This is a genomic window from Bifidobacterium vansinderenii, assembly GCF_002234915.1.
In the GTDB taxonomy this organism is placed as follows: Bacteria; Actinomycetota; Actinomycetes; order Actinomycetales; family Bifidobacteriaceae; genus Galliscardovia; species Galliscardovia vansinderenii.
The window spans coordinates 1-57,671 of record NZ_NEWD01000014.1 but is presented as its reverse complement, the minus strand read 5'-3'; the positions used below and the strand labels follow the sequence as shown (position 1 = coordinate 57,671).

Genomic DNA, 57,671 nt, shown 5'->3' with positions numbered 1-57,671 from the left:
CGGGCTCGACGACCCGTCCGATGCAGGCCGCTTCACCGTGGTGGATTGGAAGACCGGCCGCAAACCGGTCAACACGCAGGACATCGAAGTGAAACTTGCCCAACTTGACCTGTATCGGTTACTGTGGTCCCGCATCAAGGAAGTACCGCTGGAACGCATCGACGCCACGTTGTACTACCTCAGCGTCGACGACGAATCGGAACGCGAACTGTATGCCCTTCCCAAGAGCGAGGACGAGATTCTCGCCCGTGTGCGCAAGGGCTTGCCCACGCAATCCGACAACGACTGACGCACGCATGCCGCGGAAGCCAAGCCGCCCGGCATTCGTCTTCTCATAGGTCTTTCGAGATCCATGCGAGCGGCCGGAACCCTTGCTCATCGGATTGCCCGTATGAGTCGATCGGTCCGATGACGACCAGCCGAAACCAAGAGTTCCATGAGGTTGTAACCATGACGAATACACAGTCCGACATGTCTCGTGACCGGGGTGTGCGTGCCAGACGCGTCTCGCCCTACGCCCTGATCTTCCGCGTGTCGGGGGCCAAGGCGTTCTGCGCGGCCGCCGCCGTGGCGCGCATGCCGATCTCCATGATGGGCCTGGGCATCGTGCTCGCGCTGAACCACCTGTACGATAACTGGACCGTGGCCGGCACCATGAATGCGGTGTACGTGCTGTCCGCCGCCGTGGTCACCCCGTTCTACGCCCGCATGTTCGACCGGTTCGGCCAGCTCAAGGTGGGGCGTATCGCGCTGGCGCTGCAGGTGGTGGCCATGCTGTCCTTCGCCATGGGTGCCCTATTCCGTATTCCGCTGGCCGTGCTGTTCGTACTGGCCGTGCTCACTGGCATCACGCAGTTCGCGTTCGGCGCGCTGGTGCGCACCCGTTGGGCGTGGGCGCTGCGCGGTCAGAAGGATGACACGCTGCTCAACGCCGCCTACGCCTTCGAATCCGCGATCGATGAGACCGTGTTCGTGCTCGGCCCGATTCTGGCCGCGTTCCTTGCCACAAGTGTGCACCCCGTCTCGCAGCTGGTGTTTCCGGCATTGTGCGCGCTGGTCGGCGGCAGCGTGTTCTTCTCGCTCAAATCCACGCAGCCGCCCGTCATCACGCTCACCCCGGTGGAGGCCAGCGCTGGTGGCAGCGTGATCGGCGAGGGCGGCAACGTTCGTGAGGGGGAGTCGTCACGGAAGATCAACGCCATGAGCGCCCGACGTCATGTCAAAAGCGCGTTGGTGTATCCGGGCGTGGCGCTGCTGGTGGTCGTGTTCGTGGCGTTCAACACCAGCTTCTCCGCGTTCGACGTGTCGGTGACGGCCATGACCAAGGCGATGGGCATGGAGAAGGTCGTGGGGCTGCAGCTGGCCATGTTCGCCGTGGGATCGCTGGTCGGCGCCTTGGTCTTCGGTTCGATCAAGCTCAAGGGCTCGCACTGGAGTCACATGGTGGTGCTGCTGGCCATCCTGTCGGCATGGTATGTGGGATTCCGTCTGTGCACGGGCAATCTGATCGCGCTCGGCGTGGTCGAGGTGCTCGCCGGACTGTTTGTGGCCCCCACCTTCGCTACGGGCAATCTGCTGATCAAGGAGATCGTGCCGGCCGAATCACTGACCGAGGGCCTGTCGTGGCTGGCCACCGGCAATTCGCTGGGCGTTTCGCTCGGCAGCTCCATCGCGGGCGTGGTGCTCGATTCCCTGGGCATCCCCGCCGGCATGACGCTGCCGTTCATCGCCACCGCCTGCGCTGTGCCGCTCGCCGCGCTCGCCTGGGCCCTTGCCCGTCGCCGCCGAAGCGCGTGATTGAGCTGGAATCAGGCCTTTTTGGTAGTCCGAACGCGACATTTTGGTAGTCGAAAGCGGACATTTTGGGAGTCGAAACGAACTTGGTAGTCGGAACGCGACAGTGTGAGCGCGCACAAGGCGCCTGATATGTCGCGTTTCGACTCCCAAATCGGGAAAGTGTCTCGTTTCGACTACCAAGTTGGGCTGCATGACCGCATCCGAACCCTGCCGGTGTCGTGTTTCGACTCCCAAGTTGATGTGGTGTCGTGTTTCGACTACCAAATTGTGTGCTCGTCGCAGCGTGTGGCACCTCAAGGCGGGGGATACGTTCGACCACATTCATCTAAGGCAGTGGTGAAGACGATCGCCCCGTATCTATCGTGCCGTCATGGGAACCACGACGGAAAGCATGATTCAAACCGCGCATCAGGAACTACGATGCGCATACGCCAGCAACGGTACGGAGAGAACCCGTCTGCAACGTCATCTGAAATCAGGCATCATCTGCACGCCGTTCCCGCGATTCTACGCCGATCCGCAATATTGGAATGCCTTGTCGGTTCGGGAGCGGTTGCTGCACATACTGCGAACGGATGCGCATCGTCATCGACGTCAGAAGGGCTGGACGTACTGCGGTCCGTCGGCGGCCGTGGTCTGGGGGCTCACGGATTCGACGACATTGTGCAGTGACATTCATGTGGTGAGGCACACGCATTGCAAGAATCGTGATAGTTCCAGAATCCGTTTTCATCAGCGTAAGAATTATTCATCGGTCGAACATGAGGGAATTCCCGTCACGTCGCTTACGGAAACGGTGTTCGATTGCGCCCGATTGCTGCAATATCCGGAGGCTTTGGCCATCGTCGATAAATCCTTGCAACTGTATGCCACGGACATCGATCAGACGCACGATCATCTGCGGCGGTATTGTTCGCAACGAACCGGTAAATATGGCGGTGGACGTGCGATGGTCGTACTGCATCACGCCGATCCGTCAAGCGCCAACGGAGGCGAATCCATAGCGCGCGGATACATGATCCAGTGGGGTTTCCTTCCTCCCGATCTGCAGCGGCGTTTCGTCGATCCGGTGAAGGGCGGCGCCATGTATGCGGATTACTGCTGGACCGCCGACGATGGGAATCTGATCGTGGCGGAGCTTGACGGGCGACAGAAGTATGTTGACGTGCAGATGCTGAATGGTCGGGATTCGGTCGACAAGGTGCTGGAGGAGAAGAACCGTGACGGCAATCTGTATTTGGCCGGCGTACATACCGTCGTACATTTCACGATGAACGATGTGTATGACGGAACTTTGCGAAGGAAACTGGAGCTTGCCGGAGTTCCGAGGAATCCTGATTATCCGAGGATCGCGTCATTGATCGGCGGTCGGTGACGACGATGATCGAAGCTGGCGTCTCATCGTTTCGTTCTCCGGGAAACTCGAATGTATTCCTTCGGCTCGTGCAAATGATGCCATGGCTGATTGTGTTTGGTAGTCCGGACGCGACATTTTGGGAGTCGAATGCGGGTACTTTGGTAGTCGGTAGCGGACATTTTGGGAGTCAAAACGAAGTTGGTAGTCGGAACGCGACAGTGTGAGCGCGCACAAGGCGTCTGATCTGTCTCGTTTCGACTCCCAAATCGGGAAAGTGTCTCGTTTCGACTACCAAGTTGGGCTGCATGACCGCATCCGAACCATGCCGGTATCGCGTTCGGACTACCAAATTGGTGCGGTGTTGCGTTTCGGTCTACAGGTCGAGGAACTTGTCGAGGCCGATGGTGAGTCCAGGATGCGCGGACACGTTGCGCACGGCGAGCAGCACGCCGGGCATGAAGGAGCCGCGGTCGAAGCTGTCGGCGCGAATGGTGAGCTGCTCGCCGGCATTGCCCAGCAGCACCTCCTCGTGCGCGTTCAGACCGCGCAGACGCACCGCATGCACGTGCACGCCGTCGACCACCTGACCGCGAGAGCCGCCATCGGTCTCCGTGGCGTCGGGCATGGGGCCAAGGCCGGTGGCGCGACGGGCGTCGGCGATGGTGTGCGCGGTGTGGATGGCGGTACCGCTCGGGGCGTCCACCTTGTTCGGATGATGCAGCTCCACCACCTCGGCGGATTCGAAGTACTTGGCGGCCAGACCTGCGAAGTAGTCGGCCAGCACTGCGGAGATGGCGAAGTTCGGCGCGATGAACACGGCCTGATCCGCGCGCGGTGCCTCGGCGAGCGCCTTGCGCACCTGGTCGAGCTTCTCGTCGGTCCAGCCGGTGGTGCCCACCACCACGTCCACGCCCTGACCGATCAGCGCGAGCACGTTGTCGAGCGCCACGGACGGTACGGTGAACTCCACGGCCACGTCAGTGTTGTCGGGGTTCACCTGCGTCAGATCGTCGCCGGCGTCGAGCGCGAGTGCCAGTTCGGTGTCGTCGGCCTGGTTGACGGCGTTGACCACGTTGCCGCCCATGCGGCCCTTGGCGCCGATCACGGAAACCTTGATCATCGGTATCTCCTTTGTTTGTTCATCGAATGATGTTCGACGACGCCGAACATCGTCATCCGCAACGGTATTGCTGATATGTACGTGTCTATCATCACCGGTCGAATCCCACGCCGACGTCACCGGTCGAACCGCGTGCGCAGTATCCGTATGGTGCGCGGCAGCATGATCGTGAACGCGGTCAGGCCGAGAATCCACAGCGGGTATTGGATGAGCACGGCCACGCGCATCACGTGATCGGTGTACAGGTTCGGATTGGTGGCGCCCTGCGCGTCGAGCAGCATGCCCACGCCGAGGAACACGATCGCCGACGACAGGAATCCGCCGGTGTTGGCGAATCCGGTGGCCGCGCCGAGATTGGTGGGATTGTTCGTGTCGCGCGCGAAGTCGAACGCGATGTTGGACGCCGGGCCGCCGCTCGACATGGCCAGCAGCAGAAGCACCATGAACCACGTGGGATGCGGACCCGGCGTCAGCAGCAGGATGGTCCAGCAGATCATCTGCGCGCCCACGGTGATGTATACGATCGCCGCACGGCCGTGGATGGGATGGATTCCGGCCACGCGGCCCATGATGAGCGCCCACGCCACGTTGATCACCATGCCGATGGCGAGGTAGGCGCTGGCCTGCTCGCGCGAATAGTGCTCCACGGCGAGCAGGAACGGGAATCCCCACAGCTGGTTCATCATGTTGATGGAGAACCAGGTGGTGGCGTGCACCCAGAATCCGCAGAACGTGCCGGGCGTCTTCAACGCCGCCTTGAGCCCGCCCATCGCCGCGCGCAGTCCGCCCTGCGGTCGCTCGTGATGCCGGCCGGTCTGTCGTGGATCGTCGCGTACGCCCATCAGCACGGCGGCGGCGATGCATACGCCCACGCCGGTCAATGACAGGAACGCGATCTGCCAGTTCGTCAGATTCAGCAGCCAGACGAACGGGTAGATGGAGATGATCTGCCCCATGCCGCCGAGCATGGAGGTGAGCTGGTTCATCAGCGGCACACGGCGGAATGGGAACCATGCGGACACCAGACGGATCACGGAGATGAACGTCATCGCGTCGCCCATGCCGACGATACCTCGGCCAACGATGGCGAGCGCGGTCACGGGGGCGATGGCCATGAGCGCCTGCCCGACCGCCATGAACAGGCCGCCCGTGGCGATGAGCTTGCGTGCGCCGAACCGGTCGAGTAGCACGCCGGCCGGGATCTGCATGATCGCGTAGACGAACAGCTGCAGGTAGAGGAACATCGATAGCGCGGTGCTGGTGGTGCCGAAATGATGGGCCGCCTCGATGCCCGTCGCGGACAGCGACGAGCGGCAGGTGACGGCGAACACGTAGCCGGCCATGGCCACGCCCCACATCGCGTACGCCTTGCCGCCGCCCAGTCGTGGGGATTGCTCGGACGAATGTGCCCTGTTTTCACTCTCACTCACCCGCACATCATATCGCCGTGATTGCGTATGGCAGCGGTTTTGTTCGGCGACTGCAAAATTCTGCCACCCTTTGTGTGGGCGGCTACCATAAGGAATGACAATGATCGTCGAGATGAAGGGGGTATGAAATGTTGAATGATGTAATGTCTGCACGACTCAGGGGTGCGGTGTATGGACAGGCGGTCGGCGACGCGCTTGGTGTGCCGTTCGAGTTCAAGTCGCGTGATTCCTTCCAGTGCACCGACATGATCGGCAATGGCACCCATTACAAGCCGGCCGGCACCTGGTCCGACGACACCGCGATGATGCTCGGCACGCTCGATTCTCTGGCCGACACCAACGGTGTGGTGAATGCCGACGACATGCGGGGGAAGTTCCTTGCATGGGCGCGAAACGGCGAATACACGCCCGACGGCGACGTGTTCGACATCGGCAACACGACCAGCATCGCTCTGGGCAGCGGCAAGGGGCAGACCGGCGAGCGTGACAACGGCAACGGCAGCCTGATGCGCATCATCCCGCTGGCGTTCGTCGACTGCTCCGACGACGACATCCGCGCGGCGAGCGCCGTCACCCATGCGCATGAGATCAGCGCGAGCGCATGTGTGCGGTTCATCCATGCCGCACGGTTGCTGATCGCGGAATCGGATGGATGGTTGTCCGGCACGCCTGCCGGAGACGGCAAAATAGTGCGTGCGCGCCGGATCGCGGCGATCGACAAGGCCTGCGGGATCGCCGGACTGGAGAACATCCGCACTGCGCCCCGCAACCAGATCAGGTCCGGGGGATTCGTGCTCGATACGCTCAGGGCCGCGTTCTGGTGTCTGGTGACGACCGACTGCTATGCCGACTGCGTGCGTGCGGCGGTGAATCTGGGCAGCGATTCCGATACCACGGCGGCGGTGGCCGGGGCGCTCGCCGGCATCGTCTACGGATTCGACGCCAATCCATGGGCCGGTGAGATACGCGGTGCGAATTTGCTGGACCAATGGATCGGCAAGGCGGTCTCGTCGCTGCCCGACTGGCAGCCCGAATCCGCGGAGTAGAAGTCGGGCGAACGGGCGATCAAGGACGGCTTCGTGACCGGATCCGAAACCGAGTATCGCCGGCTGGGGCACGGCAATGGAATCGCGGTTATCCGCACTCGCGGATTATGGACATTGCCGTGTCCGAGTCCACAATCCGAAGTACGGTAAGCGATATGAGTGACGGTACTATGCATCTTCTTGACCCTGCCCCGTTCGGGCGCATCCTTCCCGCCATGGTCACGCCGATGACCGCTGACGGCCACGTGGATTACGAGGCCGCTCAGGCTCTGGCCCGGCATCTGGTCGCCGATGGCGCCGATGGCCTGGTGGTCAATGGCACCACCGGTGAATCCCCGGTCACGCACATGGATGAGAAGGTGGCGCTGGTCAAGGCCGTCAAGGAAGCCGTGGACGTGCCGGTGATTTCCGGCGCCGGCTCCAACGACACCGCGCACACCGTGCGCATGGTGGAGCAGACCCAGGAGGCGGGCGCGGATGCCGTGCTCGTCGTCATGCCGTACTATTCGCGTCCGAGCCAGGAGGGCGTCGTCGGCCACTACAAGGCCGTCGATGAGGTTGCGGAGAAGCCGATCATCGTGTACGACGTGCCGGGCCGCACCGGACTGAAGGTGTCCGTCGAGACCTACGATCGTCTCGCCGAGCTCGAGCATGTTAAGGCCGTCAAGGACGCCACCGGCGATCTCGCCGCGGCGGTCGAGAAGCAGCAGCGCACCGGACTGGCATGGTACTCCGGCGACGACGGCCTGTTCCTGCCGTTCCTGTCCATCGGCGCGGTCGGCATCATCTCGGTGATCGCCCACGTGGCCAGCAACCCGATGCGTCAGCTCGTCGAGGCCTTCAACGAGGGTGATATCGCCACCGCGCGCCGTCTTGCCAACCAGCTGGCGCCGCTGGTGCACTCCCTGAACGGCGACGGCTATCAGGCCGTGATGGCCAAGGCCGCCTGCAAGGTCAAGGGCTACATTCCCGACACCACCATGCGTCTGCCCAACATCGGCCCCAATGCGGCGCAGATCGCCAAGGCCGAAGCCGGCATGCGCGCTGCCGGTCTGCTCTGATCGCAGACCAACCAAGCGTCGCTCCCGTATAGGCGGGGGCAAGTAACAACAGAAAACAAGAGAATGGCCAAAGAAACAAACCAGAACACCAATTCCAACAACAAGAAGCGCGGCGGATCCCGCAGGAGCGGTGGCTCCCGTCGCGGCGGCCGCAAGCCCGCCCAGCAGTCCAAGCCCCAGCAGCAGGAGCTGATCGCTCCTCCGAAGTACCGCAAGGGCTCCATGCGCATCGTGCCGCTGGGCGGTCTGGGCGAGATCGGCCGCAACATGAACGTGATCGAATACAACGGTCACCTGCTGCTCATCGACTGCGGCGTGCTCTTCCCCGAGGAGGAACAGCCGGGCGTCGATCTCATCCTGCCTGATTTCAGCTACATCAAGGACCGTCTCGACAAGGTCGAGGCCCTGGTGCTCACGCACGGCCACGAGGACCACATCGGCGGCGTGCCCTACCTGCTCAAGCTGCGTCCCGACATCCCGCTGATCGGCTCCAAGCTCACGCTCGGCTTCGTGGACGCCAAGTGCAAGGAGCATCACCTCAACCCCACCAAGGTGGAGGTCGAGGGCCGCGACCGTCTCAAGGTCGGTCCGTTCAACCTCGAGTTCGTCACCGTGACCCACTCCATCCCCGATGCGCTCGCCGTGTTCGTCAAGACCCCGGCCGGCAGCCTCATCGACACGGGCGACATCAAGCTCGACCAGCTGCCGCTCGACCACCGCATCACCGATCTGGTGGAGTTCGGCCGTCTGGGCGAGCAGGGCGTCGATCTGCTCATGATGGATTCCACCAACGCCGAGGTGCCCGGCTTCGTCAAGCCGGAAACCTCCATCGGCCCGGCGCTCGACCGCGTGTTCGCCGAGGCGAAGCGCAAGATCATCGTCGCCAGCTTCTCCAGCCACGTGCACCGCGTGCAGCAGGTGGTCGACGCCGCGCACAAGTACGGCCGCAAGGTGGTGTTCGTGGGCCGCTCCATGGTTCGCAACATGGGCATCGCCTCCGATCTGGGCTATCTGCACATCCCCGAGAACACCGTCATCGACATGAAGCAGGCCGACGACGTGCAGGACGACAAGCTCGTCTTCATGTGCACCGGCTCCCAGGGCGAGCCGATGGCCGCGCTCGGCCGCATCGCCGACGGCAACCACCCGTACATCAAGGTCAACGAGTTCGACACCGTGATCCTCGCCAGCTCCCTGATCCCGGGCAACGAGCACGGCGTGTACAAGGTGATCAACAAGCTCGTGCAGCTGGGCGCCCGCGTGGTGAACCGCGACAACGCGGCTGTGCACGTGTCCGGCCACTGCAACGAGGGCGAGCTGCTGTACATGTACAACATCGTCAAGCCCAAGTGCGCTATGCCGATCCACGGCGAGAACCGCCATCTGGTCGCCAACGGCCTGATCGCCGTGAAGACCGGCGTGGATCCGCAGAACGTGGTGCTCGCCGAGGACGGCGACGTGGTGGATCTCTACCACGGTCAGGCCGCGATCGTCGGCTCCGTGCCGTGCAACTACGTGTACGTGGACGGCGACTCGGTCGGCGAACTCACCGACGACGAGCTCGAGAAGCGTCGCATCCTCGGCACCGAGGGCTTTGTCTCCAGCTTCGTGGTGGTGGACACCGAGACCAGCGAAGTGGTCAACGGCCCGAAGATCTACCTCAACGCCGTGGCCGAGGACGAGAGCGAGTTCAAGCAGGTGCAGTCGCAGATCGTGCAGAACCTCGAGGACGCCATGATGCAGGGCACCAAGAGCACCCACCAGCTGCAGCAGATCATGCGCCGTACGCTGGGCAGCTGGGTCGCCCGCAAGCTGCACCGTCGTCCGATGATCGTGCCCGTCGTGGCCGACATCGCCCAGGACGTGGACCAGCAGTAGCCGGCACCACGGCCATATCACGCATCGGCTCCCCTCCGCCCTACGGAGGGGAGCGTTGTATATATACGCGGCATATGCATGCGGCAATATGTATGGCGACATGCAAACGAACAAGGAAGGGGAATCCATGCCGGGAGCAAATCTCACCAGAACCGAAGCCGAGGAGCGCGCGGGCATCGTCTCGAACGCCGCCTACACGGTCGACCTTGATCTGACGAAGGGCGCGAAGACCTTCATGTCGAACACCACCGTCACCTTCGACGCCAAGCCGGGGGAGACGACCTATCTCGACCTGATCGCCGACTCCGTCGAATCCGTCACGCTCAACGGCACCGTACTCGACGCCGCGGTCTATGACGACTCGCGCGTCGCGCTCGCCGATCTCGCCGAACACAACACGGTCGTCGTCAGGGCGCTGTGCCGCTATTCGACCACCGGCGAGGGTCTGCACCGCAGCGTGGACCCCTCCGACGGCAATGTATACCTGTACACGCAGTTCGAGGTGCCGGACGCCCGCCGCATGTACGCCGTGTTCGACCAGCCCGACATCAAGGCCACGTTCGACTTCACGGTGACCGCGCCCAAGTCGTGGGACGTCATCTCCATCGGCACCGTGGCATCCGTCGAGGACGTGGACCAGACGACCGAGCCCGGCACGCTCGGCGACAAGTCCGCCGAGACCTCCCGTCGCTGGACGTTCGCCACCACGCCCGTGATGAGCTCCTACTTGACCGCACTGGTGGCCGGCCCGTACGCCAGCTGGCACACCGAATACGCCAACGAGGACGGTCGCACCGTGCCCATGGGCATCTACTGCCGTCAGGCACTCAAGGACGCCATGGCCAAGGACGTGGACTACCTGTTCGACGTGACCAAGAAGGGCTTCGCGTTCTACAACGAACAGTGGGGCGTGCCCTACCCGTACGCCAAGTACGACCAGCTGTTCGTGCCCGAATACAACGCCGGCGCCATGGAGAACATCGGCACCGTGACGATCCGCGACTCCTACGTGTTCGAATCCAAGGTGACCGACGCGCTGGCCAACCGCCGCGTGGAGACCATCCTGCACGAGCTCGCCCACATGTGGTTCGGCGACCTGGTGACCATGAAGTGGTGGAACGACCTGTGGCTCAACGAGTCGTTCGCCGAATTCATGTCCACGCTCGCCACCGCGGAGGCCACCGACTGGTCGAACGACTGGGCCACGTTCTGCGCCGGCGAGAAGAGCTGGGCGCTGCGCCAGGACCAGCTGCCCACCACGCATCCGATCGTCGCCCCCATCAACGACCTCAACGACACGTACGTGAACTTCGACGGCATCACCTACGCCAAGGGCGCCTCCGTGCTCAAGCAGCTCGTGTTCTACGTGGGCCGCGAACGCTTCTTCCAGGGCATCCACAACTATCTGACCGCCCACTCGTACGGCAACGCCACACTGGCCGATCTGCTCGGCGAACTCGAGAAGACCAGCGGTCGCGATCTGACGGCATGGAGCCGCCAGTGGCTTGAATCCGCCGGCATCAACACCATCGCCACCGAACTGGAGACCGCCGCCGACGGCACGATTACCAAACTGGCGCTGCGCCAGAGCGCGCCCGCCGAGCATGACGTGCTGCGCGTGCATCGCCTCGCCGTCGGCTTCTACGACGTCGATGAATCCGGCAAGGTCGTACGCACCAAGCGCATCGAACTCGACGTGGACGGCGAGCTCACCGAGGTCGCCGAAGCGGAAGGCGCCAAGCGTCCGGCGTTCATCATGGTGAACGACGACGACCTGACCTACACCAAGCTGCGTCTCGACGCCGCCTCGCTCGACTTCGCCCTGAAGAACCTCCACCGCTTCGCCGACGCACTCACCCGCGCCGTGGTCTGGCTGAGTCTGTGGGACATGACCCGCGACGGCGAACTGCCCGCCGAGGACTTCATCGCTGTGAGCCTCAAGGTCCTTGCCAGCGAGACCGAATCCACCACCTTCCGCTACGCGATCGCCCAGGTGAGCACCACCGCGCACCACTACGTGGCGTCCGCTCGCCGCGCCGACGTGCTCAAGGACGTGTCCGAACAGCTGTGGGCCCTCACGCTCGCCGCCGAAGCCGGCTCCGACAACCAGTTCCAGCTGCTCAAGGCCTACCTCGGCTACGGTCACGACGACGCGTTCGAATCCCACGTGCGCGGACTGCTCGACGGCACGCTCACGCTGCCCGGACTCGACATCGACAACAACCTGCGCTGGTCGCTCGTCCACGCGCTCGCCGATCAGGGACTCATCGACGCCGCCGGCATCGACGAGGAGCTGGCCCGCCGCGACACCACCGAGAACCGTGAGTTCGCCGTGGGCGCCAAGGCCGCGATCAACACCGTGGAGGCCAAGCGCTGGGCATGGGACCAGTCCCTGCACAACGACGATCTGACCAACTCGCAGATGGAGGCCGTGGCATACGCGTTCTCCGGCACCGACAGCCGCGAACTCGCCGACCCGTACGTGAGCGAATACTTCGACGTGATCGACTGGGTGTGGAAGAACAAGACCTACCACATGGCGGAAACGCTGCTAAACGGTCTGTACCCGGGCTACGCCGACCCGGCCGCGCTGGTGGCCGCCGGCGACAAGTGGCTCGCCGCCCACGAGGACGCCGACCGTGCGCTGAAGCGCCTCGTCGTCGAGAACCTCGCCGGTTCCAAGCGAACCCTCGCCGTGCAGCGCTACAACGAGTCCTTGCAGTAGTAGCGGATCCGTGGATCCATGGAGAAACCGGCCGGAATCGCGAACGACATGAACGTCGCCTCATCGAAGCGTGACCAGACGCCCGACGGCATCACGCTTCGTCGACTGCTCGACGAACCGGGGCTGGGTCTGCGACTGACCTGCCCCGGAGAGCCCGGCGCGCTCGATCGACCCATATCCTGGGTGCACCCCGCCGAGATCGCCGACATCGCCATGTGGAGCGAGCCCGGCGAGGTGCTGCTCACCACCGGCACGAATTTCCCCACGGAATCCATGGACGCCGACGACGATCACGCGCTGCTGGTGTCCGCGCGCAAGGCCGTCGGACTGCCCGCCCGCTTCACGGACGAACGCGAGGCATACCGGCAGTGGTGCGACTGCTACATCTCCCAGCTGGTACAGGCCGGCGTGCTCGCCGTCGGATTCGGCGTGGGCGTCAAGCATCCGGCCGCGCCGGCCGCCCTCATCGACGCGGCGTCACGCGCGGGACTGCCGATGTTCGACGTGCCATTGGAAATCCCGTTCCTCGCCGTCGTCAAAACCGTCTCGCAGGCCATCGCCGACCGCCACGACGAGACCATGCGCCGGTCCCTGCTCATGCAACGGCAGATGCTCAAGGCCGCGGCCGACGATAACCCGCTTCACGGCGTGATCACGGCCGCAGCCCGGCTACTCGGAGGATGGGCGGCCTATGTGGACGCCGACGGCACGGTGATCGACATCTCCAACCGCACCTTCGGCAAACAGGCCCAGGACTGGGCCATGCGCCTCGCCTCCAAAGCCGCGCAGGCACACGCCAACCCGGGACTGACCACCGTGTTCGGCACGCAGAACGGCCACAGCCACTGCGCATGCGCGGTCCGTGCCCCATCCGACGGCGCGCCCGGCGGCGTGCTCACCGGCATCATCGTGATCGCCGCACCACAGGACGCACGCACTGACGTGCAATTACGTTCGCTGACCATGATCGCTGCCGACGTGCTGTCGGTCATCGTGCCGCGACTGCAATCATCGGCACGACGCATCGGCCGGCTGCGCACTGCGGTGCTCTCCGCGCTCGCCGACGGCCACAGCGGCGCCATGCTGACGATGATAGGCGAGCTCTGGCCGTCCATGCCACGACCGCCGCTGCGGCTGATCTGTGTGGATGGTGATGACGCCGTACAACGACTGTATGAGCGTCTAGATGCCGGCGCAGACCCCATGCCCGGCTCCGGCGCGGCGGTCTTCGGCATATATGATCGACGGTTGTGGCTGATCGTCGGCGAGGACGACTCGTCGACCGTATTGGGAGCCCTGTGCACGCGCGACGACTGCTACTGCGGTTCCGCGACATGTCCTTCATGGCGTTCCGTGGGGGAATGCTTCGCTCCGGCCGTGCAGGACATGCATCGCAACCGTCTGGGCGGCGAGCGAACGCTCATCGACCTTTCCGCGCATGAACTGATTCGCTCGGAACTGGCGACCGCCTACGCCGTCGAACTGCTTCGGCCACTGCGCCGACTGCCGCGGCAGGAATCCGACGCGCTGATGGTGACCATCCGCGAGCTGCTTGCCGTCTCGTTCAACGTGGGTGCCACGGCCAAGGCGCTCGGCGTGCATCGTCATACCGTGGAGAATCGTCTGGCCAAGATCGAACGTCTGCTCGGATTGGATCTTGGCCAGGAGGCGTCGCGCGTGAGGCTGTGGATCGCCTGTTCGTTCCTACGCGGCTGACATGTAAATTCCACGTTAGATTCTTTCTGCGGTCATGTGTTCCGCATGTTACGCACAATGGTGTGCCGACATCGGCGGAATCACACGAATCGTCTGTAATTCCAACGGTTATCGGCCATCATCATCCATATGATAGGCATTGTTTCACACCAATGCATTGATGGATATAGTGTCCATTATCGTGAATCAACTGTATTGATCGTCCATTGTCCAAGGCTTCCCGGCGAGGAACAATCCCGTACAGAACCCTATACGAGAGGAAGCAAGGACCATGAGTGGATTGAAATGGCTATACATAGGAAAACGACTGCTGCTGCTCATCCCCACCGTATGGGGTTGCGCCACACTCACCTTCTTCCTGCTCAAGCTCACCCCCGGAGACCCGGCCGTGCAGGCGCTCGGCCCCAAGGCCAGCAGACAGGCGCTAGCCGCGCTGCGTGAATCCTGGGGGCTCAACGATCCGCTCTGGCGACAGTATCTGCGATTCCTCGGCGATCTGTGCACCGGGAACCTCGGCACCTCATATTCCGCCAAGGCGCCGGTGTCGGAACTCATTGCCACTCGTCTGCCGGTCACGTTGATCATCATGGTGCTGGCAGCGGTATTCGCCGTGCTCATCGCCCTGCCACTGAGCGTCTGGGTGGCCACCAGCGGTTCGCGCGTGGTGACCGAATTCGTTCGCGTGCTCAACGCCGTGGCACAGGGATGGCCCACGTTCTTCCTCGGCGCGATCCTGTTGCAGATCTTCGCCATCCAGCTTGGATGGTTCCCCATCGGCTCGGTCTCCGGAGGAGTAGATATCGCCGCGCTCGTCCTGCCCTCGTTCGCGGTGGCCGTCTCCATCGCGCCGATCATCATCCGTAGCCTCACGCAGTCGTTGCAGGACTCCGTGAACAGCGAATACGTGAACTTCGGCAGGGCCAAGGGGCTGAGCTCCCACGCCGTGCTGTTCGACTACGCGTTGCGTAACGGGTCCATCTCCGCGGTCTCCGTGCTCGGCATCCAGGTCGGATTCCTGGTGGGAGGCACGCTCGTGGTGGAGAACGTGTTCGCGGTCCCCGGCCTTGGCCAGCTGCTCATGGATTCCGTGATGAAGCGCGACCTTCCCGTGGTGCAGACCCTCACCGTGGTGTTCGGCATCATCGTGGTGCTGGTCTACCTGATCACCGATCTCGTATACGGCGCACTCGATCCGCGTGCCGCCAAACGTGGATGAGAGAGGAGAACGACATGTCGGAAACCAGGATTCCCGTGGCTCAGGCCAGCAAGGACTATGCCCGGATCAAGCTCACCGGAACCAAGCTACGCACACGGCGCCACGTCAACGTCGAGATCGTCATCGGCTGCGTACTGCTCGGGCTGATCGCACTGCTCGTCATCGCCGCGCCACTGCTCACCCCCTACGATCCCACGCATCAGAGCCTGCGTGAGGCCATGCTGGGATCGTCGTCCGCGCATCCGCTCGGCACCGACCAGTATGGGCGCGACATCTGGGCGAGACTGCTGTACGGCGGACGCATTGATCTGTTCGTCGCCGTCATGGCCGTATTCACACCGCTGGTGATCGGCACTATCCTGGGCGCGGTGGCCGGCTACTTCGATGGTCCGTTGCCCACCGTGATCATGCGACTCGCCGATCTGGTCTCGTCCTTCCCGTTCTACGTGCTGGTCATCGTACTGGTGTTCGTGCTCGGCAACGGCGGCATGTCCATCTTCATCGCCATCTCCGCCGTCTCTTGGGTGCCATACACGCGCATCAGCCGCGGCGAGACGCTGATCCTGCGTGATCGCGAGTTCATCGCCAGCTGCAAGGCGTCAGGCTTCTCCGACGGGTGGGTCCTGTTCCGGCACGTGATCCCCAACATCGCCTCGCAGGGCATCGTCTACGCCATGAGCGACATCGTGGTGAACCTCGGCATCATCGTCACGCTCAGCTACTTCGGACTCGGCATCGTGCCACCCACCCCCGATTGGGGACAGATGATGAACGACGGACAGCAGTTCCTCGCCGCCGGCGTCTACAGCCTCACCGTCATCCCCACCATCGTCATCGTCCTGATCTCCCTGGCACTGTCGTTCATCGGCGACGGACTTGCCAATGTGCTGAAAGTGAGGCGCTAACATGACCGCCCATGATTACGAATACGCACTCGAAATCGTCGATCTCACCATCGACGTGGACAAGCACGGCGAACGCGTGCCCGCAGTGAAGGGCCTCACCATCCGCGTGCGTCCCGGCGAATCCCACGGTCTGGTGGGCGAATCCGGTTCCGGCAAAAGCCTGACGTTGCGCGCCGTGATGGGACTGTTCTCCAAAGGCGCCCACTACCGCTCTGGCCTCATTCGAATCTGCGGACACGAAGTGCTTGGACCGGATGCGCCGAACTACGATTCCTCCATGCGCGGCAAGGGTGTGTCCATGGTGTTTCAGGAGCCCGCCGTGGCGTTGAACCCCATCATGAAGGTCGGCTGGCAGATTGTGGACGCGCTGCGCGAGCAGGAGCATCTCAGCCGTGCCGCCGCCAGATCCCGGGCCATCGAACTCATGACGAGCGTGGGCATCACCAATCCCGAGGACCGGTTCGACTCTTACCCATTCGAATTGTCCGGCGGCATGCGGCAGCGTGTGATGATCGCCGCGGCCATCGCCTGCAAGCCCAAGGTACTGCTATGCGACGAGCCCACCACCGCGCTCGACGTGACCATCCAGCGTCAGATCCTCGACATCTTCCGATCCGTCGCCGACTCCGGCACCGCACTGCTGTACGTGACGCATGATCTGGCCGTCGTCTCCCAACTGTGCGAAACACTCAGCGTGATCTATCACGGTTCGATCGTGGAGGACGGTACGCTGCGCGACGTATTCGACACCCCACAGGACGACTACACACGCCAGCTGCTCAGCTCCACGCCATATCTCAAAGGCGCCATGCGGGCCGCGACGAACACCGGCGCAATCGACGACAAGACCAGCGAGAAGGGAGACTGATCATGGCCACATGGAACGACATGATCGCCACGGCAGAAGCCAAGGCGGAACGGTCCGGCATCGAAGGGCGCATCATCAACCCCTTCGGCGACGCCTCCAAACCAAGCCCACGCCAGACCCGACTGCTCGACGTACGCGGCCTGAACATCGAATTCGTCACCCGCCAGCACGGCCGCAAGACCCGATTCACCGCCGTCAAACACGCCAACCTGCATGTGGATCTCGGCGAGATCGTCGGACTCGTAGGCGAATCCGGCTCAGGCAAATCCACCATCTCCCGCGCCGTCGTCGGACTCAACGACAACTACACGGGCGTCATCGAATTCGACGGTCACGAGCTCGGACACCAACGCACACGCGAACAATGGCGCGAAATCCAAATGGTCTTTCAGGACCCATACGCCTCGCTCGACCCGCGCCTGACCGTACGCAAGATGCTGCGCGAAGTGATCCTCTACCACAAGGTGGTCATGGTCACGCAGGCCGACGACTACTGCGAATACCTGATGAACCTGGTCGAACTGCCGGCGGAAATGCTCGACGCGCTGCCCGCGGAGATGTCCGGCGGCCAACGCCAACGCGTGGCCATCGCCCGTGCGCTCGCCGTACGCCCATGGCTGCTCATCGCCGACGAACCCACTGCCGCGCTCGACGTCTCCGTGCAGGCGGGCATCATCAACCTGCTCATGGACCTCAACCGACGACTCGACCTGTCGATCCTGTTCATCTCGCACGACCTGAACATCGTGCGCTCCATCTGCGAACGCACCTATGTGATCTACCACGGCGATCTGGTGGAGGAAGGCCCCACCGAGCAGGTGTTCAGCAATCCGACGAACGCGTATACGCGACGGCTGATCGACGCCATTCCCAAACTGTCTAGCGCCTATGTGGAACGACTGTCGGCGGAACGGAACAAGGAGCAGGCATGATGCGAACGATATCGATGATGCGCAGGGCGGCGGCCGTGGCGCTTGCCGTGGTGATGACCGTATCCATGGCGGCATGCGGCTCCCAATCGACCGCGGCCGACACCCAGGACTTGGTAGTGGCGCGCTCGCTGGAGACCACCGACATGCTGCCCGCCACCGGATACAGCAACGGTGACATCTGGGCCATCCAGCAGGTCTACCAGACCCTTACCCGCAACAAGACCGACGGTTCGGGCGTGGAACCGGGACTGGCGGAATCCTGGCAGGAGTCCGACGACGGATTGTCATGGACGTTCCGTCTGCGTCACGGCGTGACCTTCCACAACGGTGCCGAAATGACCGCCAAGGACGTGAAGTTCTCCATCGACTTCGCCCGCACCGCCCGCGACGACAAGCCGTGGCAGTTCCTGTTCGAGGCGATCAGCGGCGTGGACGTGATCGACGACTACACGGTACGGCTCGATCTGTCCGAACCATGGGCGCCGCTGCTCAGCGACCTATCGATGTCCGCCATATCGATCATGCCCGCCGACTTCGCCGGCATGAGCGAGACCGAATTCCGCTCCCATCCCATTGGCACCGGACCATACAAGGTGGGCGAATGGAAGAAGGGCGACTACATCAGATTCGTACGAAACGACGACTACTGGGAGAAGAATAGGCCGCGGCTGAACTCGGTGACCTTCAAATACGTGGCCGACGCCAACACGCGCAGTCAGATGGTCCAGTCCGGCCAGGCGCAGATCGACGAATTCCCCACCGCGGTATCCGTATCGGCGCTCAACAAGACCAAGAACGTGCACGTCGCATCGTTCCCGTCCACATCATTGATCTGGGTGAACCTCAACAACCGCAAAAAGCCGCTCGACGACGTGCACGTACGCCGCGCGCTCGCCTACGCCATCGACAAGCAGGCCATCGTGCGCGCCGTGTACTACGGTCAGGCCGAATCGGCGAACTCCATGCTGTCGAAGAACCTCATGGGCTACTCCAAGGACGTGAAGGACCTCCAATACAGCATGAAGAAGGCCAAGGGCGAACTCGCCAAGTCGAACGCTCCCAAACATTTCTCGCTGACGATCCAGGTGCAGTCCGGCGATCCGGAAAAGTCGATGCTGGCGCAGATCCTGCAGGAGTCGTGGAAGGAACTCGGCGTGGACGTGACATTGCAGACGCTGGACTCCACCACCGTGTATTCCAATCGCACGTCCGGCGACTTCGATGTGGCCATGTTCGAGATGACCAACGACATCTCCGACCCCGACGAATGGATGCAGTACATGTTCTCGTCCAGCGCGAACGTGAACTCCGGATACGACAATCCCCAAGTGGACGATCTGATCAACAAGGCCGCCGCCGACTCCGACCGTGCGACCAGACTCAAGTACTACGCCGAAGTACAGCAGATCATCGCCGACGAGGCCCCCGAGATTCCACTGGTGTATAAGCCCGGCCTGTTCGCCGTACGCGACCAGGTGAAGGATTTCACCGTCACCACATTGGGGGAGTACAAGCTCGCCGACACCACCATCGCACGGGAGTAGTGCAGGAACGGCGTGAACCGACGCTCGCAGAACGTGATTACCTACCACGAACTTACACGACACGCCAGAGCGATAGTGGAAATCATTGCATGCGGTGATAGCGTAGAAGACGTCCACACGGGTGCCCAAATGCGAGGGCTGAGATCGGAAAGCGTCCGAGACCGTAGAACCTGGCCGGGTAATGCCGCCGTAGGAAGTTAGGAACATCTCATGCAGGATCCTGCACAATCAGCAAACGCCTATCCGTACGTGTCGATGCGCGACGACTTCGATCTCTCCGCCTCGTTCGTCGTCGGACCCCACACCGTGGGGGACAGGCCCATCACCGACGTGGTCGACGACGCGCTGCGCGGCGGCGCCACATTCATCCGACTCTCCGCACGCCACGTCACCGCGCGCGAACTCACCGCACTGGCCGGCGACATTGCGCAGATCATCGAAGACAACGGCAAGTCCGACACCGTGGCCTTCGTGATCGACGGACGCGCCGACGTGGTCTGGCAGTGTCGTCGAAAGGGCATCAAGATCGACGGCGTACACCTCGGACCGAACGACATGGAGGTACGCGAGGCCCGCGAACTGCTCGGCAACGAGGCGATCATCGGCCTCGACGCACAGATCGAAGGACTCGTCCCCATCCTCAACGAGATCCCCGAAGGATGCCTCGACTACATCTCCGGATTCCCCGTGCACATGCCCACCGCCGAACAGGAACAGGCCGCGCTCGCCGATGAGCATGGTACGCTGCTCACGCTCGAGAGGGTGAACACCATGGCCACCGCCTGCGTCTACCCGGTGGTGGTCGGCGAGGGCGTCACCGCGGACGACGTGCCGGGACTGGCCGGTAGCAAAGCCGCGGGATTCTACGTTTCCGAACAGGTGTCGAAGGCCGCCGATCCCGAAGCCGCCATGCGCGGACTCGTCGATGCGTGGAATGCGAACCGAGACGGACGCCGCCACGGCTATGCGCCGCGCAAGGCCAGCGCGCCGCAGGAAGCCGCTCCCGCCGCAGCGGAGACCGGCTCCCCGAAGAAGTTCACCAACGCCAAGGAGGCCAAGGCTGCGGCCAAGCTCGCCAAGCAGCAGCGCGTGGACATCGCCGCCCGCGACTCCAAGCAGCGCGACAAGGCGCACATCCGCAAGACCAAGACCGTGCACTTCGAGAACCAGCACGGCTCCTATGATCTCGAGGTGCCGTACACCGAGATCAAGCTGTCCGACACCCCCGGCGTGGGCCCCAACCCGCCGTTCATCGACTACAGCACCGAAGGCCCCAAGTGCGATCCCAAGGAGGGTCTGAAGCCGCTGCGCCTCGAATGGATCAAGGACCGCGGCGACGTCGAGGAGTATGAGGGCCGACGCCGCAATCTCGCCGACGACGGCAAGCGCGCCATGAAGCGCGGCAAGGCCACCAAGGAATGGCGCGGCCGCCGCCACAACCCGATGAAGGCCAAGGACCACCCGGTGACCCAGATGTGGTACGCCCGTCACGGCATCATCACCCCCGAGATGCGGTTCGTCGCCGAGCGTGAGAACTGCGATGTGGAGCTCGTGCGTTCCGAGCTCGCCTCCGGTCACGCCGTCATGCCGTGCAACATCAACCACCCCGAGGCCGAGCCGATGATCATCGGCGAGAAGTTCCTCACCAAGCTCAACGCCAACATGGGCAACTCCGCGGTCACCAGCTCCATCGACGAGGAGGTGGAGAAGCTCACCTGGGCCACCAAGTGGGGCGCCGACACCGTGATGGACCTGTCCACCGGCAACGACATCCACACCACCCGAGAGTGGATCCTGCGCAACTCTCCGGTTCCGATCGGCACCGTGCCGATGTACCAGGCCCTCGAGAAGGTGGAGGACGACGCGTCCAAGCTCAGCTGGGAGCTGTTCCGCGACACCGTGATCGAACAGTGCGAGCAGGGCGTGGACTACATGACCATCCACGCCGGCGTACTGCTGCGCTTCGTGCCGCTCACCGCCAACCGCGTGACGGGCATCGTCTCGCGCGGTGGCTCGATCATGGCCGAATGGTGCCTGCAGCATCATCAGGAGAGCTTCCTGTACACGCACTTCGACGAGCTGTGCGACATCTTCGCCAAGTACGACGTGGCGTTCTCTCTGGGCGACGGTCTGCGCCCCGGTTCGCTTGCCGACGCGAACGACGCCGCGCAGCTGGCCGAGCTCATGACGCTTGGCGAGCTTACCCAGCGCGCGTGGGCCAAGGACGTGCAGGTGATGATCGAAGGCCCCGGCCACATTCCGTTCGACACCGTGCGCATGAACATCGAGCTGGAGAAGGCCGTGTGCTCCGGCGCGCCGTTCTACACGCTCGGACCGCTCACCACCGATACCGCCCCCGGCTACGACCACATCACGTCCGCCATCGGCGGCGTGGAGATCGCCAGCTACGGCACGGCCATGCTGTGCTACGTGACGCCGAAGGAACACCTCGGCCTGCCGAACAAGGACGACGTGAAGCAGGGCGTGATCGCCTACAAGATCGCCTGTCACGCGGCCGATATCGCCAAGCATCATCCGCATGCGCAGGACCGCGACGACGCCATTTCCAAGGCCCGTTTCGAGTTCCGCTGGCTCGACCAGTTCAACCTGAGCTACGATCCGGACACGGCCATCGCCTTCCACGACGAGACCCTGCCCGCCGAGCCTGCCAAGATGGCGCACTTCTGCTCCATGTGCGGACCGAAGTTCTGCTCCATGGCCATTTCGCAGAACATCCGTAAGAAGTTCGGCAACGCCGCGCAGCAGGAGCAGCTGGTGCAGGACACCCTCGCCGGCAAGGTTCCGGCGGCCGCCGAGGTCGCCGCGCAGGCGGTCGCCGACAGCGGGGTGAAGTCCGGTACGGCTATGAGCGCCGAGGACATCGCCGCGGGCATGGACCAGATGAGCGAGAAGTTCCGCGCCCAGGGCGGAAAGCTCTACACCAAGGCCAGCGAGTGACCTGTTCGATCATCGGCTGAGCATCGTCGACTTTCACGGGTGCCGTTCCGTACCGGTTTTGCCGGGCAGGGACGGCACCCTTTGTCGTCTTGTTGTCGTCTTGTTGCCGGTCGTTCACCCGACGTGTCGATGCAACTCCGGACGGCGCTCGACCCGTTCGAACGCGGTCATGAGATCATCCGATCGGATTGCGCTGCGCCGGTCCCTGGCCGCAACCAGCGCCGCCTCGGTCCAGATAGCGCACACCTCCGCCCCGCTCCAGCCCTCCGTACGGGCGGCGATCTCGGCCAGCGGCAGCTCGCCTTCGGTGCGCAGCGCGCGCTCCTGCACGCGCAGGATCCCCAGTCGGTCATGTTCGCTGGGCATGGGGAACGGGATCTGCCAGTCGAACCGCCCCGGGCGCAGCAGCGCCGGATCGACGTCCTCGATGCGGTTGGTCGCCGCGACCACCACCACATTGCCCTTGGACGCGAACCCGTCCATTAGCGTCAGCAGCTGTGCCACCAGACGCTTGCCCACGCCGTTCGTGTCGGATTCACGGGAACCGGCGATGGAATCGATCTCATCGAAGAAGATGATCGCCCTCCGGTCGCTCTGCGCTGCGGCGAAGATCATGCGCAGCGTCTCCTCGCTGTCGCCCACGTATTTGCTGACGATCGTCGGCCCGGAGACGAGATAGAACTGCGCGTCCGCCACGTTGGCGATGATCCTTGCCAGATGGGTCTTACCGGTTCCCGGCGCGCCGGTGAAGATCACGCCCTTGATCGGCTTCGCGCCGATCGCTCGCATCTGCTCGCTGTTGCCGAGCTGGGTCTCGATCAACTCCTTGGCGCGGACGATCACCTGCTCATAGCCGCCGAACGAGGCGAAGGTGAGCGACGGATCGTCGCCCGGCGTGATCCGATACTGCTTGATGTCGTCGTCGTGGTCGCTTTCCCCCGGACGGATGGCCGTGGGCCACAGCACGCGTTCGATGCCGAACAGGTCGGTGAACTCCACCGTGTTGCCCGGCGTGATGCTCTGCGGATAATCCCCCTCCAGGATCTCCAGTCCGTCGGAGGTTTCCAGGATCACGCAGTCGTCGAGTGCACGCCGGACCACGCCCACGCGGGGCTTCACGGGCCACGCAGATTCCGGCGCCTTCACATAGAAATCCGTGCCCACCAGCATCACGTCGCCGATGTCGAGCACCTCCTGGTTGGGAAAGGTCAGCTGGGTGGCATGACCGTTCGGCATCACGCCGTAGTAGTGCGCGCGCCCCTCGTCGTATCCCGTGATTCGGACCAGTACGCCGTCCTGACGCATCGCGCCTTCGCCCATCATGTCTCCTCGATCGACTAATCGGAACCTATCACATCATACGATTCGCCGGCCGAGGATCGACGTCGGCGGCCCATACGGCAAATGCGGGGAAAACGGGCAGTATTTTTGTCAACGACGGCGGTTGATGGGGAGTCTTGAGTACCATGGTGCACGTATCAATGCTTCTAAGATAGCGAGGATGACAGAACATGCCACGTATGTTCGGAACCGATGGTGTTCGTGGATTGGCGAACCGTGATCTGACCGCACAGCTTGCGCTCGATCTGGGCGATGCCGCCGTCCGTGTGTTGGGGGATGAGCAGAGCGAGGGACGTCGACGTGCCTTGGTCGGCCGAGACACCCGCGTTTCCGGTGATTTTCTTGCGGCCGCACTGTCCGCAGGCATGAGCGCCGGCGGATTCGACGTGATCGACGCCGGTATCATCCCCACGCCCGGCGTGGCCTTCCTGACCAGCGTACTCAACGTCGAGATGGGCGCCGTGATCTCCGCGTCCCACAACCCCATGCCCGACAACGGCATCAAGTTCTTCGCGCGCGGCGGCTTCAAGCTGCCCGACAGCAAGGAGGACGAGATCGAGGACGTGCTCGGCAAGGACTGGGACCGTCCGACCGGTGCCGGCGTCGGCCGTATCTCGCATGACACGGAGACCGCCACCAAGCTGTACATCGACCATCTGGTCTCCGCTATCGCGCCGCTCAACGACGACAAGACGCAGACCAAGCCGCTCAAGGGCCTGAAGATCGTGGCCGACTGTGCTAACGGTGCCACCTCCGTGGTGGCCCCCACCGCGCTGCGCCGCGCCGGCGCCGACGTGATCGTGATCAACGCGTCCCCCGACGGCTACAACATCAACAAGCACGCCGGCAGCACGCACCCCGAGCAGCTGCAGGCCATGGTCAAGGCGTCTGACGCCGTGATGGGCGTGGCGTTCGACGGCGACGCCGATCGCTGCCTCGCCGTGGACGAGGACGGCAACATGGTCAACGGCGATCAGATCATGGGCATCCTCGCCCGCGCCAAGAAGCGCGAGGGCAAGCTCAACCACGACACGCTCGTCGTGACCGTGATGAGCAACCTCGGCCTCAAGCTGGCCCTCAAGGACATGGGCATCAAGACCGTGCAGACCAGCGTGGGCGACCGCTACGTGCTCGAGGAGATGCTCAAGGGCGACTACTCGCTGGGCGGCGAGCAGTCCGGCCATGTGATCAACCGCGAGTTCGCCACCACCGGCGACGGCACGCTCACCGCGCTCACGCTGTGCAACGAGGTCGTCAAGTCCGGCAAGAGCCTCAAGGAGCTGGCCGCCGACTTCCCGCAGCTGCCGCAGCAGCTCGTCAACGTGCCGAACGTCGACAAGATGGCCGCCAGCACGAATGCCAAGGTGCAGGCTGCTGTGGAACGCGAAGAGAAGCTGCTCGGCGACACCGGCCGCGTGCTGCTGCGCCCGTCCGGCACCGAGCCGCTGGTGCGCGTGATGGCCGAGGCCGCCACGCAGGAGCAGGCCGACGAGGTGTGCGCCCGTCTGGCCCAGGTCGTGGCCGACGAGCTCGCCCTGTAATCGTCGGTATTCGCCCATAGGCGATCCCGTATCCCGTATGTTCGCGCCTCTCGTTGCCGCGCCGGCAGCGCGAGGCGCGACCTATTCAAAGGAGAATCGATATGTTTGGAAAGAACAGCAAGGTCGACATGGCGCTCAATCGCGATGTGGAGCTCATGCTCAAGGACGCCAAGGCCAACGACGGACTGCTACCCATCGTGCAGGCCGGCGAGCCGGTGCTGCGTCAACAGACCGTGCGCTACGCGGGGCAGCTGTCGAAGAATACGCTGAAGAAGCTTATCGAGACCATGCGCCACACCATGCTTGAGGCCCCCGGCGTCGGACTCGCGGCCACTCAGATCGGTCTGGGTCTCGCCATGGCCGTGGTGGAGGATCACATCCGTGATGACGAGGACGATCCGCGCGAGGTGGCCGAGTTCCCGTTCCACGTGATCATCAACCCCGTGTACACGCCGGTGGGAGACAAGACCGCCAGCTTCTACGAGGGTTGCCTGAGCTTCGATGGCTACCAGGCGGTGCGTCGCCGCTGGCTCGACATCACGGCCGAGTGGGACGACGAGAACGGCCAGCACCACAAGGAACAGTTGCACGGATGGCCGGCGCGCATCTTCCAGCATGAGACCGACCACCTGAGCGGCGAGCTGTACATCGACAAGGCCGAGATCCGCAGCCTGACCACCTACGACAACCTTGAGGACTACTGGTGCGAGGACCCGGTGCCCACCGACGCCGCCCGCGAGCTCGGTTTCGACCTCTGATCGGCGCGATCGGGCCGATTGGTAGCTCAATCCATTTTGGTAGTCCGAACGAGACAATGTGGTAGTCCGTTCTGATTTGGTAGTCCGAACGCGACATGATCGATGCCTTGTGAAGGCTCACACTGTCGCGTTTGGACTACCAAGTTCGTTGTGACTACCAAATCCTCGCACAATGCTGGGTTCTGGCCGACGGCGTGTCGCAATGTCTTGCCTCGTGATATAGTAAATATTCGTGTGTGCCATTAACGCGGCATATGTTAGGGCTGCGTTCGAGTGGGACATCCCGGATTCCAAGGAAACGAACCGGTAACGGCGAGTTGAGGATGAAGGGCCATCGGGCCGGTGGACTGTGGCTGATACGACTTTCCGATTTGTGGAACGTGTCTTGGTGCCGCAGTGTGGCGGTTCCACAGAAGAACAGTAATCCATGTGAATCGGAGAACTTAAGTTGCCTACGATTGAACAGCTCGTCCGTAAGGGACGTCAGCCGAAGCCCAAGAAGTCGAAGACCTTGGCGCTGAAGGGCAGCCCGCTGCGTCGCGGCGTGTGCACCCGTGTCTACACCACCACCCCGAAGAAGCCGAACTCGGCTCTGCGTAAGGTCGCCCGTGTGCGCCTTTCCTCCGGCATCGAAGTCACCGCCTACATTCCGGGCGAGGGCCACAACCTGCAGGAGCACTCCATCGTGCTCGTGCGCGGCGGCCGTGTGAAGGATCTGCCGGGTGTGCGTTACCACATCGTGCGTGGTGCGCTCGATACCCAGGGTGTCAAGGACCGCAAGCAGGGTCGTTCCCTGTACGGAGCAAAGAAGGCGAAGTAAGAGAAATGTCACGTAAAGGACCCGCTAAGAAGCACCAGCTCCTGCCCGATCCGATCTACGGTTCGACGGTGGTTGCCCAGCTCATCAACAAGATTCTGCTCGACGGCAAGAAGTCGATCGCCGAGAACATCGTGTACTCCGCGCTCGATATCGTCAAGGAGAAGACCGACCAGGAGCCCGTTTCCGTGCTGAAGCGCGCTCTGGACAACATCCGTCCGTCCCTCGAGGTGCGTTCCCGCCGTGTCGGTGGCGCCACCTACCAGGTGCCGGTCGAGGTCAAGCCGAACCGCGCCAACACCCTGTCCCTGCGCTGGCTGACCGACTTCTCTCGCGCCCGTCGTGAGAAGACCATGGCCGAGCGTCTGGCCAACGAAATCCTCGATGCCTCCAACGGTCTCGGTGCTTCTGTCAAGCGTCGCGAGGATACTCATAAGATGGCAGAGGCCAACAAGGCCTTCGCTCATTACCGCTGGTAATTTCGTTCGGATAAGAGTTAAGGAATACCAATGGCACAAGACGTGCTTTCGGATCTGAACAAGGTCCGCAACATCGGCATCATGGCCCACATCGATGCCGGTAAGACCACCACGACGGAACGTATCCTGTACTACACCGGCGTGAACTACAAGATCGGCGAGGTGCACGACGGCGCCGCGACGATGGACTTCATGGCTCAGGAGCAGGAGCGCGGCATCACCATCCAGTCCGCCGCCACCACCTGCTTCTGGAACCGTCAGACCCACGACACCAAGGACAAGTTCCAGATCAACATCATCGACACCCCCGGCCACGTGGACTTCACGGCCGAGGTGGAGCGCTCCCTGCGCGTGCTCGATGGCGCCGTTGCCGTGTTCGACGGCAAGGAAGGTGTGGAGCCGCAGTCCGAGACCGTGTGGCGTCAGGCCGACAAGTACTCCGTCCCGCGTATCTGCTTCATCAACAAGATGGACAAGCTGGGCGCTAACTTCTACTACTCGGTCGACACCATCAAGGACAAGCTGGGTGCCACCCCGCTCGTCATGCAGCTGCCGATCGGCGCCGAGAACGACTTCGCCGGCGTCATCGACCTGGTCGAGATGAAGGCCTACGTCTGGAACGGCACCGAGGGCCTCGGCGCCAAGTACGAGACCACCGATATTCCTGAGGACCTCAAGGACAAGGCCGAGGAGTACCACACCGCGCTGATCGAGGCCGTGGCCGAGACCGACGACGCTCTGATGGAGAAGTACTTCGGTGGCGAGGAGCTCTCCACCGAGGAGATCCGTGCTGCCGTGCGCAAGCTCACCATCAACCGTGAGGCCTTCCCGGTGTTCTGCGGCTCCGCCTTCAAGGACAAGGGTGTGCAGCCGATGCTGGACGCCGTCGTCGACTACCTGCCGTCCCCGGAGGACGTGCCGGCCATCAAGGGCTTCAAGCCCGGCGACGAGTCCGTCGAGATCGACCGCAAGCCCACCAAGGAGGATCCGTTCTCCGCGCTGGTCTTCAAGATCTCCACTCACCCGTTCTACGGCAAGCTGGTGTTCGTGCGCGTCTACTCCGGCGAGGTCAAGCAGGGCGATTCCGTGCTCGACTCCACCCGCGAGAAGAAGGAGCGCATCGGCAAGATCTTCCAGATGCACGCCGACAAGGAGAACCCGATGGACTCCGCGTCCGCCGGTAACATCTACACCTTCGTGGGTCTGAAGAACGTCACCACCGGTGACACCCTGTGCGATCTGGCCAACCCGATCACCCTCGATTCCATGACCTTCCCCGATCCCGTGATCGAGGTGGCTGTGGAGCCGAAGACCAAGGCCGATCAGGAGAAGATGGGCATCGCTCTGGCGAAGCTCTCCGAAGAGGATCCGACCTTCCAGGTGAAGACCGACGAAGAGTCCGGCCAGACCCTGATCTCCGGCATGGGCGAGCTCCAGCTCGACATCATCGTCGACCGTATGCGTCGCGAGTTCAAGGTGGAGTGCAACCAGGGCAAGCCGCAGGTGGCCTACCGCGAGACCATCCGCAAGGCCGTCATGAACCAGGAATACACCCACAAGAAGCAGACCGGTGGTTCCGGCCAGTTCGCAAAGGTCCTGATGAACTTCGAGCCGCTCGACACCGAGGCCGGCGAGACCTTCGAGTTCGAGAACACCGTCACCGGCGGTCACATCTCGGGCGAGTTCATCAAGCCGATCGAGGACGGCGTCAAGGAAGCCATGGAGTCCGGCGTGCTCGCCGGCTTCCCGGTCGTGGGCGTCAAGGCCACCGTCACCGACGGTGCCATGCACCCGGTCGATTCCTCCGAAATGGCCTTCAAGATCGCCGGTTCCATGGCGTTCAAGGAGGCTGCTCCGAAGGCCAAGCCCGTCATCCTCGAGCCCATCATGGCCGTCGAGGTCCGTACTCCGGAGGAGTACATGGGCGACGTCATCGGCGATCTGAACCAGCGTCGTGGCAACATCCAGTCCATGACCGACGCCACCGGCGTCAAGGTCATCGACGCCAAGGTGCCGCTGAGCGAGATGTTCGGCTACATCGGCGACCTGCGTTCCAAGACCCAGGGCCGCGCCATGTTCACCATGCAGATGGACTCCTACGCCGAGGTGCCGAAGAGCGTCTCGGACGAGATCATCAAGGCCCAGCGCGGCGAGTGAGCCACGCTTTGATCGCCGGCCGGCGACGGTCGGCGATCGGCGCCACGCCATGCGCCTTTTCGTCTTTGGCGGACAGTAGAATTTCTACTGTTCGCTGGGGCGACAGGCGCATATAGTGGCGTAAATCCAAAAAACCCAGTAATATGTCGAGAGTGTCTTGTGCATGGTTTGCACAGGCAAACTACGAGACGTCCAGGAGGACAAAAACACATGGCAAAGGAAAAGTACGAGCGTACTAAGCCGCACGTTAACATTGGTACCATCGGCCACGTCGATCACGGTAAGACCACTCTGACCGCCGCCATCTCCAAGGTGCTGCACGAGGAGTTCCCGGATGTCAACCCGGAGTACGACTTCAACCAGATCGATTCCGCTCCGGAAGAGGCCGCTCGCGGTATCACCATCAACATCGCCCACATCGAGTACCAGACCGAGAAGCGTCACTACGCTCACGTCGACTGCCCGGGCCACGCCGACTTCGTGAAGAACATGATCACCGGTGCTGCCCAGATGGATGGCGCCATCCTCGTTGTGGCCGCCACCGACGGCCCGATGGCCCAGACCCGCGAGCACGTGCTGCTCGCCCGTCAGGTTGGCGTGCCGAAGATCCTGGTCGCCCTGAACAAGTGCGATATGGTCGACGACGAAGAGCTCATCGAGCTGGTTGAGGAAGAAGTCCGCGACCTCCTCGAGGAGAACGGCTTCGATCGCGACTGCCCGGTCATCCACGTGTCCGCCTACGGCGCTCTGCACGATGACGCTCCGGACCACGAGAAGTGGGTTGAGCAGATCAAGAAGCTCATGGACGCCGTCGACGAGTACATCCCGACCCCGGTCCACGACCTCGACAAGCCGTTCCTGATGCCGATCGAGGACGTCTTCACCATCTCCGGTCGTGGTACGGTTGTCACCGGCCGTGTTGAGCGTGGCCAGCTGGCCGTCAACACCCCGGTCGAGATCGTCGGTATCCGCCCGACCCAGAACACCACCGTCACCTCCATCGAGACCTTCCACAAGACGATGGACTCCTGCGAGGCTGGCGACAACACCGGTCTGCTCCTCCGTGGCCTCGGCCGCACCGACGTGGAGCGTGGCCAGGTTGTGGCTGCTCCGGGCTCCGTCACCCCGCACACCAAGTTCGAGGGTGAGGTCTACGTGCTGACCAAGGATGAGGGTGGCCGTCACTCGCCGTTCTTCTCCAACTACCGTCCGCAGTTCTACTTCCGCACCACCGACGTCACCGGCGTCATCACCCTGCCGGAAGGCGTCGAGATGGTTCAGCCCGGCGATCACGCCACCTTCACGGTCGAGCTCATCCAGCCGATCGCTATGGAGGAAGGCCTGACCTTCGCTGTGCGCGAGGGTGGCCACACCGTCGGCTCGGGCCGTGTCACCAAGATCCTCGCCTGATTTCATTCAGAGCGATCGACACGCTTGAACTAGCGTCATAGAAAATGCCTCGGATCCTACGGGTCCGGGGCATTTTCGTATATATGAACGGAGCATGAACATACCTGTATAGACGGTATGGCATAATAGCCAAGGCTATTTTTAAGCTTCACTGTAATCAATTACGAAATAGGTGAGTGAACGTGGCACAGACTACCAATGACATCAAGAACGGTTCCGTCCTGAACCTCGACGGCCAGCTGTGGACCGTCATCAAGTTCCAGCACGTCAAGCCGGGCAAGGGCCCCGCCTTCGTGCGTACCACCATCAAGAACGTGCTGTCGGGCAAGATCGTCGACAAGACCTTCAACGCCGGCATGAAGATGCAGTTCGAGACCGTCGACAACCGCACGCTGCAGTACTCCTACGAGGACGGCGACAACTTCGTCTTCATGGACATGACCACCTACGATCAGATCATGATCCCGCGCGATCTGGTCGACTCCAAGTTCCTGCTGGAAGGCACCGACTGCATCGTGTCCTTCCACGACGGCACCCCGCTGAGCGTGGAACTTCCCGCCTCCGTCGTGCTGACCATCACGCACACCGAGCCCGGCCTGCAGGGCAACCGCTCCAACGCCGGCACCAAGCCCGCCACCGTGGAGACCGGCGCCGAGATCCAGGTCCCGCTGTTCATCAACGAGGGCGAGAAGGTCAAGGTCGACACCCGCGACGGCTCCTACCTCGGTCGCGAGAACTGATCGTAAGGGGATCACACCTTCATGGCACGTTCCACCGCCCGCAAAAGGGCTCTGAACACGTTGTATGAAGCCGACGAGAAGGGACAGGACATCCTGTCCCTTCTTGCTGAGCGCATTGAACACCCCGGCGCACAGACGCCGCTGCCCGAGTACGCCATCGAAATTGTGCGTGGCGTGGCCGAACACCGCAAGGACATCGACTCTCTGCTGGGGGAGTGCTCCACCAGCTGGAAGGTCTCCCGCATGCCGGTGGTCGACCGCAACATCATGCGCATCGCCGCATGGGAGATCGTCTACAACGACGAGGTTCCCGCCGGCGTGGCCATCGATGAGGCGCTGTCGCTCGCGAAGACGCTGTGCGACGCCGAATCGCCCAACTTCATTCACGGCCTGCTGACCGCAGTGGCCGCGAAATCCGAAGAAAAACCAGAAGAAAACACCAATGACTGAACCACGCCTATATCCACGCCCGTGGGTATGGTGAATTCAGAAATAATCCGCTGTTAAGGGGGATTTAGTGAGCCTCAACGAGTCCGAGCCCACTGCCGTGGGTAGCTATGATGCAACGAATGCCGTTCTCGTCCTCGAGGACGGGCAGGTCTACGTCGGCCAGCCGTATGGAGCCGCTGGCGAGACCTATGGCGAGATCGTCTTCGCCACGGGCATGACCGGCTACCAGGAAACGCTGACCGACCCGAGTTACGACCGTCAGATCGTCGTCCAGACATTCCCCCACATCGGTGATACCGGCGTGAACCGCGAGGATCCCGAATCCTCGCGCATCTGGGTGTCCGGCTATGTGGTGCGTGACCCCAGCCCGGTGGTGAGCAACTGGCGTGCCACCGGCAGCCTCGACGATGACCTGCAGGAGCAGAGCATCGTCGGCATCTGCGACATCGACACCCGCAAGCTGGTCCGCCACCTGCGCTCCGCCGGTGTGATGCGCGCCGGCATCTTCTCCGGCGCCGCCCTGACCGACGAGTCGGGCAAGGTCCTTCCCATCGCCGATCTGCTCGCCAAAGTGGCTGCGCAGCCCACCATGAGCGGTTCCAACCTGGGCCCGGAGGTCTCCACCAAGGAGACGTACACCGTTGAGCCCACCGGCGAGTTTGAAGGCAAGGATCCGCTGGCCACCGTCGTCGCCGTGGATCTCGGTATCAAGGCCATGACCCCGCACCGTCTCGCCGAGCGCGGCTGCCGTGTGCATGTCGTGCCCATGACCACCACGTTCGAGCAGATTCAGGCTCTGAACCCCACCGGCGTCTTCTTCTCCAACGGCCCCGGTGACCCGTCCACCGCCGATGACACCGTGGCGCTGCTGCGTCAGGTGCTCGACGCTGGCTACCCGTTCTTCGGCATCTGCTTCGGCAACCAGATCCTGGGTCGTGCCCTCGGATTCGGTACCTACAAGCTCAAGTTCGGTCATCGCGGCATTAATCAGCCGGTCAAGGACCTGACCACCGGCAAGGTGGAGGTCACCGCCCACAACCATGGCTTCGCCGTCGATGCGCCGATCGGCGATCCCGTCGTCACCCCATACGACAACGGCCACTACGGCAAGGCCCGCGTCAGCCACGTCGATCTCAACGACGACGTGGTCGAGGGCCTCGAATGCATCGATATCCCGGCGTTCTCCGTGCAGTACCACCCCGAGGCCGCCGCCGGTCCACACGACGCATCGTATCTGTTCGATCGCTTCGTCGATCTCATGCTCAATCACAAGGATTCCAAGGAAGGTAGTGTCAATGCCTAAGCGCACCGATATTCACTCCGTAATGGTCATCGGTTCCGGCCCGATCGTCATCGGCCAGGCCGCGGAGTTCGATTATTCCGGAACGCAGGCATGCCGCGTGCTTCGCGAAGAGGGCATCCGCGTGATTCTGGTGAACTCCAACCCGGCCACCATCATGACCGATCCGGAGATGGCCGATGCCACCTACATCGAGCCGATCAGCGTTCCGATTCTCGAGAAGATCATCGCCAAGGAACGCCCCGACGCACTGCTGCCCACTCTGGGCGGCCAGACGGCCCTGAACGCCGCCATGGCCCTCGGCGAGGCCGGCGTGCTCAAGAAGTACAACGTCGAACTGATCGGCGCCTCCCTGGAGGCCATCGATCGCGGTGAGGATCGTGAGCTCTTCAAGAAGGTCGTGGACGAGGCCGGCGCCGAATCCGCCCGATCCTTCATCGCCCATTCGCTCGAGGAATGCGACCGCATCGCCGACACGCTCGGCTACCCGCTGGTCGTGCGCCCGAGCTTCACCATGGGTGGTCTGGGCTCCGGTATCGCCCACAACGAGGAGGAGCTGCACCGCATCGCCGGCGCCGGCATCCACTACTCGCCCACCGACGAGGTTCTCATCGAGGAAGGCATCGAGGGCTGGAAGGAATTCGAGCTCGAGCTCATGCGCGACCGCAAGGACAACGTGGTCGTCGTCTGCCCGATCGAGAACGTGGACCCCGTGGGCGTGCACACCGGCGACTCGATCACCGTGGCCCCCTGCTTCACCCTTACCGACCGTGAATACCAGAAGCTGCGCGACATTGGCATCGCCATCATCCGCGGCGTGGGCGTGGACACCGGCGGCTGCAACATCCAGTTCGCCGTGCACCCCGAGACCGGTCGCATCATCGTCATCGAGATGAACCCGCGCGTGAGCCGTTCCTCCGCTCTGGCCTCCAAGGCCACCGGCTTCCCGATCGCCAAGATCGCCACCAAGCTGGCCCTCGGCTACACCCTCGACGAGATCCGCAACGACATCACGCAGTCCACGCCGGCCAGCTTCGAGCCGACCATCGACTACGTGGTCACCAAGGTGCCGCGCTTCGCGTTCGAGAAGTTCCCGGGCGCCGAGCAGCGTCTGACCACCTCCATGAAGTCCGTGGGCGAGGCCATGGCCCTCGGCGGCAACTTCCAGGAGTCCTTGGGCAAGGCCATGCGCTCCATCGACAAGCGTCACATGGGCTTCAGCTGGGACGGCGAGAAGCCGGACGCAGCCGAGGTCGCCGACCTGCTCGAGAAGATCAAGGTGCCGACCGAGCACCGCTACCAGCAGCTGCAGCGCGCCATCTGGGGCGGCGCCAGCGCCGAGCAGATCTTCGAGGCCACTAAGATCGATCCGTGGTTCATCGCCCAGCTCGTGCTGATCGACCAGACCGCGCTTGAGATCAAGGGCGCCAAGACCCTCACCCCGGCCCTGCTCAAGAAGGGCAAGAAGGCCGGCCTGTCCGACGTGCAGATCGCGCACCTGCGTGGTCTGGGCGACGAAGGCGAGAACACCATCCGCGAGCTGCGCTGGACCTACGGTCTGCGCCCCGTGTACAAGACGGTCGATACCTGCGCCGCCGAGTTCGACGCCGTCACGCCGTACTACTACAGCTGCTACGCCGACGAGTCCGAACTGCGTCCGCGCGAGCGCGAGGCCGTGATCATCCTCGGCTCTGGCCCGAACCGCATCGGTCAGGGCATCGAGTTCGACTACACCTGCGTGCACGCGGTGCAGGAGCTCGGCAAGGATTACGACACCATCATGGTGAACTGCAATCCGGAGACCGTGTCCACCGATTACGACATGTCCGATCGCCTCTATTTCGAGCCCCTCACCTTCGAGGATGTGCTCGAGATCTACGAGGCCGAGAAGGAGATGGGCCCGGTTAAGGGCGTGATCGTGCAGCTCGGCGGCCAGACGCCGCTGTCGCTCGCCGCCCGACTCAAGGCCGCCGGCGTGCCGATCCTCGGCACCACCCCCGAATCCATCGATCTGGCCGAGAACCGTGAGCTCTTCGGCGAGGTGCTGCGCAAGGAAGGTCTCAACGCCCCGCGCTACGGCACCGCACTGAGCCTCGAAGAGGCCCAGGAGGCCGCCACCAACATCGGCTACCCGGTGCTGGTGCGTCCGAGCTATGTGCTCGGCGGTCGTGGCATGGAGATCGTGTACGACGACGCTCAGCTCAAGAAGTACGTGGGCCGAGCCCTCGAAGAGGCCAAGGCCGACATGGTCGTTTCCGGTCGTCTGCCCTCCCCGCTGCTCATCGACAAGTTCCTGTCCGACGCCATCGAGATCGACGTCGACGCCCTGTTCGACGGCGAGGAACTGTACATCGGCGGCATCATGGAACACGTGGAGGAAGCTGGCGTCCACTCCGGCGACGCCGCCTGTACCCTGCCTCCGAGCACTCTGTCCGACGATCAGATCCGTCGCCTGCGCGAGGCCACGCTGGCCATCTCCCGCGGCTGCAACGTGCGCGGTCTGATCAACGTGCAGTACGCGTTCATGTCGAACACCCTGTACGTGATCGAGGCCAACCCGCGTGCGTCCCGCACCGTGCCGTTCGCGTCCAAGGCCACCGGCACTCCGCTGGCCAAGGCCGCAGCCCGCATCATGGCCGGCGAGACCATCGCCGATCAGCGTGCCAACGGTCTGCTGCTGCCCCACGGCGACGGCGGTGACGTGCGTCGCGGCCAGCCGGTCGCCGTCAAGGAGTCTGTGCTGCCGTTCAAGCGCTTCCGCACCCCCGTCGGCAAGACCGTGGACATCCTGCTCGGACCCGAGATGCGTTCCACCGGCGAGGTCATGGGCTTCGATCGCGACTTCCCGCACGCGTTCGCCAAGAGCCAGCTCGCTGCCTACGAAGGCGGTCTGCCGACCAGCGGCAACGTCTTCATCTCCGTGAACGACACCGACAAGCGTCAGCTGCCGCTGATGGCCGTGCGTCTGGTCGAGCTTGGATTCCACATCTGGGCCACCGAAGGCACTGCCTCCGTGCTGCGCCGCTACGGTATCGAGTCGAATATCGTCGACAAGATCACCGGCCGTCTCGACTCTGACGAGACCAAGGTGCGTCATGCCGAAGGCAGCACCGGAAAGAACGTCGTCGAGCTCATCGAAGAGGGCAAGATCGACATGGTGCTCAACACCCCCAACTCGCGTGGCTCCCGTTCGGACGGATACTCCATCCGCGCGGCCGCCATCGCCGCCGATCTGCCGCAGTTCACCACCATCACCGAGTTCTCGGCGGTGCTGCTGGCGATCGAGGCAGTCAAGAAGCAGGATTACCAGATTCTGAGCATCCAGGAGCATGCTCAGCAGCTGTTTGAACTGGAAAGGCGCGAACTGAAATGACAGCAGCAGAGGCCCAGACTATCGTCCAACGTTCGGAATTCGGTAAACGACTCAAGGCGTCCATGGACATGTATGGGCCTCTGTGTGTCGGCATCGATCCGCATCGTAAACTTCTGGCCAAATGGGGCTACAACGTAGATGCGCAAGGTGCCGAACTGTTCGCCATGCGCATGCTGCAGGCCGCGCAGGGCCGTGCCGCGGCGGTGAAGTTCCAGATGCCCATGTTCGAGCGCTACGGATCCAAAGGATTCGCTGCGCTCGAGCGGGCACTCTTCGCCGCCCGCCAGATGGGCGTCATCACCATCGTCGACTGCCTGCGTGGCGGTCTGCCCACCACCGTGTCGGCACTGGCCGACGCCTATCTCAAGCCCGGCGCTCCCATGCTTGCCGACGCCATCACCCTGCTGCCGTACTACGGCTTCCGATCCCTGACCAACTTGGTCGGTGAAGCCCTCGAAAACGGCAGGGGAGTGTTCGTCGCCTCCGTGACCTCCAACACCGAAGGCATCTCCCTGCAGTCCGCCATCCGACAGCGCGGCGACTTCCCCGGCCAGACCGTGGCCTACGGCGTCGCCCACGCCGCCCAGAACTTCAATGAAGGCGTGGAAGGCATGGGATCCGTCGGTCTGATCATCGGCGCCACCATCGGCCAGTGGATGAAGACCAGCGGTGTCGACCCCTCCGTCTTCACCGGCCCGATCCTGTCCCCGGGCTACGGATGGCAAGGCGCCGAAGCCAAGGACCTCAAAACCGTCTTCAAAGGCACCAAAGGCAACGTGCTTGTCACCGTCTCCCGTTCCATCTCCTCCAAAGGCCCCGAAATCGCCGACCTGTCCGCCGCCACCGAGGCCATCGCCCTCGACGTACGACAGGCGCTCTACGAGGCCATGGAAGAAGGCGACAAGGAACAGGCAGTCGAACCCGAAGCCCCCCATCCTGGCATCGACCCGGCACTGACCGCCGCTCATCTGGCCGACGGCAATCCGCCTCAGGTCCACATCAAGCCACTGCCTAAGGTCACCATTCCCGCAGCATCCCACCAGATGCCGCAGAACCCGCAGGCCTCCTACTCCCAGCAGGCCACCCAGCAGCAAAGTCAGAGTCGCCAGTCATCCGCCACCACGGTGAAGTCCACCCGATACGTGCCCTCCACGGCACGCGTCGCCACCACGCCGCGCGCCAACGACACCCTCGGCAACAACAACGACCGCTTCAAGATCAACGGCCGCTCCGCCAAGCTCTGACCCAACTCGAAAACGCACCCGGCACCCCGCCCACCCTGCGGGACGCCGGGTGCATTTGTTCCCACCAACCAGAAAAGAGAAGACCATGACCACCAGTCCCCGCCGCCTCATCGTCCTCACCGGTCCCACCGCCGTCGGCAAAGGCACCGTCGAAGCCAAACTCCGCGAAAACCACCCCGAAATCTGGGTCTCCGTCTCCGCCACTACCCGCGCCCCCCGCCCCGGCGAAATCAACGGCGTCAACTACTGGTTCCTCACCGAACAGGAATTCCAAGCCAAAGAAGCCTCCGGCGAATTCCTCGAAACCGCCGTCGTCCACGGCATGGCCCACTACGGCACCCTCCTCCAGCCCGTCCTCGACCACCTCGCCTCCAACACCCCCACCATCCTCGAAATCGACCTCCAAGGCGCCCGCCGCGTCAAGCAGCGCGCCTCCGAACTCGGCCTCGACGTCCTCTACGTCTTCCTCGCACCCCCCAGCTTCGAAGAACTCAAGCGCCGCCTCATCGGCCGCGGCACCGAAACCCCCGAACAGCAAGCCCGCCGCCTTGAAACCGCCAAAATCGAACTCGCCGCCGAATCCGAATTCGACGTCACCATCACCAACACCACCGTCGACCAGGCGGCGCAGGAGCTGTGGACCCTCATCGCCCGCGAATACCAAATCAACGCATGATGGAGCGTCATCGGCCGGGCAGAAGACTTGACGTATTGATATACGCCTGCGCCTTCTGTCCGGCCGATGCCGCACGCATCATGCGTTGATTTGGGGTGGATGGGTATGGACTGTGAAATTGTGAGGTCCTTCGGTCGGGGATTTGATTGGGGCCCCTCCCTCTGTCACGACGTTGTCGTGACATCTCCCTCCCGGGGAGGGAGAACACTGGGGTTGGGACTTGCAGAGATCGTGCTCCCTCCGGGGGAGGGAGCTGGCCGGCATAGCCGGACTGAGGGAGGGCTTCAACCGAGACGTACGAACTCCATGCCTTCATGCCTCAAACGGCACAAACAGTAAAAGATTCATACTCCACAACAGTACGAAAACATAAACGGCGGGGCCGGGACATCCACCAAAAAGGTGGTATCCCGGCCCCGCCGTTTTATGCGTTGCGCGACCTTACGAAATCAGCGGGCCGCAATCAACCGGATCACGCCAGACCGGAGAGCTTGTTGATGAGCTCCGGGTCGCGGGTTGCGCCCTTGTCGGCGGAACGAGCGAACGCGGCGTAGACCTTCAGCGCCTGCGACACCTTACGATCGCGGTGAGCCACATAACCGTCACCGGCCTCCAGCTCGGCGCGACGCTGAGCCAGCTCCTCATCGGACAGCTCCACATTCACCTGACGATTCTCGATATCGATGTTGATGATATCGCCGTTCTTGATCAGCGCGATCGGACCCTTGTTCGCGGCCTCCGGGGCGATATGACCGATCGCCAGACCCGAGGAACCACCGGAGTAACGACCATCGGTCAGCATGGCCACCTGCTTGCCGATGCCCTTGCCCTTCACGAACGACGTCGGGTACAGCATCTCCTGCATGCCCGGGCCGCCCTTCGGACCCTCGTAGCGAATCACCAGAGCCATGCCCGGCTTCAGCGTATCGTTCAGAATCACCTCGATGGCCTGCTCCTGGGACTCGACCACCAGAGCCGGTCCGCGGAACTTCCAGATCTCCTCCGGCACGCCGGCGGTCTTCACCACGCAGCCGTCGGGAGCAAGGTTGCCACGCAGCACGGCCAGACCGCCCTCGTGAATCTCCGGATGATCAATATCGTGAATGGCACCGTTCTCACGATCGGTGTCGAGCGTGTCGAACGTCGTCTCGTGCGTCCACGGATCCGGGGAGATGATATGACCCGGAGCGGCGTGGAACAGACGCTTGGCTTCGTCGATGCAGGTGGGGCGCATGATGTCCCACGCGTCAAGCTTGGCCTCAAGCGACGGGTAATCCACCGAATGCGTGTCACGGTGCAGCTTGCCGGCGCGATCGAGCTCGCCGAGAATGCCGGTGATGCCGCCGGCGCGATGCACGTCGGAGATCTCCCACTTGCCGGACGGGCTGGCCTTGCAGATGCACGGCACGGTGTGGCTGATGCGTTCGATGTCGTCAAGTGTGAAGTCCACGTCGGCCGACTGCGCCATGGCGAGGATGTGCAGCACGGTGTTGGTGGAACCGCCCATGGCCACGTCCATGGTCATGGCGTTCTCAAACGCGTGCTTGGTGGCGATGGAACGCGGAAGCACCGAGTCATCGTCCTCGTGGTAGTAGCGGTTCGCGATATGCACGATCTCACGGCCGGCCTTCTCGAACAGCTCCTTGCGGTACTTGTGCGAGGCGAGCACGGTGCCGTTGCCCGGCAGAGCCAGGCCGATGGCCTCCGTCAGGCAGTTCATCGAATTGGCGGTGAACATGCCGGCGCAGGAACCACAGGTGGGGCACACGGTCTTCTCGTAGTTGAGCAGATCCTCCTCGGTGACGTTGTCGTCGGCGGACGCGTACATCACGGAGATCAGATCGGTGTTCTTCTTCACGGTGCCGTCGGCGAGCACCGTGGTGCCGGCCTCCATCGGACCTCCGGAAACGAAGATGGTCGGGATGTTCAGACGCAGGGCGGCCATGAGCATACCCGGGACCACCTTGTCGCAGTTCGGGATGCAGATCAGGGCATCGGCGCAGTGCGCGTTCACCTGGTATTCGACAGTATCGGCGATGATGTCACGGCTCGGCAGCGAGTACAGCATGCCGGTGTGGCCCATGGCGATGCCGTCGTCGACGGCCATGGTGTTGAATTCGCGGGGGATACCGCCCGCCTGCTTGATGGCCTCGGAAACCAGACGACCCACCTTGTTCAGGTGGACATGGCCGGGCAGGAACTCATCGAAGGAGTTTGCGATAGCCACGATCGGCTTGCCAAAGTCCTTGCCGTCGACACCGGCGGCACGGTAGAGGGCACGGGCGCCAGCGAATACGCGCCCATTCATGAGTTTTGCGGATCGCATTTCTGTCATGGCTCCCATTCAACCATTCGGGCCGAACCTATGAGCATGCTAATGTCGATATATGGAAGGATTTTCACAATAGGTCTTCACAAAACGGCCTGTTTGGGGTAAAATCCACTCGCCTAGGAAAGTACTTTCACATATATTCAAGTTTGGAGAACCAATGGCACTTGGTACCAGCCCGGAACCTCAGGGACTTGCAGACCCGCCCATCGACGATCTGATGCAGCACGCCGACTCCAAGTACGCGCTCGCCATCTTCGCAGCGAAGCGCGCACGTCAGATCAACTCCTATTTCACCCAGCTCAATGAAGGCCTGCTGCAGAACGTCGGCCCGCTGGTGGAATACCAGAACCAGGAGAAGCCGCTGTCCATCGCCTTCCGCGAGATCAACAACGGTCTTCTCGAGGAAACGCTCGGCGAGGACGATCTGAACGAGGGCAACTGATCCCTCCGATTTCGCCGTCTTGTATCGGGCATCCCGGTTCTCGGACGATGTCCGACACCATTGTTTCGTGGCGATCCCATCGTTGCGTATGCGTTGACGACGTCATGGCCGAATGATGCGGCGAGCTGAATATCGCCGACATACTTGCCGATGACCTTGCCGACGTGTAGAACTAAACGACAGGAGCGAACGAACTGAGGGCTCGCGCCGTCCGATCGATCATGATCGGGCAGGCACGGGCCCTTTTTTACAGCCTTCCCTCCACACAACAGAAAATCAAACCGTATCATTGTGCTTCGCCATAGAGCGGGGCGATAAGTCCGGAAAGGAATGATATGTCCAATCAGGAGCGCAAGCTCATCTCCGCCGAATCCGTAACCGAAGGCCACCCCGACAAGGTCTGCGATCAGATCTCCGACGAGATCCTCGACGATCTGCTTCGTCAGGACCCCCAGTCCCACGTCGCCGTAGAGACCTCGGCCGCCACGGGCGTGTTCCTTGTATTCGGCGAGGTGACTTCCGAAGGCTACGTAGACGTGCAGGCCAAGGTGCGCGAGACGCTGCGCCGCATTGGCTACACCTCCTCCGAGGTCGGCCTTGACGCCGACTCGTGTGGCGTGATCGTCGCCATCACCGGCCAGAGCGCCGAAATCAACCAGGGCGTCGCCCGTCTCAACACCGAACAGGAATCCGCCGCCAGCCGCGAGGAACGATACGAGGCCCAGGGCGCCGGCGATCAGGGCGTGATGTTCGGATACGCCACCGACGAGACCGACGTGCTCATGCCGCTGCCCGTGTACCTGGCCCATCGACTCGCCTTCCGCTTGGCCGAGGTGCGCAAGTCCGGCGAAGTGCCGCACCTGCGCCCGGACGGCAAGACCCAGGTGACCATCGAATACGACGAGAACGACCATCCGCTGCGCGTGGACACCGTGCTCATCTCCACCCAGCATGATCCCGAGGTCACGCAGGACTGGCTTCGCGGCCAGCTCAAGGAGCATGTGATCGACCCCGTGCTGGCCGATGTGCTCGACGACACCGTGAAGCACAACGACTACCGTCAGCTCGTCAACCCCACCGGCTCGTTCGTGCTCGGCGGTCCGGCCGCCGACGCAGGCCTGACCGGTCGTAAGATCATCGTCGACACCTACGGTGGCGCCGCTCATCACGGCGGCGGCGCGTTCAGCGGCAAGGACCCGTCCAAGGTGGACCGTTCCGCCGCGTACGCCACCCGTTGGGTCGCCAAGAACATCGTGGCCGCCGGCCTCGCCCACCGCGTCGAGGTACAGGTGGCGTACGCGATCGGCGTGGCCGACCCCGTCTCGATCAACGTGGAGACCTTCGGCACCGAGATCGGCGGCGTGACCCGCGAGCAGATCCAGCAGGCCGTGCGCAAGGTGTTCGACCTGCGCCCCGCCGCCATCATCGACGAGCTCGATCTCAAGCGTCCGATCTACGCGAAGACCGCGGCCTACGGCCACTTCGGCCGCAAGGACGTGCAGTTCCCGTGGGAGGAGACCAACCGCGTCGAGGAGCTCAAGTCCGCCATCGCCGCCATCTGATCGCCGAATGACATGCCGGACAATACGAAGGCATAAGTGAGGCAAACGATCATCGGCACGCATCCGTTCCGGGTGCGTGCCGATTTTTCGTTTGTCGCCTTCCGCGTTCGCACAGTCCCGCGTGATACGTTGGAGGAATGACGGGGACGCATGCCGAACAGCCGGCGCTCGACGGTCTGGCACCGCGGCGCAGGCGCAAGCGTGCCCCGGCGGAGAAGACCCCGGCCGACCACGATCCCATAGCCCGTGTGGTCATCGATGTGCAGGCCACGCATCTTGGACGCACCTTCGACTATCTGGTCGATGACAGGCAGGACAAGGATGCCATGCCCGGCGTTCGCGTTCGCGTTCGGTTCGGCCACAAGTTGCTCGACGGCTTCATCTGGCAGCGGGCGTCCGACAGCGACACTCCCACCTCCTCATTGCGATTTCTGGAACGCGTGGTGTCCCCGCGTGTGGTGCTGTCGCAACAGATGCGACAGGACATCGCCCGCGTGGCCGACGCCTTCGGCGGTACCCGCGCCAACATCATCCGTGTGGCGGTGCCTCCCCGCAGCGCCAAGGTCGATCGTGAATGGTCGCCGGGAGACAAGGCCGTCGCATCCCGAGCCATCGAACTGGAGACCCTGCTCGCCGAACCGGTATTTAAGGGACTCTCCCGCATAGAATCCACGTACTCGTCCGTCCGCGCACTCACGCAGGCGCTGGACTCCCACTCATACGCCCAGGTGGTCTGGGATAATCTGCCCGGCCCGAGGCTATGGGCCAGGGACCTGGCTTGGACTGTCGCTCACACGTTGATGCATGGCCGTTCCGCGGTCGTGGTACTGCCCGATATGCGGCACGTGGTCGATCTGGCACGATGCCTCGCCTCCTATGGATTGCGACCCTATGCGCCGTCGTCGAGCGGCAACGGCATCTGGTCGGGCGACGTGGCCACACTCGGCGCATCCATGGCGCCCGAGCTGCGCTACCGGTCCTACATGGCCGTGGCCACGGGAGCGGTGCGGTGCGTGATCGGCGTGCGCGCGGCCATGTACGCGCCGGTGGAGGGCAATGCGCTGTTCGCCATCGTCGACGACGCCGCCTATCAGAATGCCGACGGTCTCATGCCGTATGCCAACGCCCGTGACGTGCTGCGTCTGCGCGCCCAGGCGCATGGCGGCACGTTCCTGGTGGCCGGCCACGCCCGAAGCCCGCAAAGCCAGTGGGACGTCGATCACGACTCCCGGGTGGTCGAGGTGACGGCCAATCGTGCCGCGGCCAAGGACCTCACGCCATGGACCCGATGGCTCAACCGCGAGGAGCTGATGAGGCTCGCCGAGCCGGCCCTCGGGGCTCGTGTTCCCCACGTGGCCGTCGGCGTCATCAACCGTGCGTTGAAGCAGGGCGGCCCGGTGCTGCTGTCCGTGCCGCATCGGGGCGCGGGCACCGTGCTTGCCTGTTCCCGATGCCGTCGTCAGGCCCGCTGCCGCAGATGCTCCGGGCCTTTGCGTGGCATGCCCGGCGCGGCCCCGCAATGCCTGTGGTGCGGAGCCGCGGCCGTGGACTGGAAATGCCGGGAATGCGGCGATGAACGCCTGTACGGCGTGCGCGTGGACGCGGAAGGTACCATGCAGGAGCTGCAGGGCCTGTTCCGCGGTGTGCCGGTCATGATCTCCACGCCGAACCAGCCGCGTGGCATCATCGAGGACGTGGCCTACAAGCCGCAGATCGTCATCGCCACGCCCGGTGCCGAACCGCGCGTGGTGCCCATCCGCGGCATGGCGTCGGAGACCAACGGCTATCAGGCCGTGGCGATTCTGGACGCGTGGACCAGCCTGTATGCACCGGGCATCGACGCGCGCGTGGACGCTCTGACGGCATGGATGCGCGCCGCCGCGTTGTGCGTGCCGCGAACGCTCGGCGGTCAGGTGATGCTGATCGGCGAGTCCGATCCGGCGCTCGCCCAGTCCCTGGTGGTCTGGGATTCACGGATCCTCGCCACCAGGGAGGTCGCCGAACGCGCCGAAACGGTGCTGCCCCCCAGCGTGGCCGCGGCCGTGGTATGGGGTGACCGAGCCGCCGTGATGACGCTGCTGGACCGCATCGGTGCACTGTCCGGCGACTTTTCGGTGATCAGCATGCCCACTGCCGATGGGGGAGCGGGAGGCGAGGATGGCGCGATGGAGGAGTGGCCGGGCGTGCTCGGTCCGGTGGAGATTCCCGCGGAGCCGGGGCTGAACCGTCAGCTCGACGGCGTGACCGATCGCGTGCGCGCGTTGGTCCGCGTTCCACGAGGGCGGTGCGGCGAGCTCGCGGAACGGCTGCGCGTCGCCGTCGCCAAGCATGTGGCCTCGCGCACGGCCGGCGAGCTCCGTTTCAAGATCAATCCCAAGGACGTACTCTGAGGCCTGTTCGCCGCCGCCGGCCATGCTCGAGGAGCATGCGGCACGGGCCGTGTCGTCGTCCGTGCGGCGTGTTTCGATGGATGAGGCAATGACATCCGGCATGAACTACGTGAACTACGACATGGGACAAGGAGCCGTCATGAAGGGTTGGCCTGGAGAACCGCAGATGGAATACGACGTGCTGGTGGGGGAGGGCAATGCCGCCGGCGCGATGGGCAAGCCGATCGAGAACGTGATCTTCGACTTCGGCAACGTGCTGATCTACTGGCATCCCGAAGCGGTGCTGCTGCCGCGCTACAGCCAGCAGACCATCGACGCGTTCCTCGACAACGACGTGTCCGGCTTCTACGACGCCAACGACATGATGGACGGCGGCGCCGACCCGGATGAGGCGATCGCATGGATGCGCGCCACGCATGGTGACAAGTGGGCTGACATCCTGCGCTACTACATCGACAACTTCCGTGATTCGCTCACCGGCATCGTGCCGGGCGCACGCGTGCTGGTCAACGATCTTAAGGCCGCTGGACTGGGCGTATGGGGACTGTCCAACTGGGAGGCCGGTCTGTTCCACGTGGCCGAGGAGCAGTGCGACATCATTCGAGAGCTCGGCGGCAAGCTCGTCTCCGGATTCGTGAAGATGCGCAAACCGCATCGTGACATCTACGAGAAGGCTCTTGAGGAGTTCGGCATCAGCGCCGAGAGCAGCGTGTTCATTGACGACAAGGCCATGAACATCGTGGGCGCCAACGAGGCCGGCATTCGCGGTGTGCGATTCTCCGACCCGTGCAAGCTGCGTGCGCTGCTCATCGAGCATGGCGTGAACATTCCCGCCGTGCAGTGACCGCGATACTGATTGTTTGATGATTACGAAAGGATTAGTGTATTGAGGATTCTGTTCTGTGGCACTCCCGATGTTGCCGTGCCGTCGCTGAAGGCGCTGGCCGAGGCCGATGGCATTGAGGTGGCCTGCGTGCTCACCCGTCCCGACGCCCCGCGAGGCCGTGGACGCCGCCTGACGCCCAGTTCCGTCAAGATGGCGGCGCAGGAGCTTGGCATTCCGGTGATCGACGGCAATCCGCGCGACGAGGGATTCGTCGACGAACTCACTTCGCTGAACGTCGAGGCTGCCGCCGTGGTGGCTTATGGCCGCATCCTGCCGCAGAACGTGCTCGACGCATTGCCCAAGGGCTGGTACAACCTGCACTTTTCGCTGCTGCCGCAGTGGCGTGGCGCCGCGCCGGCACAGCGTGCCGTCTGGTCCGGCCAGCCAAGCACCGGCGCCACGGTGTTCCGCATCACGCTGGGCATGGATGAGGGGCCGATCCTATTGCAGAACCACACTGACATCAGTGATCGTGAAACATCCGGAGAACTGCTGGACCGTATGGCGATCAGCGGAGCCCCGCTGCTGGTGGACGCCATGCGATCCGTGGCCGACGGCACCGCACAGCCGGTCGATCAGCCGGAGGAAGGCGTGACCATCGCCGACAAGATCCGCACCGATGACGCCCACGTGATCTTCGATGCCCCGGTGGAGAACGTCGATCGTCAGATTCGCGCATGCACGCCCGAACCGGGTGCCTGGTGCGCGTTCACGGCGGACGCCGACGCCGTCGATGCGCAGCCGTTGACCCTGCACATCCTCGCCGCGGCTCCGGCCTCGGACGCTCCCAACGTGCCCGCTGACCTTGCCCCCGGCGAGCTGCGTGCTGGCAAGCGCAACGTATGGGTGGGCACCGCCACCACGCCGTTGGAACTGCTCGAGGTCAAGGCCCAGGGCAAGAAGGCCATGCGCGCGGCCGACTGGGCCCGTGGCGCACGACTCGGTTCGGAGGCCCGCTGTGCCTGAGTTCGATTCCCGTTCCGGCAGGCGCGACTCCCGTAGGCCCGGTCGTGCGAAGAACGCGCGGGGGCGGCGCCCGGCGAACAAGCCGGCGGCGGATCCTCGCGCCATCGCCTACGACGTCACTTCGCGCGTCAGCACCTCCGATAGCTTTGCGAACCTGCTGCTGCCGAGAGCGCTGGCCGCGGCGGGCATGGACGCACGCGGCAACGCTTTCGCCACCGAACTGGTCTACGGCACGCAACGCTGGCTCGGGCTGCTCGATGCGGTGATCGTCTTGGCTGCCAAACGTCCGGCATCCGACATCGACGGCACCATCCTCGACGTACTGCGCATCGGCGCGTTCCAGGCACTGTTCATGAACGTGCCCGACCATGCCGTCGTCTCCAAGAGCGTGGATCTGGCTCGCGCCAAGGCCGGCGCCCGCAGCGCGGGATTCGTCAACGCCGTGATGCATCGGATCGTCGCCCGCAGCCGTCAGGAGTGGGAATCCATCGTCGTCTCTCGCATCGGCAAGGACAAGCCCGCCGAGCGACTGGGTGTTCGATACTCGCATCCCGCATGGATCGTGGAGGAACTGGAGAAAGCGTGGAACGCCGCCGGCTATGTGGCGGACGCCGGTGCGCAGAACGCCGCCGATGATCCGATCAGCGCCATGCTGACCGCCGACAACGAAGCCCCCGACGTCACACTGGTGGCACGCCCGGGTCTGGTGACCCGTGACGAGCTCATCGCCCAGCTGCCCGAACGTGCCGAGCATGAGCCCGGACGCTGGAGTCCCTATGCCGTGCGCGTGCACGGCGTGAACCCGGAACGTCTGGCCTACGTGCGTGCCGGACTGGCCGGCGTGGAGGACGAGGGCAGCCAGCTCGCCGCACTGGCCTTGGCCTATGCGCCGATCGAGGGAGACAAGGACTCCGCATGGCTCGACATGTGCGCTGGCCCCGGCGGCAAGACCGCACTGCTGGGATCCCTGGCCGCACAGCGGCACGCCGTGCTCAACGCCAACGAACCCAGCGCCCATCGCGCCAAGCTGGTGCGCGACAATGTGCGTGCCCTGCCGGACGGCACGATCGGTGAGATCTGGGAGCGCGACGGCCGTGAACTGGGTGCCGCGCATGCCGGGGAGTTCGATCGCGTACTTGTGGACGCCCCCTGTTCGGGACTGGGATCGCTGCGCCGCCGCCCCGAGGCCCGCTGGCGCAAGAAGCCGGAAGACATCACCGAGCTGGCGGAGATCCAGCGTGCACTGCTGAACTCCGCACTCGACGCCACCCGCTCCGGCGGCACGGTCGCCTATGTGACCTGTTCTCCCGCGCTCGCCGAGACGCGCGAGATCGTGGACGCGGTGCTGGAATCCCGGAAGGACGCCGAACGGCTTGACGCGGTCGCGGCGCTGCGAGCGGTGAATCCCGCGATCCCGCTGCCGGAGAATCCCGGCGATGTGCAGCTTTTCGAACACCTGCACGGCACCGATCAGATGTTCATCAGCCTCATCCGCAAGCACTGAACCTTGGCACGGTCCCGGCCTCTGGCTCCCCTCTGTGAGGGGAGCTGTCGGCAACGCCGACTGAGGGGAGTACGGCCCCAACACCAACATGCGTGATGTTCAGGGCTATGGCCGCACCCGCCACGTTGCAGGCCGGAGCCCTAGAATCAGCTTTCGATGAAGCGGTCGATCTGCTTCTGGGCACCGAGGATGATCAGCTCGGCGTTGTGACGGATCACGATGTCGGTGGAACCGTACTGGAACTCCTCGCCGGGGTTCTTCACGCCGATCACGCTCACGCCGAACCGTTCGCGGATCAGCGAATCGGCGATGCTCTGCCCGCAGACGGAGGAGGGCGTGAGCACCTTCACCACCGAATACGGGCCTTCGATCTCGATGTAGTCAAGGAAGCGGCTGGCCAGCAGATGCCCCACGCGCTTGCCGCCGTCGGTTTCCGGGCGGAACACGTGGCTGGCGCCGATGCGCTGCAGAATACGCGTATGCTGGTGCGACACCGATTTGGCCCACACATCGGGAATGCCGGCGTCGAGCAGGTTGCCGGTGGCGAGGATCGATGCCTCAACACTGTCTCCGATCGCCACGAGCGCCGCGTCGAAGTTCGAGGCGTTGATCTGCTCCACGGCGAGCGGATCGGTCAGATCGGCCTCCATCACCGGCACGTTGCCGGCCCATCGGGCCACGATCATCGGATCCTTGTCCACGGCGAGCACGTCCTCGCCGAGTTCGCCCAACGTGCGAGCCGCCGCGGTGCCGAATCGTCCCAAACCAACCACAAGGATCGAACGGCTTTCGCTGTGTATGGCGCCCATCTGTTCCTTCCCTCTCGTAGTGCCATGCGTGAACAGTTGCTGCAATGCGGGAATCATCGTCACCACCTATCGAAAACTAACCGACAATGATACTTTCAGCCGGGTACCGTACCGCCTGCGGAGGCTGAGGCTTGGAGATGGCGTACGCCACCGTCATGGGGCCAAGTCGGCCGATGACCATCAGCGCCGCCAGCACATACAGCGTGCCGGGATTGCTTGGATCGGCCACGCCCAGCGTGTATCCGCCCAGACCGAACGCGGAGCAGCATTCGAACACGATGTCGGTGAGCGAACGGTTCGTGATGGTCAGCAGGATCAGCGACGCGACGTAGATCAGGATGCTGCAGGTGGCCGTGATGGCGACCGACATGATCACGGTCTGCGTGTGCAGACGCTTGCCGAACACGGAATCGTCCTTGCGGCGCAGGAACGCGGCCCGACACACCAGAATCAGCACGGCGAACGTGGTAACGCGAATGCCTCCGGCCGTAGATGCCGAACCGCCGCCGATGAACATGATCCACGACATGAACAGTTTCGTCTGCTCGCTCACGTGCGGCATCCACGAGATGTCGAATCCGGCCGAACGTGGCATGACCGCCGCCACTAGGGCGTGCCAGAGCTTCGACGACAGGTCGGCGTTATGGAACAGCGTGGTGTTGTTCCACTCCACGGACAGGAACCACAGCAGCGACGTGGTGACGATCGACATCGTGGTCACCACGGTGAGCTTGGTATGCAGATTCCAGCGCTTGGGGCCCTGCCGGCGGTGCGCGCACTGGAACACGTTGAGGATCACAGGGAAGCCGAGCGTGCCGACGAACGCGCTGAGCAGGATCGGCAGGCCGACCGACCAGCTGTTGATGTACAGGCCGGCCGTGTCCGGCGTGAAGCCGGCGTTGTTGTACGAGGCGACGGCGAAGAAGATAGCCTCCCACAGGGACTGCGACATCTGCCCCTCGTTAAGGCGCAGCAGGGCCGGGAACAGCATGCTGAACGCGATGATCTCCACACTGAACGTGCAGATCAACACCACGTTGATCACCGATCGCACCTCGCTGAGCTTCGAGGCGCCGAGCTCGTCGGCGGCGAGCAGTTGCTGGGTGACGCGGATACGACGGCTGATCGTCATGGTGATCAGCGACGCGAACGTCATGACGCCGAGACCGCCGAACTGAATGCACAGCAGAATCACCGCCTGGCCGAACAGGTTCCAGTATTCCGCGGTGTCCACGATGACGATGCCGCACGTGGACAGCGCCGATACGGTGGTGAAGAACGCGGTGTTGAAGTCGGTGGGCTGCCCGTCCCTCGACGTCGCCGGAAGGATGAGCAGTACCGTGCCCATCACGATCAGCACCAGAAAGTATGCGAGAGACAAGCGTCCAGGGTGCGAGAGCATGCGTTCGGTAAACGCTCTGCGCACGGACGGAGTCTTGGTTTGCGAGGATGAGAACCCACGCCACACGGATCGTCTGTCGTTGTCCACCTCAGCACGCTAACTCCGTAGGCAGACAAGTCGATCACAAGTTGATCACATTGATCGTGTGGACGATCGTGCGGCCGAGAGCCGGTCAGGCCTGATCGATGATTGCAAACGCGCGCATGAGATCGCGTTCGTCGATCGCATGCGGTGCCGCGGCACGCGTCTTGGGCTTGGCGCAGAACGCGATGCCCACGCCCGCCGCCTGAATCATGGGAATGTCGTTGGCGCCGTCGCCGATCGCCACGGTGTGCGCCATGTCGATGCCGCATTCGCCGGCCCAGCGTCGCAGGGCGGCGAGCTTCGTCTCCTTGGTCACAATATCGCCGATCAGACGGCCGGTGATCCTGCCGTCCGTCACTTCCAGCGTGTTCGCCAGACAATAGTCGATGCCGGCGTCGGCGACCAGACGATCGGCCACCTCATGGAATCCTCCGGAGACCACGCCTACCTTCCAGCCGCGCGCATGCGCGGTACGAACCAGATCAAGCGCACCCGGCGTGAAACTGGTGCGCCGGTACACACGGTCGAACACCGACACATCCATGCCGGCCAGAAGCCCCACGCGTTCGGTGAGCGCCTGACGGAAGTCAAGTTCGCCGCGCATGGCGCGTTCGGTGATGGCCGCCACCTTGTTGCCGATGCCGGCCTCGGCGCCCAGCATGTCGATGACCTCCTCGTTGATCAGCGTGGAGTCGATGTCCATGACAATCAATCGCATTCCGTCGTGGGCGCCGCCGGTGGATTCATCGGCGCCGGTGATGGCGGGGGAGGAGAACATGGTCGGACGGCTGATGGTGAAGGAACGTGTACGCATTCCACCCATTGTTTCCATGCGCGGGGACAATCATCGCGAATCGCCGTGAATCGTCGCGAACACGGTACGGCGTGCGGCCGGTGTCGCGTAGGCTAGGAGTGGATATGACGGACGGGGCATGCCCCGGGAAGGAATCGTGCGGACGATGGATAAGACCGAGACGATGCGAGGGAAGGACAAGTCGGGCGGGACGGGCGAGCCGGCCACCGGGAACGACGACATGAACGATCTGCAGGAACGCTACACGCGCATGGCCGAGCACGCCGACGTGCTGCAGGCGAAGAACCACGCGCTCGCCCAGGCGCTCAACCGCGCGGGCAAGGAACTGAGGCAGGCCAAGTCCCAGCTCAACTCCCTGGCACAGCCTCCGGAGAACTTCGCACTGTTCGTCCGCGTGGATTCCAGCCATATCGACGAGGACGGCGTGCGTCATGCGGCGGCCGAAGTGGTGATGGGATCACGCCGCATGGTGGTGCCCATCTCGTCGCTGGTGAACGTCGACCGGCTCTCCTGCGGACAGACCGTACTGCTCAACGAGAACATGGTGATCGTGGCCACACGCGATCTGCCGATCACCGGTCAGGTGCGCACGGTCGAGGAGACGCTGGCATCGGGCCGGCTGCTGCTCGCCGACCAGTCGGGGCAGCTGTCCGTGGCGGGGCGGGCAGGCGCGCTCGCCAACGCGGAGCTGACGCGCGGCGACCGTGTGGTGGTGGACCAGTCCTGTTCGATCGCGATCGAAAAACTGGCCCGTCCGGACGAGGACGATCTGGTATTGGAGGAGACTCCCGACGTCTCGTTCGACGACATCGGTGGCCTGGACGCGCAGATCGGGCAGATCCGCGACGCCGTGGAGCTGCCGTTCCTGCACCGGGACCTGTTCGAACGCTACGATCTCAATCCTCCGCGCGGCGTGCTGCTGTACGGTCCTCCGGGCAACGGCAAAACGTTGATCGCCAAGGCCGTGGCCCATTCGCTGGCACAGGGATCCGGCGGCGGAACCGGCGTGTTCCTGTCGGTCAAGGGGCCGGAGATCCTGAGCAAGTTCGTGGGTGAATCCGAACGCATCATCCGTTCGATCTTCGAACGGGCGCGTCGCCGTGCGGCGGGCGGATCCCCGGTCATCGTGTTCATCGACGAAATGGATTCGCTGCTGCGTACCCGCGGCTCGGGCGTCTCCTCCGACGTGGAGACGACGATCGTGCCGCAGTTCCTCGCCGAACTCGACGGCATCGAGGAGCTCAACAACGTGATGGTGATCGGCGCGTCGAACCGCGTGGACATGATCGACCCCGCGGTGCTGCGTCCGGGGCGCCTCGACGTGAAGATCCGCATCGACAGGCCCAAGGGTCCGCAGGCCGCATCCATTCTGCGGCATTATCTGACCGACGACCTGCCGCTGGCCGACGGCATGACCGCCGACGCTCTGATCGCCGTGATGGTGGGAGACATCTTCCGCAGGGACGAAAGCCGCCACGTATGCGACATCGCCGACGAGCAGGGCAAGTGGACGAGCATATACTTCGGCGACCTGATCTCCGGAGCCATGCTCAAGAACATCGTGGACCGTGCCAAGACGGCGGCGGTCAAGGCGTCGATCGCCGGCGGCCGCCCGGCCAGACTGGACGCCGCGATGCTCGGCCGCGGCATCGAGGAGGAATACGGCGAATCCGTGGATTCGATCACCGGAGCCAACCCCGAACAGTGGGCGCGGCTCAACGGCATCGAATCGGGACGCGTGACCGCCATGATCCCCGTACGCCGATAAACGACCATACCGAGCCGATCTCGGCGACGGCAATAACGACGACAGCGACAACAACAGCGACCAGATGGGAGCAGAACAGACCATGACCGTACTGCGCGTGATGGGCACGGAAACCGAATACGCCGTGACCGACAGGACCAATCCCCGTGCAAACCCCGTGCAACTGTCGTTCGACGTGGTGGACGGCGCCGCCGACGACGAACACCGCCACATCCGCTGGGACTACCGAGGCGAGGATCCGGTCAACGATGCGCGCGGCTACCGTCTGGAACGCGCGTCCGCCCGGCGCGACATGCTCACCGACTCCCCGCAGCTGCAGGTGGTCAACACCATCGCCCCCAACGGTGGCCGCATCTACGTGGACCACGCCCACCCCGAGTATTCGGCGCCCGAGACCCTCGACCCATTCCAGGCGCTGCTCTACGATCGCGCCGGAGACCGGCTCATGCTCGCCGCCGCGCGCGAGGCATCCGCCCGCACCGGCAAGCGCATCGAACTGTTCCGCAACAACGTGGACGGCAAGGGCGCCAGCTGGGGGTCGCACGAAAGCTACCAAATCCTCAGATCCGTGCCGTTCGACCTGCTCATCGCGATCATGACGCCGCACTTCGTCACCCGCCAGACCTACTGCGGCACCGGACGCGTCGGACTGGGCGAACGATGCGAGACCGCGGGATTCCAGTTATCCCAGCGCGCCGACTACGTGCACGCCAAGGTCGGACTGCAGACCACCTTCGACCGTCCGATCATCAACACGCGCGACGAATCGCACAGCACCGACCGATACCGTCGCCTGCACGTGATCGTCGGCGACGCCAACCGCATGGATACGCCGGAGGCGCTGCGACTGGGCACGACCAGCATGATCGCATGGCTCGCCGAGCATGCCGACGAGGCCGGCTACGATCTGCAGGCACTCGCAGACCGACTCACGCCGGCCGATCCGGTCGAGGCCATCCACATGGTCTCCCACGATCTGACGCTGCGGCAGCCGTACGCCACCGAGGACGGCGGCACCATCACGGCATGGCAGACGCAGGTGCTGCTGCGATCGGCCGTCTACGAGGTGGCCGCCGGCGTATACGGCACCGACATCGACGGCGAACCGCTCTGGCCGGACGAGCCCACCAAGCGCATCATGGCCATGTGGGGCACGGCGCTCGAGGACGTGGCGCGCGTATCCCATGCCGATGACGAGGAACGCATGGGCATGACCGGCGCCGCCGGACGGCTCGAATGGCTGCTCAAATGGCAGCTCATGGAGCGGCTGCGCACCAAGCGCGGTCTGGGCTGGGACGATCCGAAGATCCGCGCCATGGACATCGCATGGGCCGCGTTGGAGCCCAAGGCCTCGGTATTCGAGGCCGTGCGCGCTCACGCCATCTCGCTCATCGATAACACCGCGCTCGGCGACGCCTGCTCTCAGGCGCCGTCCGACACCCGTGCGTGGCTGCGCGCCGAAGTGGTCCGTCGATTCCCGAACGACGTGGTGGCCGCATCCTGGCGGTCGATCACCGTACGGGGAGGCGACGGCCAGCTGCACGACATCGACATCGCCGATCCCGGCGAACACACCGAATCCGACTGCCTCGCCTTGCTGGAAACCGTGGAAAACGTGGACGATCTCGTTCAGGCGTTTTCCGCCGATCGATAAGACGGTACTATAGTGGCCGGCAATCAGGGCTCCCACGGTGCGAAGCCCACGGTCGACGGCCTCCGACAAGGCGCCGAAACCGGCGATGGAGATGGCATTGACGAAGACACCGAGACGGCACCGACGAAACAGCACCGACAAAACGGTTGATGAAGGACGGATGACAGGCGTATCGATACGCCGCTGGAAGGAGACACGATGACAGACAGGGACATGCGAGAACTCACCGTGAAGGTGGCCGAAGTACTCAAGGACGCCGGCGAACTGGCCCTGCAGGATCAGATCAAGCCGCACGATCTCACCAAGGCCATGCACACCAAGACCCGTCACGGCAGCATGTTCTCCTCCGAAGTGGACGAGCGCCTGGTGCGATACTGCCATGAGCGGATCAATGCGATCGAACCGCACGAATGCTGGGAGGAGGTCGGATCCGACATCAAGCCGGGCGGCCTCTACTGGTGCATCGGCCACGTAGACGGATCCATCAACTACGTGCGCAACATGCCCGAATGGACGGTCACCGTCTCCCTGTTCGAGGTGGACGACGACAACAACGGCACCCCGATCCTCGGCGTGGTGCACGCGCCGGCGCTCGGCCTGACCTACATGGCCGCCCAGGGCAAGGGCGCGATCCGCGTGCGCGAGACCAAGCAGGGGCCCAAGCGCGAGAAGATCATGCCGTCCACCACCAACACGCTCAAGGACTCGGTGGTGAGCTTCGGCATGTCGTACTTCTCCGATGAATCCGCCCGCGCCCTGAAGACCGTGGCCGCCATCGCCGGCAAGCCCGCCGACGTCAAGCGAGTGGGCCCGGTCTCGATGGATCTGTGCAAGGTGGCCGACGGCACGTACGACGCCTACTTCGAACCGTCCCTGCATTCCTGGGACGTTCCCGGCGTGTCCGCGGGATCCGTGGTGCTGCGCGAGGCCCAGGGACACATCGAACGCTGGGACGGCACCGACGTGGTATGGGGAGCGAACAACGACATCGTGGCCTCCAACGGCCCGATCATGGACGAACTGCGTCCCTACCTCAACTAGACGACTAGAACTGAATACAACCGAAGGCGGGGCTTCCCGCCTTCCCGGAAATTCCGGAGAACAAAGGAGCACACATGCCGCAGGAACAGGAACGTCGTTCGCAGCAGTCCCAGCAGTCGACGCAGGCCGAAGGCCAGGAGACCGCCCGCGTGGAGTCCGACTTCGCCGAGCAGGCTTCCGGCCTCGACGCGCTGCTCGACGACATCGAATCGACGCTGGAGACCAATGCCGAGGAATACGTCTCCAGCTTTGTGCAGAAGGGCGGCGAGTGAGTGCCGCAGCTTCGTGACAGCCGCGACAGCGGCACCGCGGGAGTCCATGCCGGTGCCGAGCATGCAGCGGGATTCGAGCGCATCTTCGGCGTCGAGACCGAATACGGCGTGGCCGTGACCGGAACGGACAGGCCGGCCGACCCCGGCCAGGTGGCGATGACCATGTTCCGTCCCGTGGTGTCGCGCTCGCGTTCCACCAACACGTATCTGTCGAACGGTTCGCGCCTGTACCTCGACGTTGGCAGCCATCCGGAGTATGCCACCGCCGAGGCGTTGGATCCACTGACCGCATTGGCTCAGGATCTGGCGGGGGAGCGGGTCATGCGCCGTCTTGCCGTCGAGGCGCAGGACGAACTGCGCAAAACCCATGGCGCGCATGCCCGCATCCATCTGTTCAAGAACAACGTGGACTCCGCCGGACACTCCTTCGGCTGCCATGAGAACTATCTGCTGCGTCGGCAGGTGCCGCTCAGCGCCATCGAACATGAGCTCATTCCGTTCCTGGTCACCCGACAGCTGTACACCGGCGCTGGCAGGTTCACCGCCGACCCCACGATTCCCGACGGATTCGAGATCTCGCAGCGTGCGGAATTTCTCGACGATGCGGTCTCCAGCGCCACCACGCGCTCCCGGCCCATGGTCAACACGCGTGACGAACCGCACGCCGACTCCGATCTGTTCCGACGCCTGCATGTGATCGTGGGGGACTCCAACCGTTCGCAGACCGTTACATGGATGAAACTGGCGGCCACTCATCTGGTGCTTTGCGTGATCGAACAGGCGTGGCGCGAGAACCGCCCCTCCGGCTTCGAACGATTCACGCTGGCCGACCCCGGCGAGGCCATCCGCTCCGTCAGCCGTGACCGTACCGGGCGCGCCCCGCTACGTCTGGCCGATGGAACGACG

The 57,671-nt window shown here is 63.6% G+C and carries 43 protein-coding genes and 1 pseudogene (1 of these 44 running past the window's edge); 37 read left to right on the top strand and 7 right to left on the bottom strand.

The annotated features are described in order from the left end of the window. The 3 genes from Tam10B_RS06020 to Tam10B_RS12935 all read left to right on the top strand — a co-directional run. A protein-coding gene (locus Tam10B_RS06020; protein ID WP_093960352.1) for a UvrD-helicase domain-containing protein crosses the window boundary here: on the top strand, positions 1–289 show its 3' end. It extends 3,824 nt beyond the left edge of the window; the window shows 289 of its 4,113 coding nt (coding positions 3,825–4,113); the start codon falls outside the window, past its left edge; it ends in the stop codon at positions 287–289. A 161-nt stretch (positions 290–450) separates the two neighbouring features. Continuing rightward, positions 451–1,797 (top strand): MFS transporter, encoded by a 1,347-nt coding sequence (locus tag Tam10B_RS06015; RefSeq protein WP_233133619.1) that lies wholly within the window; start codon positions 451–453, stop codon positions 1,795–1,797. Between the two features lie 370 nt (positions 1,798–2,167). After that, positions 2,168–3,172: a hypothetical protein gene (locus Tam10B_RS12935; RefSeq protein ID WP_143248564.1), complete on the top strand. Its 1,005-nt coding sequence runs from the start codon at positions 2,168–2,170 to the stop codon at positions 3,170–3,172. Between the two features lie 355 nt (positions 3,173–3,527). Here the strand turns inward: Tam10B_RS12935 and dapB are convergent, their stop codons facing one another. Both dapB and Tam10B_RS06000 read right to left on the bottom strand, forming a co-directional pair. Beyond that, positions 3,528–4,274 (bottom strand): 4-hydroxy-tetrahydrodipicolinate reductase, encoded by a 747-nt coding sequence (gene dapB, locus Tam10B_RS06005; RefSeq protein ID WP_093960350.1) that lies wholly within the window; start codon positions 4,272–4,274, stop codon positions 3,528–3,530. A 116-nt stretch (positions 4,275–4,390) separates the two neighbouring features. Then, positions 4,391–5,704, bottom strand: coding sequence for an MFS transporter (locus Tam10B_RS06000; RefSeq protein ID WP_143248563.1), 1,314 nt, complete (start codon positions 5,702–5,704; stop codon positions 4,391–4,393). 143 nt (positions 5,705–5,847) lie between these two features. Between Tam10B_RS06000 and Tam10B_RS05995 the strand changes: the two genes are divergently transcribed. The 11 genes from Tam10B_RS05995 (at position 5,848) to thiC (ending at position 22,553) form a co-directional block, all read left to right on the top strand. Beyond that, positions 5,848–6,750 (top strand): ADP-ribosylglycohydrolase family protein, encoded by a 903-nt coding sequence (locus Tam10B_RS05995; protein WP_093960348.1) that lies wholly within the window; start codon positions 5,848–5,850, stop codon positions 6,748–6,750. A gap of 155 nt (positions 6,751–6,905) precedes the next feature. After that, complete coding sequence (dapA, locus tag Tam10B_RS05990; protein WP_093960372.1) at positions 6,906–7,811, top strand: 4-hydroxy-tetrahydrodipicolinate synthase; 906 nt, start codon at positions 6,906–6,908, stop codon at positions 7,809–7,811. A gap of 63 nt (positions 7,812–7,874) precedes the next feature. Beyond that, complete coding sequence (locus tag Tam10B_RS05985) at positions 7,875–9,689, top strand: ribonuclease J (RefSeq protein WP_093960347.1); 1,815 nt, start codon at positions 7,875–7,877, stop codon at positions 9,687–9,689. A gap of 127 nt (positions 9,690–9,816) precedes the next feature. Then, complete coding sequence (gene pepN / locus Tam10B_RS05980; protein WP_093960346.1) at positions 9,817–12,414, top strand: aminopeptidase N; 2,598 nt, start codon at positions 9,817–9,819, stop codon at positions 12,412–12,414. 18 nt (positions 12,415–12,432) lie between these two features. After that, entirely contained in the window at positions 12,433–14,130 is a 1,698-nt protein-coding gene (locus Tam10B_RS05975) for a PucR family transcriptional regulator (protein WP_093960345.1), read from the top strand. Between the two features lie 271 nt (positions 14,131–14,401). Beyond that, on the top strand, positions 14,402–15,346 hold the full coding sequence (locus Tam10B_RS05970; protein WP_093960344.1) for an ABC transporter permease: 945 nt from the start codon (positions 14,402–14,404) through the stop codon (positions 15,344–15,346). 14 nt (positions 15,347–15,360) lie between these two features. Next, entirely contained in the window at positions 15,361–16,251 is an 891-nt protein-coding gene (locus Tam10B_RS05965; protein WP_158214144.1) for an ABC transporter permease, read from the top strand. 1 nt (position 16,252) lies between these two features. Further along, positions 16,253–17,119, top strand: a complete 867-nt coding sequence (locus tag Tam10B_RS05960) for an ABC transporter ATP-binding protein (protein WP_093960342.1) — start codon at positions 16,253–16,255, stop codon at positions 17,117–17,119. Between the two features lie 2 nt (positions 17,120–17,121). Beyond that, complete coding sequence (locus tag Tam10B_RS05955; RefSeq protein WP_093960341.1) at positions 17,122–18,051, top strand: ABC transporter ATP-binding protein; 930 nt, start codon at positions 17,122–17,124, stop codon at positions 18,049–18,051. Next, positions 18,048–19,595 carry an ABC transporter substrate-binding protein gene (locus tag Tam10B_RS05950; RefSeq protein WP_093960340.1) on the top strand — a complete coding sequence of 516 codons (1,548 nt, stop codon included), beginning with the start codon at positions 18,048–18,050 and terminating at the stop codon, positions 19,593–19,595. The genes Tam10B_RS05955 and Tam10B_RS05950 overlap by 4 nt, the downstream gene beginning before the upstream one ends. 210 nt (positions 19,596–19,805) lie before the next feature. After that, complete coding sequence (thiC, locus tag Tam10B_RS05945; RefSeq protein ID WP_233133618.1) at positions 19,806–22,553, top strand: phosphomethylpyrimidine synthase ThiC; 2,748 nt, start codon at positions 19,806–19,808, stop codon at positions 22,551–22,553. A 114-nt stretch (positions 22,554–22,667) separates the two neighbouring features. Here thiC and Tam10B_RS05940 read toward each other — a convergent pair whose 3' ends face one another. Further along, positions 22,668–23,876, bottom strand: a complete 1,209-nt coding sequence (locus tag Tam10B_RS05940) for an ATP-binding protein (RefSeq protein WP_093960339.1) — start codon at positions 23,874–23,876, stop codon at positions 22,668–22,670. A gap of 188 nt (positions 23,877–24,064) precedes the next feature. Here Tam10B_RS05940 and glmM point away from each other — a divergent pair, with 188 nt between their 5' ends. The 12 genes and pseudogenes from glmM (at position 24,065) to gmk (ending at position 38,839) form a co-directional block, all read left to right on the top strand. Continuing rightward, on the top strand, positions 24,065–25,435 hold the full coding sequence (glmM, locus tag Tam10B_RS05935; RefSeq protein ID WP_093960338.1) for a phosphoglucosamine mutase: 1,371 nt from the start codon (positions 24,065–24,067) through the stop codon (positions 25,433–25,435). A gap of 101 nt (positions 25,436–25,536) precedes the next feature. Beyond that, on the top strand, positions 25,537–26,193 hold the full coding sequence (locus Tam10B_RS05930; RefSeq protein ID WP_093960337.1) for a peptide deformylase: 657 nt from the start codon (positions 25,537–25,539) through the stop codon (positions 26,191–26,193). Positions 26,194–26,641: 448 nt separating this feature from the next. After that, a complete protein-coding gene (gene rpsL, locus Tam10B_RS05925) occupies positions 26,642–27,013 on the top strand; it encodes a 30S ribosomal protein S12 (RefSeq protein WP_093960336.1) in 372 nt (123 codons plus the stop codon). Between the two features lie 5 nt (positions 27,014–27,018). Continuing rightward, positions 27,019–27,489 (top strand): 30S ribosomal protein S7, encoded by a 471-nt coding sequence (rpsG, locus tag Tam10B_RS05920; RefSeq protein ID WP_093960335.1) that lies wholly within the window; start codon positions 27,019–27,021, stop codon positions 27,487–27,489. A gap of 30 nt (positions 27,490–27,519) precedes the next feature. Then, positions 27,520–29,646: an elongation factor G gene (fusA, locus tag Tam10B_RS05915; RefSeq protein ID WP_093960334.1), complete on the top strand. Its 2,127-nt coding sequence runs from the start codon at positions 27,520–27,522 to the stop codon at positions 29,644–29,646. 210 nt (positions 29,647–29,856) lie between these two features. Further along, entirely contained in the window at positions 29,857–31,056 is a 1,200-nt protein-coding gene (gene tuf, locus Tam10B_RS05910) for an elongation factor Tu (protein WP_093960333.1), read from the top strand. Between the two features lie 182 nt (positions 31,057–31,238). Further along, positions 31,239–31,796, top strand: coding sequence for an elongation factor P (gene efp, locus Tam10B_RS05905; RefSeq protein WP_093960370.1), 558 nt, complete (start codon positions 31,239–31,241; stop codon positions 31,794–31,796). Between the two features lie 21 nt (positions 31,797–31,817). Beyond that, the gene (nusB, locus tag Tam10B_RS05900) at positions 31,818–32,246 is read left to right on the top strand and encodes a transcription antitermination factor NusB (protein ID WP_093960332.1); all 429 of its coding nucleotides are present in this window, start codon (positions 31,818–31,820) and stop codon (positions 32,244–32,246) included. A 67-nt stretch (positions 32,247–32,313) separates the two neighbouring features. Beyond that, complete coding sequence (gene carA, locus Tam10B_RS05895; RefSeq protein ID WP_093960331.1) at positions 32,314–33,549, top strand: glutamine-hydrolyzing carbamoyl-phosphate synthase small subunit; 1,236 nt, start codon at positions 32,314–32,316, stop codon at positions 33,547–33,549. After that, complete coding sequence (carB, locus tag Tam10B_RS05890; protein ID WP_093960330.1) at positions 33,542–36,919, top strand: carbamoyl-phosphate synthase large subunit; 3,378 nt, start codon at positions 33,542–33,544, stop codon at positions 36,917–36,919. Before carA ends, carB begins: the two co-directional genes overlap by 8 nt. Beyond that, positions 36,916–37,830: pseudogene (pyrF, locus tag Tam10B_RS05885) on the top strand (orotidine-5'-phosphate decarboxylase); the annotation flags it as partial. The gene carB and the pseudogene pyrF, both read left to right, overlap by 4 nt. A gap of 418 nt (positions 37,831–38,248) precedes the next feature. Continuing rightward, the gene (gene gmk / locus Tam10B_RS05880; protein ID WP_093960328.1) at positions 38,249–38,839 is read left to right on the top strand and encodes a guanylate kinase; all 591 of its coding nucleotides are present in this window, start codon (positions 38,249–38,251) and stop codon (positions 38,837–38,839) included. Between the two features lie 472 nt (positions 38,840–39,311). Here the strand turns inward: gmk and ilvD are convergent, their stop codons facing one another. Next, entirely contained in the window at positions 39,312–41,174 is a 1,863-nt protein-coding gene (gene ilvD, locus Tam10B_RS05875) for a dihydroxy-acid dehydratase (protein WP_093960327.1), read from the bottom strand. 154 nt (positions 41,175–41,328) lie between these two features. On the opposite strand from ilvD, the gene rpoZ reads away from it, so the two are divergent. The 6 genes from rpoZ (at position 41,329) to Tam10B_RS05845 (ending at position 48,921) form a co-directional block, all read left to right on the top strand. Continuing rightward, the gene (gene rpoZ, locus Tam10B_RS05870; protein WP_093960326.1) at positions 41,329–41,613 is read left to right on the top strand and encodes a DNA-directed RNA polymerase subunit omega; all 285 of its coding nucleotides are present in this window, start codon (positions 41,329–41,331) and stop codon (positions 41,611–41,613) included. A gap of 335 nt (positions 41,614–41,948) precedes the next feature. Further along, positions 41,949–43,175, top strand: a complete 1,227-nt coding sequence (gene metK / locus Tam10B_RS05865) for a methionine adenosyltransferase (RefSeq protein WP_093960325.1) — start codon at positions 41,949–41,951, stop codon at positions 43,173–43,175. Positions 43,176–43,312: 137 nt separating this feature from the next. After that, positions 43,313–45,565, top strand: a complete 2,253-nt coding sequence (locus Tam10B_RS05860; protein ID WP_093960324.1) for a primosomal protein N' family DNA-binding protein — start codon at positions 43,313–43,315, stop codon at positions 45,563–45,565. Positions 45,566–45,704: 139 nt separating this feature from the next. After that, a complete protein-coding gene (locus Tam10B_RS05855) occupies positions 45,705–46,409 on the top strand; it encodes an HAD family hydrolase (RefSeq protein ID WP_093960369.1) in 705 nt (234 codons plus the stop codon). A gap of 33 nt (positions 46,410–46,442) precedes the next feature. Next, positions 46,443–47,417, top strand: coding sequence for a methionyl-tRNA formyltransferase (gene fmt, locus Tam10B_RS05850; RefSeq protein WP_093960368.1), 975 nt, complete (start codon positions 46,443–46,445; stop codon positions 47,415–47,417). Continuing rightward, positions 47,410–48,921 (top strand): RsmB/NOP family class I SAM-dependent RNA methyltransferase, encoded by a 1,512-nt coding sequence (locus Tam10B_RS05845; RefSeq protein WP_093960323.1) that lies wholly within the window; start codon positions 47,410–47,412, stop codon positions 48,919–48,921. Before fmt ends, Tam10B_RS05845 begins: the two co-directional genes overlap by 8 nt. 146 nt (positions 48,922–49,067) lie before the next feature. On the opposite strand, the gene Tam10B_RS05840 is transcribed toward Tam10B_RS05845, so the two are convergent. The 3 genes from Tam10B_RS05840 to serB form a co-directional block, all read right to left on the bottom strand. Beyond that, complete coding sequence (locus tag Tam10B_RS05840; protein WP_093960322.1) at positions 49,068–49,730, bottom strand: potassium channel family protein; 663 nt, start codon at positions 49,728–49,730, stop codon at positions 49,068–49,070. 76 nt (positions 49,731–49,806) lie between these two features. Continuing rightward, the gene (locus Tam10B_RS05835; RefSeq protein WP_233133617.1) at positions 49,807–51,111 is read right to left on the bottom strand and encodes a TrkH family potassium uptake protein; all 1,305 of its coding nucleotides are present in this window, start codon (positions 51,109–51,111) and stop codon (positions 49,807–49,809) included. A gap of 193 nt (positions 51,112–51,304) precedes the next feature. Next, positions 51,305–51,934 (bottom strand): phosphoserine phosphatase SerB, encoded by a 630-nt coding sequence (gene serB, locus Tam10B_RS05830; protein ID WP_233133622.1) that lies wholly within the window; start codon positions 51,932–51,934, stop codon positions 51,305–51,307. Between the two features lie 259 nt (positions 51,935–52,193). On the opposite strand from serB, the gene arc reads away from it, so the two are divergent. The 5 genes from arc to Tam10B_RS05805 form a co-directional block, all read left to right on the top strand. Beyond that, positions 52,194–53,798 (top strand): proteasome ATPase, encoded by a 1,605-nt coding sequence (gene arc, locus Tam10B_RS05825; RefSeq protein ID WP_093960366.1) that lies wholly within the window; start codon positions 52,194–52,196, stop codon positions 53,796–53,798. Positions 53,799–53,880: 82 nt separating this feature from the next. Then, positions 53,881–55,452 (top strand): depupylase/deamidase Dop, encoded by a 1,572-nt coding sequence (dop, locus tag Tam10B_RS05820; protein ID WP_093960320.1) that lies wholly within the window; start codon positions 53,881–53,883, stop codon positions 55,450–55,452. Between the two features lie 198 nt (positions 55,453–55,650). Continuing rightward, positions 55,651–56,493 carry an inositol monophosphatase family protein gene (locus Tam10B_RS05815; protein WP_093960319.1) on the top strand — a complete coding sequence of 281 codons (843 nt, stop codon included), beginning with the start codon at positions 55,651–55,653 and terminating at the stop codon, positions 56,491–56,493. A 74-nt stretch (positions 56,494–56,567) separates the two neighbouring features. Beyond that, positions 56,568–56,765 carry a ubiquitin-like protein Pup gene (locus Tam10B_RS05810; RefSeq protein ID WP_093960318.1) on the top strand — a complete coding sequence of 66 codons (198 nt, stop codon included), beginning with the start codon at positions 56,568–56,570 and terminating at the stop codon, positions 56,763–56,765. Continuing rightward, positions 56,766–57,671 (top strand): proteasome accessory factor PafA2 family protein (locus tag Tam10B_RS05805; protein ID WP_198947540.1); only part of this gene is annotated, 906 nt, incomplete at its 3' end.

What these genes read in the sequence shown, in the direction of transcription:
- Tam10B_RS05975 (WP_093960345.1), top strand. Translation starts at nt 12,433, where the DNA reads ATGGAGAAACCGGCCGGAATCGCGAACGACATGAACGTCGCCTCATCG.
- rpsG (WP_093960335.1), top strand. Translation starts at nt 27,019, where the DNA reads ATGTCACGTAAAGGACCCGCTAAGAAGCACCAGCTCCTGCCCGATCCG.
- ilvD (WP_093960327.1), bottom strand. Translation starts at nt 41,174, where the DNA reads ATGACAGAAATGCGATCCGCAAAACTCATGAATGGGCGCGTATTCGCT.
- Tam10B_RS05995 (WP_093960348.1), top strand. Translation starts at nt 5,848, where the DNA reads ATGTCTGCACGACTCAGGGGTGCGGTGTATGGACAGGCGGTCGGCGAC.
- pepN (WP_093960346.1), top strand. Translation starts at nt 9,817, where the DNA reads ATGCCGGGAGCAAATCTCACCAGAACCGAAGCCGAGGAGCGCGCGGGC.
- Tam10B_RS05940 (WP_093960339.1), bottom strand. Translation starts at nt 23,876, where the DNA reads ATGATGGGCGAAGGCGCGATGCGTCAGGACGGCGTACTGGTCCGAATC.
- thiC (WP_233133618.1), top strand. Translation starts at nt 19,806, where the DNA reads ATGCAGGATCCTGCACAATCAGCAAACGCCTATCCGTACGTGTCGATG.
- Tam10B_RS05955 (WP_093960341.1), top strand. Translation starts at nt 17,122, where the DNA reads ATGGCCACATGGAACGACATGATCGCCACGGCAGAAGCCAAGGCGGAA.
- Tam10B_RS05960 (WP_093960342.1), top strand. Translation starts at nt 16,253, where the DNA reads ATGACCGCCCATGATTACGAATACGCACTCGAAATCGTCGATCTCACC.
- dapA (WP_093960372.1), top strand. Translation starts at nt 6,906, where the DNA reads ATGAGTGACGGTACTATGCATCTTCTTGACCCTGCCCCGTTCGGGCGC.
- Tam10B_RS06015 (WP_233133619.1), top strand. Translation starts at nt 451, where the DNA reads ATGACGAATACACAGTCCGACATGTCTCGTGACCGGGGTGTGCGTGCC.
- dapB (WP_093960350.1), bottom strand. Translation starts at nt 4,274, where the DNA reads ATGATCAAGGTTTCCGTGATCGGCGCCAAGGGCCGCATGGGCGGCAAC.
- Tam10B_RS05840 (WP_093960322.1), bottom strand. Translation starts at nt 49,730, where the DNA reads ATGGGCGCCATACACAGCGAAAGCCGTTCGATCCTTGTGGTTGGTTTG.
- gmk (WP_093960328.1), top strand. Translation starts at nt 38,249, where the DNA reads ATGACCACCAGTCCCCGCCGCCTCATCGTCCTCACCGGTCCCACCGCC.
- arc (WP_093960366.1), top strand. Translation starts at nt 52,194, where the DNA reads ATGCGAGGGAAGGACAAGTCGGGCGGGACGGGCGAGCCGGCCACCGGG.
- Tam10B_RS05970 (WP_093960344.1), top strand. Translation starts at nt 14,402, where the DNA reads ATGAGTGGATTGAAATGGCTATACATAGGAAAACGACTGCTGCTGCTC.
- Tam10B_RS05815 (WP_093960319.1), top strand. Translation starts at nt 55,651, where the DNA reads ATGACAGACAGGGACATGCGAGAACTCACCGTGAAGGTGGCCGAAGTA.
- Tam10B_RS05930 (WP_093960337.1), top strand. Translation starts at nt 25,537, where the DNA reads ATGTTTGGAAAGAACAGCAAGGTCGACATGGCGCTCAATCGCGATGTG.
- metK (WP_093960325.1), top strand. Translation starts at nt 41,949, where the DNA reads ATGTCCAATCAGGAGCGCAAGCTCATCTCCGCCGAATCCGTAACCGAA.
- fusA (WP_093960334.1), top strand. Translation starts at nt 27,520, where the DNA reads ATGGCACAAGACGTGCTTTCGGATCTGAACAAGGTCCGCAACATCGGC.
- serB (WP_233133622.1), bottom strand. Translation starts at nt 51,934, where the DNA reads ATGCGATTGATTGTCATGGACATCGACTCCACGCTGATCAACGAGGAG.
- nusB (WP_093960332.1), top strand. Translation starts at nt 31,818, where the DNA reads ATGGCACGTTCCACCGCCCGCAAAAGGGCTCTGAACACGTTGTATGAA.
- Tam10B_RS05860 (WP_093960324.1), top strand. Translation starts at nt 43,313, where the DNA reads ATGACGGGGACGCATGCCGAACAGCCGGCGCTCGACGGTCTGGCACCG.
- tuf (WP_093960333.1), top strand. Translation starts at nt 29,857, where the DNA reads ATGGCAAAGGAAAAGTACGAGCGTACTAAGCCGCACGTTAACATTGGT.
- Tam10B_RS05985 (WP_093960347.1), top strand. Translation starts at nt 7,875, where the DNA reads ATGGCCAAAGAAACAAACCAGAACACCAATTCCAACAACAAGAAGCGC.
- Tam10B_RS05950 (WP_093960340.1), top strand. Translation starts at nt 18,048, where the DNA reads ATGATGCGAACGATATCGATGATGCGCAGGGCGGCGGCCGTGGCGCTT.
- rpoZ (WP_093960326.1), top strand. Translation starts at nt 41,329, where the DNA reads ATGGCACTTGGTACCAGCCCGGAACCTCAGGGACTTGCAGACCCGCCC.
- Tam10B_RS05855 (WP_093960369.1), top strand. Translation starts at nt 45,705, where the DNA reads ATGAAGGGTTGGCCTGGAGAACCGCAGATGGAATACGACGTGCTGGTG.
- glmM (WP_093960338.1), top strand. Translation starts at nt 24,065, where the DNA reads ATGCCACGTATGTTCGGAACCGATGGTGTTCGTGGATTGGCGAACCGT.
- Tam10B_RS05965 (WP_158214144.1), top strand. Translation starts at nt 15,361, where the DNA reads ATGTCGGAAACCAGGATTCCCGTGGCTCAGGCCAGCAAGGACTATGCC.
- Tam10B_RS12935 (WP_143248564.1), top strand. Translation starts at nt 2,168, where the DNA reads ATGGGAACCACGACGGAAAGCATGATTCAAACCGCGCATCAGGAACTA.
- Tam10B_RS05810 (WP_093960318.1), top strand. Translation starts at nt 56,568, where the DNA reads ATGCCGCAGGAACAGGAACGTCGTTCGCAGCAGTCCCAGCAGTCGACG.
- dop (WP_093960320.1), top strand. Translation starts at nt 53,881, where the DNA reads ATGACCGTACTGCGCGTGATGGGCACGGAAACCGAATACGCCGTGACC.
- carB (WP_093960330.1), top strand. Translation starts at nt 33,542, where the DNA reads ATGCCTAAGCGCACCGATATTCACTCCGTAATGGTCATCGGTTCCGGC.